We start from the raw sequence: 52,541 nt of genomic DNA, 5'->3' as shown, positions 1-52,541 counted from the left end.
GGGTGATGGTGCCCTCGGTGACGGACTCACCGAGCTCCGGCATCTCTACGTCGGTGGCGTCACCAGAAGCAGCAGAGGCCTCGGACCCAGCGTCTTCAGCAGGCTTGTCCGGAGTCTCCTCGGCCTTCTCGGAGGAATCCTCCGACTCCTCAGCAGCCGGTGCGGACTCGCCCTCGTCACCGATGATGGCGATGACCTCGCCCACGTCTACGGTGTCATCTTCCTCTGCCTTGATTTCGAGGATGGTGCCGGCGACCGGGGATGGGATTTCGGTGTCGACCTTGTCGGTGGAGACCTCGAGGAGTGGTTCGTCGACCTCAACGGTGTCGCCGACGGACTTCAGCCACTGGGTAATCGTGCCTTCGGTTACAGATTCGCCCAGTTCGGGCATCACAACAGAGTGTGCCATAAGTATTAAGACTCCTCGAAAGTTGGAATTATTGAAACGCTAGTGTTCGATTCTACAGCGTGTTTATAAAAGGCGCGCACGGGTGGGGTGAATTAGGGCATCCTCCGCACGAAGGGGCTCAAGGATGCCTCCGGTAGGCTAAAGAGCCATGTTCAACCCCTTCCGCCGCAACAGCTCTAAGTCCCAGCTGCGCCCGCCCCGCGCACCGGGGGAGACGATTCGCGCAGAAGACGCCCGCGAGCTTCAAACCTGGGCGCAGGGACGCGCGTATATCGAGGCCTTCGTTGAGCCGGAGACCGTGGTCAACGAGATGTCCGTGGTCGTGGTTGATGAGAACGGCGCCTTCATCCGCCGCCGTATCGGCGGGCCGAAAGGGATCGATGCGGTAGCCAAGCTGCTTCGATGCGATGTCTATGACGTCGAGGAGACCGGCTATCCGCAGCGCATGCGCGAGCGCATTGAACGCGAACGCATCCTGCGCAAGAGGGAAGAGCAACGTGAACGTCGCGAGCGCTTTGAGCAGCGCCAGCAGCAGAATAAGGACTAGTCCTTCACGATGGTTGCGCCCGCATCCGCGAGCTCGGCAAGCGCGGCGGCGCCACGGGACTCATCGACAGGCGCGCAGTAGTGTGACAGAACGCGGACGGCGAAGCCTTCCTTAACTGCGTCGAGCGCCGTGGCCCGCACGCAGTGATCGGTGGCGATGCCAACGATGTCCACGGCGGTGATGTTGTGCTCACGCAACCAGTCTGCCAATGACACACCATCGGCCGCGCCTTCGAACCCGGAATACGCAGCGGTGTATTCGCCTTTGCGGAAGTAGGCTTGGGCGGCGCCGATGGATTCGTGCATGGCGGCACCAAAGGAATCAGCAACGCAGTGCACTGGCCAGGAATCGACGAAGTCGGGCGATTCGGAAAAGTGGCTGCCCGGATCGATGTGCCAGTCCTGGGTAGCCACGACGGTGTCATAGCTGGGCTGAAGGGCGCCGATACGGTCAGCCACCTTGTTGCCTTTTTCGGTGGCAAGTGCGCCGCCAGGGCAGAAGTCATGTTGGACGTCAACGATGATGAGTGCAGGCTTCATACGCGGTAATTCTATAGGCTGGATGCCGATGAAATCACCGATTCCTTTTTATCTACAAAAAATCCTCGACCGTGTTCACGACCACGATTCTGGCGAGGTCGCGGACTATATCCCAGAGCTGGCCAGTGCAAACCCTGACCAACTCGGCGTAGCCCTGTGCTCTGTGACGGGGCACCTGTACAGTGCTGGCGATGCGGAGAACCGCTTTACCATCCAGTCCATCTCCAAGCCCTTCGTCTACGCGCTGGCGCTGCAGGAGCTGGGGCTCGATGAGGTTCGTGAGGTCGTCGGCCTAGAGCCCTCCGGCCAGGCCTTTAACGAGCTCTCCCTGGCAAAGGATCACCGCCCAGTGAACCCGATGATCAACGCCGGTGCCATTGTGGTCAACCAGCTCATCAACGGTGTGGACTCCAGCGTGGAGGACCGCGTGGAGAAGATTCGTTCTTTCATTTCAAAGCTGGCGGGGCGCGAGGTGGACGTCGATAAGCGCCTGTGTGACTCCGAGCTCGAGCACGCCGAACGAAACCTTTCGCTCGCGCACATGCTGCGTTCTTATGAGATCATTCAGGACGATGCCCACGACGCGGTACTGTCCTATACCTCGCAGTGCGCGCTGTCGGTCGACGTGCGCGACCTCGCCGTCATGACCGCGACTTTGGCCAATGGTGGGCGCCAGCCGGTGACAGGGGAGAAGATTCTGGACGCCGACGTGTGCCGCATGACCTTGGCAGTGATGAGTTCGTGCGGCATGTATGACGGCGCGGGGCGTTGGATGGCGGAAGTGGGAATCCCCGCTAAGTCGGGTGTGGCCGGCGGGCTCATTGGTACGCTGCCGGGGCAGATTGGTGTGGCGACGTTCTCGCCGCGCCTCGACGAGCAGGGAAATAGCGTGCGTGGCACCGCGATTTTCCGTGAGCTCTCCTCGGACATGGGCCTGCACCTGATGTCCACGGAGAACCGCTTCGGCGTGCACCCGGTGCGCAGCGTCGACGAGGATGAAGAGACCGCGATTATCCGACTGCAGGGCCACATCAATTTCACCGCTACGGAAGCCATCCTCCACGAGCTGGAGGAGCGCCAATTCTCTGGCAAGCGCCTAGCGCTGGACTTCTCGCAGGTTTCCGGCCTGCACACGGTGGGCCGACGCATGCTCAAGGAAGGCCTGCGCCGGCTGCGCGAGGGCGGCAACGAGGTGGCGCTTGTCGACGATAACGGGGTCGTCACCGACCGCGCCATGTCCGACGGCACCGTCCTCCCGCTGGCGGACAAGGAGGACTACGTCATCGCCGGCGAAGAGGTGTGAGCGGCCTGAAGCCGCTCACACGACGGGCCTAGTCGAAGCCGCTCTGATCTAGGCTTCGGCAATCTCGCGCAGGGTTGCCACCACGGTGCGCACCGGCACACCGGTGGCGCGCTTCGGGGTGTAGCCGCGCGGAGCGGAACCGTTCCAAGAGGGGCCGGCGATATCGATGTGCGCCCACTCGATGCCTTCGCCTACGAACTGCTTTAGGTAGGTGCCGGCGAACTCCATGCCGCCCTCGCGCTTGGCGTTGATGTTGCGGATGTCCGCGGCCTGGGACTTAATCTCCTCGTCGTGCTCCTCCAGCAGCGGCATGGCCCACGCGTTTTCGCCCACCTCGCGGCCGATTTCGGCGATGCGATCGCGGAAGACCTCGGAGCCCATAACGCCCGCTGTGCGAGAGCCCAGCGCCACGATCTGCGCGCCGGTAAGAGTAGCGGTCTCGATGAGGTAGTCGGGCTTGTCCTCGCTGGCGCGCGCAATGGCGTCGGAAAGCACGAGGCGGCCCTCGGCGTCGGTGTTGAGCACCTCTGAGGTCAGGCCACCGTAGTGGGTAATGACATCGCCCGGGCGGGTGGCGCCAGAGCCCGGCATGTTCTCAGCCAGCGGCAGGGTAGCGGTGATCTGGACCGGCAGCTTTAGCTTGGCAGCCGCGATAATGGTGGCAGCCATGGCAGCCGAGCCACCCATGTCCGAGATCATGTCCCACATACCGTTGCCCGGCTTCAAGGAAATACCGCCGGTATCGAAGGTGATGCCCTTGCCCACAAGAGCCACGTGCTTCTTGGCCTTCTTGGGCTTCCAGCTCAGGCGCACCAGGCGCGGCGGGCGGGCCGAGCCCTTACCCACAGCCAAGATGCCACCGAAGCCCTGCTTTGCCAGCTGCTTCTCATCGAGCACCTCGACGTCAAGCCCGGCCTCCTTGGCCTGGCTGGAAAGGATAGCGGCGTAGGACTCCGGGTAGAGCTCATTCGCCGGGGTATTCACCAAGTCACGGGTGAACAAGACAGACTCTGCCACGGTGCGAGCGGCCTCGAACTCCTCGGAGGCGGACTTATCAGCCACAACGACGAAGGTGGCCGGTTGTTCCTTTTCCGTGAGCTCGGTGGAGCGGATGCCGCGGTAGGCGTAGCCGCCAAGGATGAGGCCTTCGACGGCGGCGCTCACACCGAAGTCCGCGAGGGTGGTCACGATGGTGCCCACGCCAGTCGTGGCACGGGCGGCGCTGCCCGCGGCGCGGCGCAGTGCTTCATCGTCGAGTTCCTCGACGCCGCCCAATCCCAGCGCGATGACCTGTGCGGCGCCCGCCTTTTGCGGGGCGGGGACCTTCACGATTTCCCCAGCCTTGCCCGTCGCCCCCACTGCGGTGAGGGCCTCATACGTCGAGCGCAGCGCCGAGGAGCCGAGCAGGGAGGTACCCGGCACCTCGAGCCCATCCTCGCCAGCAAAGGTTGCGATCAACAGGGCGTCCGCCTGCTTGGGGGCCTTCTTGGCCAGCTCAACGGTGGGGAAAGAGCCGCGTGCGGGCAATTCGAACGTGGTAGAAGCCACGATGTCCTCCTTGAGAAAAGTGACAATGGGATACTCCTCACACCCTACCCGTGTCCATGATGTGGAACGCGGATGGGCGATGCGCTCAAGGGGTGACTACGTGGCTAGGGCATTTCTGCATATCTATAGGTGTTGGGGGAGTACGCTATGAAACATGTTGAATTACACCGTGACGCGAACTGAAAACCCCACCTCCCCGGAGCGCCTGCAGGAGATTTTGGCGAACCCGGGCTTTGGTAAGTACTTCACCGACCATATGGTGACGATTGACTGGACCGAGGACAAGGGATGGCACGACGCGCAGGTGCGCCCTTACGCGCCGTTCAGTATGGATCCAGCGTCCACCGTCTTCCATTACGGCCAGGCTATCTTCGAGGGCATCAAGGCCTACCGCCAGCCCGATGGCAGCATCGCCACTTTCCGCCCGGAGCAGAACGCGCAGCGTCTGCAGGCTTCCGCGGAGCGCATGGCCATGCCGCAGTTGCCGGAAGAGGAGTTCATTGAGTCGCTGCGCCAGCTTGTCGCCGTCGACCAGGCCTGGGTCCCCGAAGCCGGTGGCGAGGCTGCCCTGTACTTCCGCCCCTTCATGATCGCCACCGATGTGTCCCTGGGCGTGCACCCGGCGCACTCCTACCGCTATGTTGTCATCGCCTCCCCGGCCGGCGCGTACTTCTCCGGTGGTATCAAGCCGGTGTCCGTCTGGCTGTCCACCGACTATGTTCGCGCCGCCCCCGGCGGCACGGGTGCGGCCAAGTTCGCCGGCAACTACGCGGCCTCCCTGCTCGCTCAGGCGCAGGCAGCGGAAAAGGGCTGCGACCAGGTGGTGTGGTTGGATGCTATCGACCGCACCTACATCGAGGAGATGGGTGGCATGAACTTGGCCTTCGTCTACGGCGAAGAGGGCAACCAGACTCTGGTAACCCCGGCGTTGTCGGGATCGCTGCTTCCGGGCATTACCCGCAAGTCCCTGCTGCAGGTGGCCGAAGACATGGGCTTGAAGGTCGAAGAGCGTCGCATCACCTACAAGGAGTGGGAGCACGACGTTGCCTCCGGTGCGATGGTGGAGGCCTTTGCCTGCGGTACCGCTGCCGTCATTACCCCGGTGGGCCACGTCATGGGCAACGAGACCGACTTCCACATCAACAACGATGAGGCCGGTGCCACGACGATGGCCCTGCGCGAGCGACTCACCGGCATCCAGCGCGGGGCCGTGGAGGATACCCACGGCTGGCTTCACACGCTGGTTGAAGCGAAATAAGTGGGTTGCCTAGGCGAGCTCGGCGGCCAGCTGCACCAGCGGCAAGGCCGCGAGCGCGCCGAGGGGGAAACCTTCACTCAGGTTTAAATCAAGCAGTGGGGTTAGTCCCAGCTCTTTGAGAGCAAGGGCATAAGCCGGTTCGGGGGTGGTCGTCCCTGCGCGCAGCCAGCCCTTCACGCCGGGCGCGGTGCGCTCGACCAAGACGGCGGCGGTGGCGGCCAGTGGACCGTCGATAAGCACCGGCGTCCGCCGCGCCGTGGCTTGCGCGATGAAACCCACCAGCGCCGCGAGGCTCGGGGAACCGATGGTCTGCACGACCTCCCAGCCCTCCAGGTTGCGGGCGCGGAACATGGAGTCGCGCACGACGCTCACGCGGGCTTTCCACATTGCATCCGTGATGCCGCTGGCCAGAGTATTCGTCCCCACAATCGCCACCGGTTCGGTATGGGTAATCCGGCCCATGACACTGGCGGCGACGGTGTTTGCGCCGATACCACAATCAGACGTGATGAGCAGATCTGTGCCCGAATCGATCTCTCGGTCAGCCGTAGCCATACCGAGTTCGATGTGTGATTCGCACTCTGCCGGGGACATAGCGGCGGAGGAGTCGCCAGGCTCAGCGCTGGTGGACTCTGTGCTGCATTCGACGAAGTCGATGCCCGCTCCTGCACGCTCCGCGGCGCTGAAGAGATTATCGCGCCACCGATCTGCATCGTTGGGGGAGTGCTCTGTGGCCCCTGTACCGTCGACGGTGCGTTCAACGTTGGCATCAGTGCCCTCAAAGACGATGGCTCGGGGGCGCTGAAGGGGCTTCGCCTGCGGGGAATCCTGCGCTGCCGCCAACCACGCGGCAATTTCTGCTACGCGGTTTGGGTGAGCTGCGGTTGAAGGGCGCAGCTGGGGAACGGCGGTGAATTCAGGCATGTGTCCTCCGGATTAGACGGTGGCTCCGCGCTCCACCTGCGGGCGCGGGGTGCGCCACTTACGCGGCTGGGAGGCGCGGGAGTACGCGTAGAAGCCTAGGCCAAAACCGGCCTCGGTGGTGCCGGGGAACTTGAGGCGTACGGCGTTATTGCACTTGCGCGCGAGCCAGAAACCCTCGACAGCGAAGACAACGATGACCGCCATGGCGCCGATAGAAATGATCTGGGATAGGCGCGGATCCCGGCTGCCGACGAACATGAGCACCAGCAGCACGATCATAAAGGGCATGACCCATTCGTTGATGAAGCGGCGGGAATCTACCCAATCACGTACGTACCGGCGAACCTCGCCCTTATCGCGGGCGAGCAAGTAGCGCTCGTCACCGGCGGCCATGCGTTCCTGTGCCACCTTGTTGCGCTCGCGGGACTCTTGACGCTCCTTGCGCTTATATTCCTTCCATTCCGCCTTAGACATGGAAGCCTTGAGTTCCTTGCGGTGCTGGTAGCGCTGCGCGTCCGACATCCCCCGGGGATCACGCTTGACGCCGCGGGCGATTTCCTGCGCATCACGCTTGGGCGTGGGGCGGCCCTTCGGCGGCGTGTAGCCCTTGCGGTGCGGTTTCTCGGCGGCGGGTTGCTCTTCCGGCGCCGGGGTCTGCTCGGCGGGGGAAGAAGTCTTGTCATCTTTTTGCCACGGAAGTTTCACGCTGTTTAGCGTACAAGGTCTAGCAGACATAGCGGGAATAGGCCCGCGGGAGAGAGCGTTGTGGTGAGGGAACAGGACACCAGTGAACCACTAGTGAACTGTGAGGCATCCTTTCTTCCTCACCTGTGAGGGGGTAGGGTGGGCTCCAGAAAAATTCCGCATATATAAGAGGAGAAATCATGACCGCTCCCGCATCTGCAACCGGAGTTATCCTGACCGAGGCCGCTGCCGCCAAGGCAAAGTCCCTGCTTGAGCAGGAAGGCCGCGACGATCTGTCACTGCGCATTGCTGTCCAGCCAGGCGGCTGCGCGGGTCTGCGCTACCAGCTCTACTTCGATGACCGCACCCTGGATGGTGACAAGGTGGACACCATTGGCGGCGTCAACCTCGTCGTGGACAAGATGTCCATCCCTTATCTCACCGGTGCCAAGATTGATTTCTCGGACACCATTGAGGCCCAGGGCTTTACCATCGACAACCCCAACGCCGGCGGCTCCTGCGCTTGCGGTGACTCCTTCAATTAAATTCAAGTAAAGTCACGTTGACAAAACGATAGAGCCCTCGTCCGCAGTGTGCGGCGAGGGCTTCGTCAGTTTTGTTGTTTGGACTAGAGCTTCACGGGGTAGTCGCGCTGCTCGATCTTCGGGTCGATGCGGTCTTCCACGAAGATGCCGTGCCAGATCATGAAGGACAGAACCGTCCACAGGCGGCGCGAGTGATCGGATACTCCGTCGCGGTGTTCCTTGAGCATCTCCAGTACTTCCTTCTTGTTGAAGATGTCCTCGGTCTGGGACTCCGTGATCTGATCTTGGGCCCAACCGTAGAGTTCATCGCCGGCCAGCCAGTGGCGCAAGGGAACTGGGAAGCCAAGCTTCTTGCGGTGCAGCACGTGCGGCGGGACGATCTGCTCCATGGCCTTGCGCAGCGCGTACTTGGTGGTGCCGTGCGAAATCTTGAGGTCATAGGGGATGGTCTCCGCGACCTTAAACACTTCCTTGTCAAGGAAGGGCACGCGCAGCTCGAGCGAGTTGGCCATGTTCATCTTGTCGGCCTTGACCAGGATATCGCCGCGCATCCACGTAAAGAGGTCGAGGTGCTGCATGCGGGCTACGGGGTCGAAATCTTGAGACTGCGCATAAATCGGCGCGGTCACCTCGCGGTGGTCCCATTCCTGTTTAGCCCAGGGCAGGACGCGCTGGAGCTGCTCGAAGTTGAAGGAACGAGCATTTCCGTAGTAGCGCTCCTCCATGGTCATGGAACCGCGGTTGAGTAGGGACTTGCCCTTCATTCCTTCGGGGAGCACCTGCGAGAGCTTGCCCAAGCCGCGGCGCAGTGGGGAAGGAATCTTCTCAAACGGAGCCAGTGAGAGCGGTTCCTTGTAAATGGTGTAGCCACCAAAGAGCTCGTCTGCGCCTTCGCCGGAAAGTACCACCTTGACGTGTTTGCGGGCCTCCTGGGCAACGAAGTACAGCGGCACGAGGGAAGGATCGGCAACGGGATTGTCCAGGTACCACATGATCTTCGGGACGGCGTCGGCGTACTCCTCGGGGGAGACAATTTTGACGATGTGCTCCACACCGATTGCCTCGGCAGACTCGGCGGCGACATCCACCTCGGAATAGCCTTCCCGCTCGAAGCCAGTAGTGAAGGTGAGCAGGTTCGGATTGTGGCGCTTGGCCAAGGCCGCAATGGCAGTGGAGTCAATGCCGCCGGACAGGAAGGAACCTACGGTTACATCGGCACGCATGTGCTTCTCGACGCTATCCTCCAACGCCCGTGCAATCTTGTCGAAGAGCTTTTGCTCTTCGCCCTGCTTAACGGGCTGAATAGGGAAGCGAGGCTTGAAGTAGCGCTCAGACACGACCTTTTCGCCGGGACGAAGAGTAACGGTGCAACCCGACTCGACGCGGCGAATATTGGCGTGGAGGGATTCCGGTTCCGGCACGTACTGCAGGTCGGTGTAGTGCTCGATGGCGCGCTTATCAAGGCTGAGATCTAGACCTAGCGAATTGGCCATCGAGAGGATGCACTTCATCTCGGAGGCGAACACCGTGCCGGCAGCCGTGGTGGCGTAATAGAGGGGCTTGATGCCGAACTGGTCTCGGGCGGCGAACATCGTGCGCGTTTCGGTGTCCCAGATGACGAAACCAAACATGCCACGTAGGTGCTCTACTACGTCCTTGCCCCAGTGGTGGTAGCCGACGACGATGGGCTCACCATCGCCCTCGGTGTTAAAGGTGTAGCCGGCGGCGATGAGCTCTTCGCGCAGCTCGACGTAGTTATAAATCTCGCCGTTGAAGGTGAGAGCGTAGCGCTGTGGGTTGTCTTCGGGGCCCCAACGCAGCGGCTGGTGGGAGTGCTCGAGGTCGATGATGGACAGGCGGTTAAAGCCAAAAGCCGCATCATCGTCATGCCAAGTACCAGCAGCGTCGGGGCCGCGATGGCGCATGCACTGGAGGGACTGCTCGAGTGCCTCCACGTGTTGGGCGGCGTTGCGATCGGCGCTGAGTAGCGCGCAGAGTCCGCACATAAACTTGCTTCTCCTTATATATCAAGGTCTATCCTCGACACACTTTACGGCTGGAGTTGGGCGATCTGCGAACCCCGCGCCGCGCTCCCCGTTAGGGTGCGAACTTTCGGATGATGCACAGCAGTATGCCTTGTGAATTGAGTCATAGGCGGAAGGGGGAGGGTGGGGTAGCTGGTGTGACCTTGCGCAGGTGGGCCGGTAACATCCCGTACGTTCACTATTTATAGAGCGGAACTAACACCTGATCAGTCCAGCGAAAAGGTCTGAAATTCAGGCGTGATCCTCTATCCTGATTGGGTAGGAATGCTCTGTGAGTATTCGAGAAGTTTGTGTGCACAGAAAGGCAGAACACACGTGGGACAGCGTAAGCAACGCAACCTCGGCCGTAAGGCAGGCTTGGCGGGCGTTATCGCTCTGGGCGGTCTAGCTCTGGCAGGTTGTGACGTCGCAGCGCCGACGGCCGTTGAAAATCTCCTAGGTATGGGTTGGCCGAAGGGTGTTACCCCTGAGGCTCACTCGATGTACAACTTCTGGATCTGGGTCTGGGTTGCTGCATGGATCATCGGCTTTATTATGTGGGGTCTCTTCCTCACTGCCATCTTCCGTTGGAGCGCGAAGAAGGCCGAGAAGGCTGGCAAGGGCGAGTTCCCGAAGCAGCTGCAGTACAACGTGCCGCTGGAGATGGCATTGACCATCATTCCGATCCTTATCATTATGGGCCTGTTCTTCTTCACCGTTCAGGCACAGCAGAAGGTTACGGCCTTGGATAAGAACCCTGAGGTCACCGTTGACGTGACTGCCTTCCAGTGGAACTGGAAGTTTGGTTACGCCGAGAATAAGGTTGATGGCGAGAATTACAATGGCGCCGATACTGAGCGCCAGAAGCTCGCTGAGGAATCTGCTGTGGATCCAGAGGGTACTGCGAACCCCAACCCGATTCACGGTAAGTCCATGGGCGACATTTCCTACCTCAACTTCAACAAGATTGAGACCGTCGGTACCACCGAAGAGGTTCCGGTTCTGGTTCTCCCGGTAGACACTCCGATTGAGTTCCGTCTTGCCTCCGGCGACGTTTCCCACGCATTCTGGGTTCCGGAGTTCCTGTTTAAGCGCGATGCCTACGCACACCCGGAGAAGAACTCCCAGGAGCGTCGCTTCCAGGTTGAGAAGATTGAGGAAAAGGGTGCCTTCGTCGGCCGCTGTGCTGAGATGTGCGGTACCTACCACTCCATGATGAACTTCGAGATCCGCACCGTTGACCGCGCGGACTTCAACGAGTACCTCAAGTTCCGCGAGGAGAATCCGCAGGCAACCAACGCCGAGGCCCTTGAGCACATTGGTGAAGAGCCTTACGCAGTTACCACCACTCCGTTCAACTCGCTGCGCGATACCCGCGATGCCGACAACTTCGTTGACACCTCGTCTGCGGCATAAGAAAAGGAACTGATACACAATGCGTGCAACATCTAAGGTCTTTTACGCAATTGCGACCTACCTCTTCGTGTCGCTCATCGTCTACATCATTGGTGTTAACTACGTCAAGGATGATGGCTACCTGTACGGCACCGAGTGGGTCGGCATCGTCGGCATGGTCCTTGCCATGCTGCTCTGCATCATGCTGGGCGGCTACCTCCACTTCACCGATAACCGCGTTGACGTCACTCCGGAAGATTGGGAGGAAGCGGAGACTGAAGACGGAGCTGGTATTCTCGGCTTCTTCTCTCCGAGCTCCATTTGGCCGCTGTGCATGACCGGCTCCATCGCGGTGCTGGGTCTTGGCATCATCTTCCTTTACTTCTGGATGATTATTCTGGGTGCTGTCTTGCTCGTGACGTCCGTTACCGGCCTGTCCCTGCAGTACGGTCTTCCGAAGGAAAAGCACTAAGGCTTAGCTACTCCTGCCGCGCGATTTAGCGCCACGACTTCTCACGCCCCTGCCACACAACGTGGCGGGGGCCTTGTCGATCTTCAGGACGTCGTGAAGCGTTGTAAAAAGTTCCCGGAGGCCCCAAAAAATTTGTGTAGCCCGGCAGGCTGGGGGAGGGCTTGGGGTGCCAGGATGGCTGGGAGCAGGTCGGCCGTAGGAATTCCAGCACGTTAACGTGCGTTTTTACGGGGGTCATCCGAAAGTTGCAGTCCTGCACTTACGCGGGCGAATGGGGGTGTGATTTATCTCATTGGGGCACGTCATGGGGAAGTAGCTCTGGCGGACGGGCTTCGGGTAGTTGACGTGTTTTGAATGCTTGCCGTCTTCGTTAGCACGTTGCACTACCTGCAGGGATGGGGCGTCGTAAAGCGCGGTGAAAAGTTCCCAACTATTTTCTGAATGATTTGGGGACTCCGGACGCGCTGAAGATGGTGAAGGTCTATGCTCTGGCCTCAAAAAAATCGGGGGGAAATGAGATGACTTATGCGGCTAGACCAGCCATACTGTTATGCGTGACGAGCGTAGTTTCTAACCAAGGTATGGCAGCACCACGTGTTGCCGCGCTGAACCGACCCAACATGGTCAGCGTTGGCACCATCGTGTTCCTGTCTCAGGAATTGATGTTCTTTGCTGGACTGTTCGCGATGTGGTTCACCTCGCGTGCGAACGGCCAGGAGGGCGACTGGGCTGAGCACACCGCGCACATCAACGTGCCGATGGGCTTCATCATTACGACAGTCCTGGTTCTTTCCTCCGTGACCTCTCAGTTCGGCGTGTTTGCAGCAGAAAGGGGTGACGTATACAAGCTCCGACTCTGGTACTCGGTGACCATCGCGTTGGGTGTTGTCTTCCTAGGCATCATGGCGTTCGAGTGGACAGAGTTGATCATGGCTGGTGTCACTGTTCAGTCCAGCGTGTTCGGTTCGGTCTTCTACATTCTGACCGGCTTCCACGCGGCTCACGTGACTGCGGGTCTGATTTCCTTCGGAATCATCTTGGCGCGCATCGCCCGCTCCAAGTTCACGCCTGCACAGGCCACCGCGGCAATGGCAGTGTCCTACTACTGGCACTTCGTTGACGTTGTGTGGATCGGCGTGTTCGTAGTCATCTACCTAGTTCAGTAGGCCGTAGTCGCCGGGGAGCAACCGGCCTACAGCCATTCATTTCCATGTACGAGTTATCTAAAGGAAAATGATGGATAACATCCAGCAGCCCGCCGCAGTGGAAGACACCACTGCCGCGGCTAAGAAGACCCGCCGTCGCCGCAAGGCGAAGCGCACGCTGGCTGGCGTCTTTGCGCTGAGCATCGGCCTTACCGGCGCTGGCGTCTTGGCTTCTGCCTTGACCCCTGACGCGCAGGTGGCTACAGCCGCAAAGGATGACCAGGCACTCGTTCAAGAGGGCAAGGACATCTACGAAGTCGCTTGTATTACCTGCCACGGCGCTAACCTGCAGGGAATCCAGGACCGCGGCCCGTCCCTCGTTGGCATCGGCGCCGGCTCCGTGTACTTCCAGGTTCACTCCGGCCGCATGCCGATGATGTCTAATGACGCTCAGGCTGAGCGTAAGACTCCGCGCTACACCGAGCAGCAAACCCTGGCGCTTGCCGCTTATGTTGCTGCCAACGGTGGCGGTGCCGATATCGTCTACAACGAGGACGGCTCCGTTGCACAGGAATCCCTGCGCGGCGCTAACTACAACGGGCAGATTCAGGCAGAGGACGTAGCTAAGGGTTCTGAGCTCTTCCGCATGAACTGCGCGTCCTGCCACAACTTCACCGGCAAGGGCGGCGCGCTGTCCTCCGGTAAGTTTGCCCCGCCGCTGGCTCCGGCCAACGAGCAGGAGATCTACCAGGCAATGCTGACCGGCCCGCAGAACATGCCGAAGTTCTCTGACCGTCAGCTGACCGCAGACGAGAAGAAGGACATCATCGCCTACCTCAAGTCTGCAAAGGAAACCCCGTCGCCGGCCGGCTGGTCGCTCGGCGGTCTCGGCCCAGTGGCTGAGGGCCTGGCAATGTGGATCATCGGCATCAGCCTTCTGTGCGTTGCCGCTATGTGGATTGGATCTCGCTCATGAGCAACGTAAAGAAGAATTACTCTCGCAAAGAGCTCGATGCTATGAGCAACGACGAGCTCGCAGCACTCGGCACCGAGCTTGACGACGTCACCGTCGCATTCCGCAAGGAACGCTTCCCGGTCGAGGGCGACCCCGCTGAGAAGCGCGCCGCCGGCAATGTCACCTTCTGGCTGATCATTTCTGTACTGATGGGCATCGCCTTCCTTGGCGTTTACCTCTTCTGGCCGTGGCAGTACAAGATGCTGGGGGAGGACGGCCTGTGGTGGCACACGCTCTACACCCCGCTGCTGGGCCTGACTTCCGGCCTGTGCATTCTGGGCCTGGGCTTCGCCATCGTTCAGTACGTCAAGAAGATTCTCCCGGAGGAGATCTCAGTTCAGCGTCGCCACGACGGCCCTTCCGAAGAGGTTGACCGCCGCACGCTGACCGCGCTGCTTAATGATTCTTGGAACACGTCGACGCTGGGTCGCCGTTCCACCATCAAGGGTCTGCTCGGCGGCGCCGGCGTTCTGTTCGGCCTGACGGTTATTGCGCCGCTGGGTGGCGCCATCAATAACCCGTGGAAGAAGCGCCACGATCTGAACTATGCCGGCGACGGCACGTTGTGGACCTCCGGTTGGACCATGCATGAAAAGGGCGTCAAGCTCTACCTTGCTCGCGACACCGGTACTATTGCCGAGAAGCATGAAGGCGAATCCGGCACTCACTACACCACCCGCGGTGTTACCCGCCTGGTTCGTGTACGTCCGGAGGACCTTGCGGCCGGCGGCATGGAGACCGTTTTCCCGCTGGCTGCTGAGGATGTCAACGATGGTGCTGAGTACTCCGAGGACAAGGACGTCTACGAGAACCACATGCACTCCATCCATGGCAACCGTAACGCCGTGATGCTCATCCGCCTGCGCAACGATGACGCCAAGAAGGCCATCGAGCGCAAGGGCCAGGAGGACTTCCACTACGGCGATTACTACGCCTACTCCAAGATTTGTACCCACATTGGTTGCCCGACCTCGTTGTACGAGGCTCAGACCAACCGCATTCTCTGCCCGTGCCACCAGTCGCAGTTCGACGCTCTGCACTACGGCAAGCCGGTCTTCGGTCCTGCCGCCCGTGCACTTCCGCAGCTGCCGATTGACGTGGACGAAGAGGGCTACCTCATTGCTAAGGGCAACTTCATCGAGCCCGTCGGACCTGCATTCTGGGAGCGTAAGTCATAATGAGTAACAAACTTGCACAGATGGGTAACAACATGGATGAGCGGTACTCCGCTGCCGGCGTCCTGCGTACCCAGCTCAACAAAGTCTTTCCCACTCACTGGTCCTTCATGCTCGGTGAGATGGCACTGTACAGCTTCATCATCTTGGTGCTGACCGGCATCTACTTGGCGCTGTTCTTCGATCCTTCCATTACGAAGGTCATTTACGACGGCGCTTACACCCCGCTCAACGGTGTGGAGATGTCGCGCGCCTATGCAACTGCGCTTGACCTCTCCTTCGAGGTCCGCGGTGGTCTGTTCGTGCGCCAGATGCACCACTGGGCAGCACTCATGTTCATGATGTCCATGATTGCCCACATGCTTCGCATCTTCTTCACCGGTGCGTTCCGTCGCCCGCGTGAGGCTAACTGGATTATCGGTTGCGCCTTGATTCTCTTGGGCATGATCGAGGGCTTCCTCGGTTACTCCCTTCCGGACGACCTCCTCTCCGGTGTCGGTCTGCGAATCATGTCCGCCATTATTCTGGGCCTGCCGATCATCGGCACCTGGCTGCACTGGGCCATCTTCGGTGGCGACTTCCCGTCCGACCTGATGCTGGATCGTTTCTACATCCTGCACGTGCTGGTTATCCCGGGCATCATTCTGGGCCTGATTGCAGCTCACCTCATCATGGTCTGGTTCCAGAAGCACACCCAGTTCCCTGGACCGGGCCGCGCTGAGAACAATGTTGTTGGCGTCCGTATTATGCCGGTCTTCGCCACCAAGGCCATTGGCATGGGCATGATGGTTGCCGGCGTGCTGGCACTCATCTCCGGTCTGATGACGATTAACTCCATCTGGAACCTTGGCCCGTACAACCCGTCTCAGGTTTCCGCTGGTTCCCAGCCGGATATTTACATGCTGTGGACTGATGGTGTTGCTCGTGTCATGCCGGCATGGGAGCTTTACATCGGCAACTACACGATTCCGTCCGCCTTCTGGGTTGCACTGCTCTGTGGCTTGATGGTTGTGTTGCTGTTTGCTTACCCGTTCATCGAAAAGAAGCTGACTGGTGACGACGCCCACCACAATCTCTTGCAGCGCCCGCGCGATGTCCCGGTTCGCTCCGCTATCGGCGCGGCTGCCATCACGTTCTTCCTTCTGGTGACGCTGTCCGGTGGTAACGACCACGTGGCTCACTTCTTCCAGATCTCCCTGAACGCGATGACCTGGGTTGGCCGTATCGGCCTCATCGTCCTGCCGCCGATCGCTTACTTCATGACCTACCGCATCTGCGTTGGTCTGCAGCGCTCCGACCGTGAGGTCCTGGAGCACGGTATTGAGACTGGCGTTATTAAGCAGCTGCCGAATGGTGCCTTCATTGAGGTCCACCAGCCGCTTGGCCCGGTGGATGACCATGGCCACCCGATTCCGCTCGAGTACTCCGGTGCCGCGGTTCCGAAGCAGCTCAACCAGCTTGGTCTGGCTGACTCCGAGACGCAGGGCATCTTCTCTTCCGATGACCCGTCCATCGTCTCCCGCGTCAATGAGATTCGCCACGAGAACCACGCTGAGGAAGCGGAGATGTTCCGTCAGCTCAACGAGGCTAATCGCCGCGAAGACGAGGAGAACGGCCGCATCTAGCGCCTTCACTCGCTGAAACACGCTCACAAGAGCCCGTGTTCCTTCCCAATACGAGGAAAGGAGCACGGGCTCTCAGCGTTTCTGTATCCGCTTCGTAGCGCTGTGGCGGGCTTCAGGGCGCACTGGTGGGCCCTGACTCGGATAAGCGCTTCATGGCTCTGCCATGGTTGGGTAGAGCGGCTGCAGTTAACTTTCCGTTAACGGTGAGTCAACTTTGCTCCTTAATGTCACGCAAGGTGGCTGATCTCTGGTGGGGTGAGGAATAGTACTGGGGGTCGGTGGAGGAATCTGCTAAAAATCCACAGCATTTCTTGATTCTTTGGTGGTGTTTTAGGAGTGCACTGTGGGTAGGTTGGGGCATTTGATGCCCGGCATTACCGGTGTGTGATGAAGGTTACATCACTAATTTTATGGCGGATTCTGATTCCGGTCATGCGCTATTGGTCTAGCGGTCTCGCGTTGGCTGGCGACCCTGTTGTGGCAGGTTGTTGCCCGTATCTTCTGGCGGGTAGTGTGTATTGGAGTCGGGGCTGCGCGGGGGATGTCTTTTAGGTTTCCGTTTGATAACAGGACGGTAACGAAGCCGGTTTTGCGTTTCTGACTCGACATCGCTTGTGATGATTTCGTAACCTATTCGAGACATTGAGTTACCGACACGGTGTACACATCACCGGTGCTCAATACGAACTGAAGATTTAAGCGCCGCGTCTGGCCCCTCCTAAAACCGGGGGCCGAGCGGAGATGGCTCTACAGGAATGGGTCATCGTCGAACGCTAGGCCCGCCCCTTGGGTCAGAGCTTTTGCCCGCGTCATCAAGAAGGTGAATGAATGATTCGCCGTCTTGGCGGGCGAAGTAGGCGCATAGGAAGATTTGGAGTTTAAATTCGTGGCTAAGCACCGTCGTCAGGGCAACGTGAACACCCGTCGCATCGCATCTACCGCTGCTATCGCAGCAACCGCAGCTGTTACCGTACCGGCTGCCGCCAACGCTGCCGAGGTCGTTGTTCCGGACACCGACATCCGCTTCGAGGTTGCCGGCTTGGAGAATGTTCCTAACATTCAGCAGCTGCCCAACGTTGATCGCTACATCCCTGCCTTCAAAGCAAACCAGGGTGGCGGCTACGCCGCTGCTGTTGAGTCCCCGGCGGCACCGGCCCCGGCGCCGACCCAGTCCGTGGGTGAGAAGGTTCTTGAAGCCGCTCGTTCCGCGATCGGTTCCCCGTACGTCTACGGCGCTAACGGCCCGAGCGCCTTCGATTGCTCTGGCCTGACCTCCTGGGCCTACCAGCAGGCTGGCGTGTCCATCCCGCGTACGTCCCAGGCACAGGCATCCGCTGGCACCCCGGTGTCCCTTGATGCCCTGCAGCCGGGTGACATCATCGTGTACTACTCCGGTGCATCTCACGTTGGCATCTACACCGGCCATGGCACCATCATTGACGCTCTGAACTCCGGTACCCCGGTGGGTGAGCGTTCCCTGAACTACATGCCGATTCACTCCGCAGTTCGCTTCTAAGCGCACTCGGTAATCGTCCTAACCCCTTCCGCCGCTCTTGCCATGTTGATGGTGAGGGTGGGGAAGGGGTTCGGTTATTCTTGTAGCCGTTATGTTTTGCTCGACTGAGGGTATAATTCAGTTATCTATTAACCTTCTCTAAGTTTCGGGGGTATCCATGTCGCGTCGTGGCCTTGCGTGTGCGGTCGCTGCACTTGCCTTGAGCACGGTTCCAGTTGCCGTCCTTTCACCGTCGGCTTTGTCCCAGGAGGTTTCTCCGGAGCAGCAGCAGGAAGGCGCTCCGCAAGCGGAGGATCCTGAAGACCTGCCCGGCCTCATTGAGCGCATGGCGGACGTCGCCCAGCGCGTGTCTGCCAAGGGTGAGGAAGTCAAGGGGCTCGAGGATGAGCTCGCTGAGTCGGAGAAAGAGATCGGCGAGCTGGAATTGAAGGCCGAGGAGGCGCAGCGCACTTCCGAAGACGCCTCAGCCGCCGTGGCTGAACAACAGGAACGCATCGATGCTCTAGCGCAGAAGCGCTATCGTAGGAATGCCGCTGCAACGTCGGTCTCCGCCGCCCTCAATGCAAATGACGTGGCCAGTGCGGTAGAACGGATGGGCTATCTAGGTACCCTATCCAAGGCCGCGAAGCGTGAGGAAGACGCAATGGTCGCGGCTTCCGCAGCGGCCGACAACGCGCATCAAGAGGCGGTTGATGCCGCCGAGGAGGCACGCCATAAGCGTGACGAGCTGCAGGTAAAGCGTGACTCGGTGCTGAAAGAAAAGGCCGAGCTGGAAGAACAACAGAAGGAACTTGAGGCCACCGTTGATGGCTTAAGCCCAGAAGCGCGTGAGGCATGGGTCCAGCACTTCGGTGGATCCTCCGACCTTGACTTGGCTGCGCTGGCCGATGGGTCCGGGTCTGCCGCTGTGGAAGCCGCTCTCAGCCGTATTGGCGCCCCGTATGGCTGGGGCGCAACGGGTCCTGATGTTTTTGACTGTTCTGGCCTGATGGTGTGGAGCTATCAGCAGATGGGCAAGAGCATTCCGCGCACCTCGCAGGCGCAGCTCGCCGGTGGTACGCCGGTGCCGCTGGACCAACTCCAGCCCGGCGATATTGTGGGCTATTACCCCGGCGTTACCCACGTGGGAATGTACATCGGTGACGGCCAGATTGTTCATGCCTCCACCTATGGCGTCCCCGTGGCCGTGGTGCCGCTGAATTCCATGCCGGTGGAAGGTGCCGTACGCTATTAGGACATGGCGCGCACACTCCTCGTCACCAATGATTTCCCGCCCACCATCGGCGGGATTCAGTCCTATCTCCGAGACTTTCTGGCGACCCTCAACCCGCAGGACGTCATCGTCTTTGCCTCGACCCAAGACGGGGACGCCGCTGCGGAGTATGACTCGACGCTGCCCTATACCGTGGTCCGCTGGCCGCGCTCCATCATGCTGCCAACGCCTGCTACGGCCCGCCAGATGCAGCGCCTCATCCGAGAACACGATATCGAGGCCGTGTGGTTTGGTGCCGCGGCCCCACTCGCGCTCATGGCGCCGGCAGCGCGTGCAGCGGGCGCGCGCCGCATCGTAGCCACAACGCACGGGCATGAGGTGGGGTGGTCCATGCTTCCTGGGGCACGGCAAGCCTTGCGCAGGATCGGCAAGTCTTCGGATGTCCTCACGTATATCTCGGACTACACGCGCAACAGGTTGGAGCCCGCGTTCGGCTCGGGTGCGCGGTGGGTTCATTTGCCCTCGGCGGTCAACCTGGAGGATTTCACGCCAGCTACCGCAGCAGAGAAGCAGGCGGCCCGTGCGCATTTCGGGTTGGGCCCCGGCCCAGTAATTGTCTGCATCTCCCGTCTGGTCCCGCGTAAAGGTCAGGATCAACTCTTGCGCGCTATGCCAGCGGTGCGTGGGCGAATTCCAGATGCGCAATTACTCATTATCGGACGCGGCCGCTACGAGCCGACCTTGCGTGAACTTGCGCATCTGTACTGCCCAGACGCCGTGATTCAGGAGGCGCGGGATACGGCGGAATTGCGTTTGGCCCTCCATGCGGCCGATGTATTCGCCATGCCTGCACGCACACGAGGTGGCGGACTCGACGTCGAGGGACTCGGCATTGTTTACCTTGAGGCGCAGGCGGCGGGGCTGCCAGTGGTTGCTGGAGATTCCGGCGGAGCGCCGGAGACGGTGACTCCGGAGACAGGGCTCGTTGTGCGCGGGTCTTCGGTGCCGGAGCTTGAGGAGGCGCTGTGCACGTTGCTTGGCGATGCCCCCCGGGCCCACCGTATGGGGGCAGCCGGGCGCCGCCACGTGGAGGAGCGCTGGACGTGGGAAATCATGGGCGCACGATTGCGCGAGATTCTCGAATGTGATCGAGGGCAAGCCGGGGTATATCCTACTAGTCATGCTTGAACACACTCCCTCCGCTGAAGGCGGCCGCAGTGGCCTCACCATCGGGTTCGATATTGGTGGAACAAACCTGCGCGCCGCGGTGATTGATCCCGCCGGAGAGATTGTGGATTCGATGAGCGTGCCTACGGCCGTGGAAGCGCGAGAGCTCGAAGATGACATCGTGCGTTGCGTCGACAGCCTCGCAGCTTCTCATGACATTGATGCCGTTGGGCTTGCCCTCGCAGGGTTCTTGGATCCCGAATGCGAGATTGTGCGTTTTGCTCCGCATTTGCCGTGGCGGGACGCCCCAGTGCGTGAAATCTTGAGCAAGCGCTTGGACGTTCCTGTCCGGCTTGAGCACGACGCCAACTCGGCCGCGTGGGGGGAGTGGCGCTTTGGTGCAGGACGCGGGGCGAAGGAATGGGTTTTCTTCGCTGTCGGTACCGGCATTGGAACCACGCTATTTAATGACGGCACGATCTACCGCGGAGCTTTCGGCACTGCCCCTGAGTTTGGGCACCTCGTTGTTTCACCGGGCGGACGCCAATGCTCGTGCGGAAAGCGCGGCTGCCTCGAACGCTATGCGTCCGGAACCGCTCTGCCGGACACCTGCGCGGATCTGCGCGGTGACTTTGAAACCACCCTCCCGGAGAATCCCTCCGGCGAGGAGATCACCGTGGCCGCTCGCCGGGGAGATCCCCTAGGTCTGGCTGTCATGGATAACTTCGGACAGTGGTTGGGGCAGGGACTATCCATGGTGGCGGATGTCCTTGACCCCGAGCTGATCGTCATCGGCGGTGGGGTATCCAAGGACGCGGATCTGTACCTAGATCGGGCACGGGAAGCCATGGCTAGCCAGATTGTCGGGGCCGGTCACAGGCCTCTGGCCCGAGTCGCAACCGCGAAACTGGGTTCCGCGGCGGGTATGATTGGTGTCGCTGATCTCGCCCGCCAGGAGCACCGAGGTTAACACCGCACATTTTTCTTTCACTGGACAGCGCGGCCTGTTCGGCATAAACAGATAGGACTATAAGCGATGCGAAACAAGTGGTACTGGGCCTTTAAGCACATCTTTTTTGGCCCGGCCCTTCGAGTATGGAACCGCCCATGGTCCGAAGGAATGGATCGCATCCCGGAATCCGGTTCGGCTATCTTGGCATCCTCTCACCAAGCCGTCATGGATTCTTTCTACTTCCCTCTGTTGTGCCCGCGGCAGATTACATTTCTGGCTAAGAGCGAGTATTTCACCACCCCTGGTTTCGTTGGCGGCCTGCAAAAGTGGTTCTTTAGCTCCGTGGGGCAGGTGCCGATTGACCGCGTCAATAAAGACGCGAGCGACGCCATGCTGGCGAGCGCGCAACGCATTATCGGCCGTGGGGATCTCTTTGGAATCTACCCGGAGGGAACTCGTTCGCCCGATGGACGCATTTACAAAGGGCGCACCGGCATGGCGCGCATCGCGTTGACCACTGGTGAGCAGGTAATTCCCATCGCCATGATTAATACCCGGAAGGCAAACCCGATCGGTTCATGGATCCCGCGCCCGGTTCGCGTCGGCATGCGCGTGGGTGAGCCCATCGACCCCCAGGCGTGGGCCGCTGAACGCAACCTTGATCCTCAGGACCACGCTACTGCGCGCGCCTTCACGGACTACGTGATGAAGCAGCTGGCTGAGTTGGCGGGTAAACCCTATGTCGACGTGTACGCCTCCGATGTGAAGGCCTCTCTGCAAGCTGGACACGGCTACCCGGAAGGGGCCGAGCCCGGTTCGGAGGCACGGTAGTCAGTGTCTTCTTCTCTAACCAAACGCCTGGCGTGGCCCGATGTAGCGAAAGGCATCTCCATCCTGGGCGTCGTGCTTCTGCACATCACGCTCACCGTTCCTGAATCAGGGGAGACGTGGCTGGCGGCCTTTAACGTCTGGCTGGATCCGCTTCGCTTACCTCTGTTCTTCTTGGTGAGCGGCTTTTTTGCCCAGAAGGTTTTTCGCTTTAGCTTCGCGGAGCTTTTCACACGCCGCCTGTGGTACTTCCTCGTTCCCTATGTGGTCTGGATGCTCGTTGAGCAACAAACCAAACGCGTGGAGTACCACTGGGTCTTTGGAGATCCCATCTTCGATGTTGACCAAATGACAGCTAGCCTGCTCGTGGGCCATTCCATGGCATGGTTTTTGCATTCGCTGATTCTGTTCAACATCTTCTTGTGGTGCGTACGCAAGCTCCCCGGGTGGGCAGCGATGGCGCTGAGCTTTAGTCCGATTCTGTTCATCGCTTGGCAGGCGCAATACACCTCGATTGCGAAGGCCATCATGTTTCTCCCGGTCTTTGTTGGCGCTGCCTATTTCCGTGATGCCATTTCCGACTTCGCTGCAGCTATCGAGGCACCGTTTAAGGGCATATGGGATCACCGCAGTTTTTGGGCGTATTCCGGGATGACAGTGGCCTACGCCATCGGCTTTTTTACTCGCCGCGCGTGGGATAACTTCTCCGGAGAAGTTGACGTTACGTGGTTGTTGCCTGGTACGGAGGCGCTGGTGAGGGATGACGTTCATATCCTTGTTCGCATGGTAGAGCAGTTTTTCGAGGTTCCAGTGGGAATCGCGGTGGCGGTGGTGGTGTCCTATATTCCGGCCCTGACCACCGGTCTGCGTTTCATCGGTGCTCACACGCTGCCTATCTATCTTGGGCATCCCATCGGCCTCACCATTCTTTATGGCTACCCCATGGCGCTCCATCCTCGGGAGGTTAGCCTGGCGGGCCAGTGGCCGCTGGAAAACACGTGGTTCTGGCTTAGCATGTGCGTTCTTTATTGCGCTGTTGCGTCGCTAGCACTTTGGGCTTTGGGCAAGGTGCCCGTCGTGGGCTGGACGCTTAAACCGCCGCCGATCGGTGCGAGTCGGCGAAAAACGGAACCGTCGTCTGTAGGCTCAAGCCTGAGCCAGCAGCTCACCGCGACAAGAAACACGACGAGCAAGAAATAGTCGTTGCCCGGAATCTGCTGCCACCACGACCACGTCAGTTCCAGCTGCTCATTGTGCGGGATGAGCCAGTGGCCGCGGGCCAGCAACGTCAGCCCTGTGAGGGCAGCTAGGAACCAGTGTCGGCGGGCGGTCAGATAGACCGCTGCCAAGCAGAGCCACGTGAAATGGTGAGACCACGAGACCGGGGAGCACAGCAGCGCCGCCGAGGAAGCGAGTAGCACGAGCTCAACCTGCGATGACGTATGTTCCATGAGCCACCACAGAAGCGCGACGATGGCGATGCATCCGAGAACCCAAAGGGTCGTTGCTTGCTCGGGGACAATACGGCTTAGCAAGCCACGGAGTGATTGGTTGCCGGAGTAGGCCAGCCCACCGATGCGCGAGGAATCACGGAGGGTATCGGTCCAATACACCGCTGAGCTCGCCGGGGAGGCGAGGTGCCCCACTACACCACATGCGACAAAGGAGACCACCGCCGTGGCAAGAGCGCGCCAGTCGCGGCGAACGAAAAACACGGCGAGGAAGACCGCTGGGGTGAGCTTGATGGCTATTGCAATGCCCGTAAGCACACCACGCCACGAGCTTCGTGGGCTCAGCAGTAGGCAATCTACAATGACTACCGCGGTCAACAAAAGGTTCACTTGGCCGAAGCTGAGCGTCTCAGTAACCGGTTCCATCAGCATGCAGGCGCACAATGCCCACGAGGACCACCAACCAGGTCGCTCAGTAGCACAGCTCCGAGAAATCACGGCATACAGGCAAACCCACAGCGCCCCGAGCGATGCTGCGGTGAGAAGAATGGACAGCGGCCACAACGGGAGCCATGACACCATGGCGAAAAGCGCTGCAGCAAAAGGCGGGTAGGTAAAAGGCAGCGAAAAGCCGTTGTCGAGCACATAGCTCTGTGCGTAAAGATTTTCTCCGCGTAGAAGCGCGCGTCCTCCCTCGCGATAGACATCGAGGTCAATGTGGTAATAAGGCGCAATGCTGCCGCTGCTGAATAATGCCGGAAGCTGGATAATCCACGCTAGGGAGGCCAGCCCTGCTATGAACAAGGGGAGGAGAGGGGAGGAGAGAGCTTTCTTCACGCAGTTGAGTATAGACCCCCAGTGGGCAGGCCTATGTGGGCGGGAGACTAGGATACGGGGCGTGCGCTACTTCTACGACACCGAATTTATCGAGGACGGATCGACCATTGAATTGGTCTCCATCGGAATTGTCGGGGAAGACGGTAGCGAATACTACGCGGTATCCACAGACTTCGATCCGGCCAAGGCAAACGCATGGGTGCGTGAGAATGTTTTGGATAAGCTGCCGAGTCCAGCAGATCCGGTCTGGAAATCGCGCGAAACCATCCGCGAAGATCTCCTGAAATTCCTTGGCCGGCACTCCACTCCCATCGAGCTGTGGGCCTGGGTGGGCGCCTATGACCACGTGGTTGTTGCGCAACTCTGGGGCGATATGGCGAGTCTGCCCAAGGGCCTGCCGCGCTATACCCGGGAGCTTAAGCAGTATTGGGAATTCGCCGGCCGCCCCAAGCTGCCTCCAGTCCCGAACGGCAACCATGACGCGTTGGTCGACGCCCGCCATAATCTGGCCAAATTTCGGGTTTGTGAACAGCACTTGCCGTTGACTAGGGGCAACCGCGTTAATAAAGCGTGAATTAATACCGTGGCCGAAATGCCATTAACTAACGCGCGATAGACCCAAGATGGTTAAATACTGGGTGTGAGTTGGACAGTAGATATTCCCAAAGAAGTGCTCCCTGATTTGCCACCGCTGCCGGAGGGGATCAACGAGAAGTTTCAAGATGCGATTGCCCGCGAGGCAAAGCAGCAACCCAGCTGGGATCAGCTGCAAGCCGATAACGTGCGCAAGATCCTGGAATCCGTCCCACCTATCGTCGTGGCCCCAGAGATCGAGGACCTCAAGCGCAAGCTTGCCGACGTCGCCCTGGGCAACGCCTTCCTCCTCCAGGGAGGCGACTGCGCGGAAACCTTCGAGTCCAATACGGAGCCGCACATCCGCGGCAACATCAAGACGCTGCTTCAGATGGCCGTAGTTTTGACGTATGGCGCGTCCACCCCGGTGGTGAAGCTCGGCCGCATCGCCGGCCAGTACGCGAAGCCGCGCTCCTCTGATCTGGACGCAAACGGCTTGTACAACTACCGCGGTGACATCGTCAACGGCGTAGAAGCCAACGAGGAATCCCGCCGCCACGATCCCGCCCGCATGATCCGTGCCTACGCGAACTCCTCGGCGGCCATGAACCTGGTCCGCGCACTGACCCAATCCGGTACTGCTGACCTTTACCGACTCCACGAGTGGAATCGCGAGTTTGTGGCCAACTCTCCGGCAGGCGCTCGCTACCAGGCCCTGGCGAATGAAATTGAGAACGGCCTGGCCTTCATGAACGCCTGCGGAGTCTCAGACGAGACCCTGCGTTCGGCACAGATCTACTGCTCCCATGAAGCCCTGCTGCGTGACTATGAGCGTTCCATGCTGCGCTTGGGCTTGGACGCTAACGGCGAGACCAAGCTTTATGACCTGTCCGCTCACCAGCTGTGGATCGGCGAGCGCACCCGCGGCCTCGACGATTTCCACGTAGCTTTCGCCTCCATCATCGGCAACCCGGTAGGCATCAAGCTTGGCCCAGGAGTAACCCCGGAGCAGGCTGTGCAGTACGCAGAGCGTCTGGATCCGAACCGTGAGCCTGGCCGACTCACCATGATCGCCCGCATGGGCCACGATAAGGTGCGCTCCGTCCTGCCGCCGATCATCAAGGCAGTGGAGGACTCCGGCCACAAGGTTGTGTGGCAGTCCGATCCGATGCACGGGAATACCTTCACGGCATCGAACGGTTACAAGACCCGCCACTTCGACAAGATCGTCGACGAGGTCCAGGGCTTCTTCGAGGTGCACCGTGAACTGGGTACTCACCCTGGTGGTGTCCACCTAGAGTTCACCGGCGAGGACGTCACCGAGTGCCTCGGCGGCGCTGAGGACATCACGGACGTGGATCTGCCGGGCCGCTACGAGTCCGCCGTGGATCCGCGCCTGAACACCCAGCAATCGCTGGAGCTGTCCTTCCTTATCGCGGAGATGCTGCGCAACTAGAAGTTGCGCAGGCTAATATGGCCTCCAGAGAATCGGCCACGTGCCGTATTCTCCGGAGCCAAACCACCAGGCCGCCACGGCGACGGCCAAGGTGGCAAGCCCGACTAGTATGAGGAAACCTATAAGCGCGATGGCGCTGCGGTTGCTCAAAGGGCGCTCTTCTGGCTCCTCCTCGGCACCGGCCGGGGGAAGCGGCGCAGAAGGTTCTGCTACCGCAGGGGACGGTGCCGGGGGATTTACCGGTGCGGCCGGCGGGAGAAAAGCATCGTTTCGAGGCTCGACACGGGTTTCCCGCGTGGGCGGTTGAGGCGCCGGGATCGTGGAGGTGGCTTCGAAGACCCGGGTATTGCCTGCCCCCGAAAAATCCGTGGGCACCGCAGCTGTTCGTGCAGCAGCCGAGTTCCGCGGGACGGGGACGGTGAATTGCGGGAGCTGCAGTTCACGGGATACATCATCCAGCGCATCGAGGAATTCGCCGGCATCCGCAAACCTTTCGGCCGGCTGGCGCGCGGTGGCGGTGGCCACGAGGGCGTCGAAAAGCATAGGTACCCCCTCGATGCGTGAGGACGGCGCCACTACATCCGCGTGCACGCGCGCTGTGGCGTGGGCCAGTGGGGTCTCGCCGTGGAAGGGGACCGTGCCGGTAAGGAGCTCAAACAGGACAATTCCGGCCGAATAGACATCGGAAGCCGGGGTGATATCCGCACCCGTAACCTGCTCGGGGGAGAGGTAGCTGACGGTGCCGACGATTTGACCCGAGCTATCGTGCTCCGCTTTGGCGGAGCGCACCAAGCCGAAATCGCCGACCTTAACGCGGTGGTTGTCCGTGATGAGAACGTTGTCTGGCTTGATATCGCGGTGCACGAGGCCGGCGTGGTGGACCTCGGTGAGCCCGGCCAGCACGGAGTGCATGACGCCGGCTGCGGCATGTGGCGGCATGGGGCCGCGTTCAGCAAGGAGCTCGCGCAAGGTGCCGCCGGTGATGAGCTCCATGATGAGATAGATGGGCAACCCATCCGCGGAGAAATCATGCACGGCGACGAGGTTGGGATGGCTTAGCTGTGCCATGGCGCGGGCCTCGCGCTCGAAGCGGGTGACGAAGACAGGGTCATCGTGATAGCGCTCATCCATGACCTTGGCGGCCACTGCGCGGCCCAAGCGCATGTCGACACAGCGATACACAGTGGACATGCCGCCGCGAGCGATCGGCTGATCGATGCGGTAGCGTCCTTCGAGAATGTCGCCCACGTTCAGCCTTGTCATGGATTCCAGTATGGCCGATCTGCGCCCCAAAGTGTGATCCGGCTACAGTTGTGTCCGTGACTAATTCTGAGAACAACTTCGAGAATCCCCACCCGGAACTACCGCAGCTCCTCGCCGGGGAAAAGCTGCTGACGCTCGCTGAGGTTGCTGAAAAGCTCGATCTTCCCATCACTCGCGTCTTCGACCTGCTCAACGCGCGTAAATTCATTGTGTGGCGAAACGCCGAGGGGGAGCGCCTCGTCCCGGAGGCATTCTTCAATTCCAAGGGCGTCATTTCCAAGCACGTGTCCGGAGTGATTACGGTCCTCTCCGATAACGGCTGGGGCGACAATGAAATTCTGGCGCACCTGTTTACCGAAGATGAGTCCTTGCCAGGCCGCCCCATTGACGCGCTCCACGGGCACCTTGCGCGCGAGGTTATTCGGCGCGCGCAGGCTTCGGCGTTTTAGCAGTAGCAGCCTCATCCATGGCCGCGGTGGTGCGTGGAACACCATCGAAAATCCACTGCGTTGCTGACCACGCCACGACCACCATGGCGATGTCCCAGAACCAGTTATAGAGCTGGTGGTTTCCGTCGCCAGCGAAGGCCACTCCGATAAAGAGGGCCACGCCGGTGGTTAGTTTGATCAAGGGCAGCGGTGGACGGAAGGTTCCCATGAGCGTCAGCACGGAGGCGTAATACCAGGGAAGCGTCACAGAGTTGAAGACGAACGCCACCTGGTAGGCAGCAGCCGTAGCGGCAATCGCGCGGCGCACGCCCGTTCGCCCCCACCACCACACGACGACGAGGCCGAGGAGCATGAGGATCATCGCAATTGAACGCAACACGCTGAGCACCCCGTTATAGGTGGTATCGGGGGAGAAGACCTGGATGAGCGGTACCAGAATGTCGGCGAGCAAGGTAGGGCCGGCCAGGGGATTGATCACCTTGGAATTGCCACTGATTTGTGACAACCAGCCCCACGAGCTTCCCGACGCCCACGTAATCACCGCCACCGCCAGCGCGACCTCCGCCACGGCAACGACGCCGGACAGGAGAAAGACCTCGAAGCGCTTGAGTGGCGTGGTGCCTTTCGGCGCCCAGTGGTGCAGCATGAGCCACACGATAAACGGTGCGGCGAATACAGCTGTGGCTTTGAGCGACACCGCTACGCCGACAAGAAGGAGGCTGAGATGAAACTTGTTGTGAACCGCGGCGAGCAATCCCAGCGATACCAAGCCCACCATGACCGATTCATTGTGCATGCCGCCGATGAGGTGCAATAGAATCACTGGATTCGCTACACCCAACCACAGTGCTAGCGCCGGATCGCCCCCGATGCTGCGTGCAAGGCGTGGAATCGACCAAGCGATGGCGGCAAAGCCGAGGACCGATATCGCCTTATAGACGATGATGCCCGCGGCGACATTGTCCCCCACGAGGTTGGTTACCCCGTTGCCCATCCACAAGTGCAGCGGACCATAAGGCGTAGTGGTGTTTCGCCAGTCGTGTGAGACTTCCAGCAGGAAGGGGCCGGGGTTAACAGCCGCGCCTTCGACATAAGGATCGAAACCATCGCGCACCATGGCTCCCTGCATGAGATAGGAGTACACGTCCCGCGAAGCCAGTGGGGCCGCGCACAACAGCGGGGCAACCCAGCACATCAGCATTCGGCGGATGTCAGACAGCGCGCCGTCGGGTTGCGGGTTCTTGAGCTGTGGGGCGATGAGATAACGCCCAGCCAGGACCCACGCGGCGACCAATCCAAAGAGGCCAACCCAATAGAGGACTATGCCGATGTTGCGGCCGTGGCCATACGCGAGAAATCCGATATTGAGTGCCTCAAGAAAGCCGCCGCGGTTCTGGGTTGCGCCACCAGAGAAGGAGGCGAGAGCAAGGATCGCCGCGGAGACGATGCCCAAAGGAAGGGGGTTGGGAATGCGCAGGGATACGCGCGCGGATGCGGAGCGGGCCATGCTACATCCGGCGTGCGGTGGATTTGTGGGCAAGCTCTTCCAGCGTTGCCGTGACTTCGGGGGCGACCTGGGCATTATGAAGGTGGTCAAGGCCCGAGCGCGTGAGATCGCTGATGCGCTGCTCGACGACATCCGGTGCCCCGGAATCGGCAATGATCTGGGCCATGCGGGCAATATCTGCGGGATCCTCCGTCTGGCCGATGAGTCGGCGAAGCTCCGCGGCAGCAGCGGGATCAGTGGTATCCGCACGTTGCAGAGCCAATGACAAGAGGACCGTGCGCTTGCCCTCGCGCAGATCATCACCGGCGGGCTTGCCAGTAATTGCTGGGTCACCAAAGACCCCCAACAAATCATCGCGGAGCTGGAATGCGACCCCGATGTCTTGTCCATAGCCGCGGAAAGCGGCAACAAGCTTTTCGGGTGCTCCTGCTACGGCTGCGCCCAAATGCAACGGGCGCTCGATGGTGTACGCGGCGGTCTTGAAACGGTTTACTGAGTCCGCCAACGTTGCATCCTCGGAGCCTTCCGCTTCGAGGCAAATATCCAGCATTTGCCCGCCGATAACCTCGCGGCGCATCGCCCGCCACGGCGCCCGAGCGCGCGCGAGCGCCTCGGGGCTCAGCCCGGAATCCTGGAGCATGTCCTCGGCCCAGACCAAGGCCATGTCGCCCACAAGGATGGCGAGAGACTGCCCGAAGAAGTCAGCGTCACCGCTGAGCCCGAGCTCCCGATGGCGAGCGGCTACGCCACGGTGGACGGTGGGATTGCCGCGCCGGGTATCGGAAGCATCCACGATGTCATCGTGGATGAGAGCACAAGCCTGGATGAATTCTAGGGAAGAAGCTGCGCGGAGCATCGCCTGCGGGGACTCCGTGCCCTCGAGCCCATGTGCGCCGATAAAACCTGCCCACGCGTAGAGAGGGCGGATACGTTTTCCGCCGTCCAGCACGAAGGATTCCAAATAGGAGATCGCGTTAGTCACCGGGGAACCGATGGACGCGATGGCGTCGCGCTGACTATCTAGGAAAAGCTCGAGCTCCTCGCGTACGGCTACGGGGATATCGTCCAGGGAAGGTATTTGCGGAGTAGTCACGCCTGCCACTCTACCTGGGCAGGCTCACGGATTAGACGCCAGGTTAAGCGGTACCGGCTGGTGCTAGCGGCACAGCTGATTGCAGGATGGCGAAGGGGCGTGAATCGGCGGGGTAATGGAGCTGGCGAAGGAAGTCACTAAAGCCCATTTTGCGGTAGAGGCCGAAGGCGGAGTTGGCTTCATTGGGAACCTCAGGTGTGGAGAGCAGGATGTAGCGGGCGGGGAGGTTCCAGGCCAGTGCTTCAAGCAGCGCACGGCCCAGACCGTGGCCCTGTGCCTCGGGCACTACGTGGATTTCCGCCAACTCAAAATAGTTGTGGAGAACCTCTTCTTGCTCTGGGGTTGCGCCGCCGTTGTTGGAGAGCGCTCGGCGGAGTTGCTTGTCCCACCAGGTATCAGGAGAGCCGAGAAAGCCGTAGGCAAATCCGGCGATGCCGTCTTCGGAGGTGGCCGCCACGCAGGAAAACCCCGGGCGTATGAGATCCCCGCGCCACCGCATGATGGAGCTGTTGCGTACTGAGGGGTCGTAGTTCATCGCTGCAATGTAGATATCCACCAAGTGCGGGAGGGCAATGGCGAACTCTTGGGGGCTTAGTCGGCACAGCGTGTAACTCACATGTCTAATAACAACAGATTCTTGCGGTATGTGAAAGCAGGCGGCGAACCCATTCCGAGCAAAATTGATGTGCCTGTTCGAAAAACGTGGAGAAGTTCAGTAAACCTATTGTCGAATTCGAACATGTGGACTAAAATTGGGGGTGGATGTAGGAAGGCGGCTTTAAGGTGAATCGCGTCAACAAACAACGACAGAAAATCAGCAACACAGTCTCTATTGACAAGCTCAGGAAGAAGCCCAAGGGGGAGAGGTCATGGCACAGGTAATCTCAGCAACAGCAGCGGCGCGGAGCCGTAACCGGGAGGCGTTGCAGCGCGTACGCCGCGATCGTTTCGTGGGGCAAGCGTTGGATTTGTTGGTGGACGCGCGTCAGAGCGCAGCGGAGGGGCGTTTCGCGGATGCTTTAGAAATGGCCTATCGCGCCTCGCTGCGCGCTGCCGGGGCTCGGGTGGCAGCGTCCACGGTGTCACGTCGCCGGCGCTTGCCCACCTCCGCTTGGGAGCAAGTGGCGCTCATCGGCCCGGCTGATGCGCAGTGGGCAGCGGAGTTTAAGGACTACTCGCGTGTGCGTTCGCGAGTGGCATCCGGACTGGATCCAGTCCCTGATCCTGATACCGTCTATCGCTATGTGGCGCTTGCCGCCCGCTATGTGGATGCGACTGAGTCTGAGCTGGGCTTCGGTGGTCTCGCGGCTTAATGCGGAGCGCAGGGCCCTGGCGATGTGGTGTAGTGCGGCTAAAACGTGCGGACTGTCTTTGCGGGAACTATCTCGCTATTCTTGACGTTATAGAGGTAGTAATCCTATTTCCCAGTTCCACTACCTAAACCCAACCCACTACGGAGGACGCTGTGGCCCTTTCTGAGCACGAACAGCAAGCGCTGCGTGAAATTGAGCAGTCGTTGCTGGCCAATGATCCTGATTTTGGTGCGTCGGTGTCCGGTGAAGCTTCTTTCGGCGCAAACTCGGGCGCTATCACCCTCCGCGGATTTGCCTTGATTGTTGTCGGTCTCTGCATGATGGTGGGCGGTATTGCGTTGGCCCAGCAATCCCTGTGGTTTGTGAGCCTCTCGGTCCTCGGCTTCCTAGTCATGTTTGGATCCGGCGTCTGGATGCTGCTCGGAAACTCGGAGGATTCTCTGGTTGCAGTCGGTGCGCAGTCGTCCACTCGGGATCGCGGCAAGCAATCCAAGAAGGGTGGTAGCGACGTTGGGAACCGCCTCGAAGACAATTTCCGTCGTCGCTTTGAAGGCCGCTAAGCGCATATGCGCCTAAAGGCCGGTCCGAAGAGCCCTCCGCTTTAAAATCAGCGGAGGGCTCTTTTAATGCGGTGACCTAGGGCAGGATGGCTTCGGCCATTGCGTAAAGGGTTTGCGTTGCGCTGCTGAGCTTTTCCGGTGAGCCGTCCGCCAGTTCAGAGGCTCGGACGATGGCCGCATTGAGCAACGAGATATCTACTGGGGAAACGCCGGGGCAGAACTCGTCAACGATGGAGGCGAATCCGCCATGTGACTTTTGTACTTCCTCGTCAGCAAAGGCTTGGGGGAAGTGCTGTGCGGCGGTCATCAAATGGCCGTGTGCACTATGAATGAAGAGATCGAGCGTGGCGTCGACATAGGCGTGGATGCGCTTCTTAGGCTCCGGGGAGGCTACCTTCATGGCGGCCTCGAGTTGCTCATTCCACGATTGGGTCGCCTGAATAAGCAGCTGTACCAGTAGATCGTGCTGGGATGATACGTATCGATAGATGCTGGGGCGGGCAAGCCCGACTTCTGCGGCAACTTCGGCCAAGGTGGGGACTGCACCATGGCTAGTGATGATCAGCTTTTCGGCAGCCTCGAGCACCGCGCGGTGCTGGACGGCGCGGTGCTCGGCTACTGTCGTTTCAGTGATCTTTGGCATGCGTGTGAGTCTACGTTAAGCTGCGCATTCTTTGCTTATCGCTGGGTGGATGCGGTGGCCGGTGTTAAGCGGCCGTCGACCATCTCATAGACCTTGTCGCAGTGATCGAGAACCTCGTAGTCGTGAGTGACCATGATGCCCGCGACGTTAAAGTCGTGGCATTCTTTTGTCAAGAGCGCAACGATCTCCTGGGAGCGTGCGCGATCCAGGGCTGCGGTGGGTTCGTCGACAAGCAGCACCTGGGGGTCGCCAACAAGTGCACGCGCGATGCCAACGCGCTGCCGTTCACCGCCAGACAGGCTTCCTGGGCGGTGCTTGGCGCGGTGCTTCATGCCAACCTTGTCGAGGAGTTCGGTGCTGGAGTAGCGCCCAGTCTTTCCAATGACTTTGCTGGCCAGCTCGAGCTGTTCCTCCGCAGTCAACGCGGAAGGAAGATTTCCGGTGGACTGGAAGACGAAGCCGATGTGGTTGCGGCGGACCTGCGCCAGTTGGGCGTCGCCAAGCTGCACGATGTCCTCGCCCGCGACGAGGACCTGGCCGGAATCGGGCGTCGTCAATGCGCCCGCAACAGCGAGCAGCGTGGACTTGCCGGAACCTGATGGGCCGACCACGGCAACGAATTCGCCGGGATCGATGCTGAGGTTGACGGAATCGAGTGCCTTAACCTGCGAGTCGCCATCGGTGTAGCTGACGGTGACGTCTTTTAGTTCTAAAGCTGGGCTCATCGGTTTTCTCCTAGGGCTGCGAGGGGGTTGGTTCGGGTGACACGGACAACGGCGATGAAAGCGCCGAGCAGACCAGCGACGAAGAGGATGAGTCCGCCACTGATGACGGAACTGAATTCGGTGGCATAAGGCATGGCAGTCTGCTCCAGGAGGCTGCCCAGGCCGACGGCGACAAGCGCACCCGCCAGGATGGACAAGACAAGGATGACGACTGCCTGGCCGAGGCTATCGCGCAACAAGAAACCCTTGGTCGCGCCCATCGCGCGGAGGGTGGCGATATTGCCGGCCCGCTGAATGGTCCACACGAGGAAGAAGGCGCCGGTCACGAGTGCGGCGATGACGTACAGGAACCACGTGATCATGGATAAGGTCATCATCTCGGCGGTGTAGCCGGGGGAGGAGTCGAAGCTTTCCTTGAGGGTTCGAACATCCAGGCCGGACTGTTCCGAGAGGGCCTCGGTGTCCGGCTTGTCTGACGTGCGGGCGACGATGACGGAGGCTTCGTCATAAGCGTCTGGGTTCACGGCTTCACCGTGGCGCCCGCCAGCGTGGATCTCTTGCCAGATGTCGAGCGGAAGGTAGGCCACGTCCACGTGTCCGAAGGTGCGTTGGTTATCGGTAAACCCAACGACATTCAGCGGGATATCCAAGCGATCGAGCGCGATGGTGTCGCCGACCTCGATGCCCTCATCGTGCAGGGTGGAGGAGACGATGATGTCGTGCTTGGTGTTGCTGGGCTGGCCGTCGACCCGGTTGGTGTCAAGTGCGGGCAAACCTGCCGGTGCCACGAAGGAGTCCGGTTCTACTCCCAGCAGGGTCAGGTCCACTGCCGTGCCGTCTTGGTTATGGGCATTGGCGATGGTCAGGCCAAGAGGAGCGGCCTCCTCCACGCCGTCGTGTTGAGAGAAGGACTCGCTATCAGAGGCATCGACAACCGAGCGGGTGAAAGCTGAGTCTTTCTGGGTGCCGTCGGCGAAAGCGACGACGTCGGCATCCATTGCTTTTAGTCCGGAGACGCCGTCGTTGACCAAACCTGCTGTGAGGCCGGAGATGATGACGACGAGCATGGACATGAGGGCAAGGACAACGCCCATGAGGATGAATCGGGTACGCGCGAAGAGCATCTCGCGCCAAGCTAGATACATAGGTGATCTTCCTAGTGGGTGAAGAAAACTAATGGAGCGCCATCCCGTGGTTCTCAAGATGGCAACACACTGTTTCTATCATAGGAACGCGGCGTTTCTAAAAAGAAGCGGTGGTGGCGGCGCTTTTTGACGCTTTCCCTTAATTCCCCACTTTCACCCACCGTGTGTGGCCTAGAGGTCGGAGTCCTGGGTGTCGCTGACGGTTTTGTCAGGGGTGGGGAGGGTAAAGTTGCAGGATTCTGGGGCTGGTGGGGAGATCTAGCTTCTAAGGGGCGGAAGTTGCGTGGGTGATCGCGTGGGAAAAGCCTCTGCTTCGGTGGTGTGTCAAGGGGGTGCCGGGAAAACTTCCCACCGTAAAAACATCCTTTTATCTGGAGGTTTATTGTGACACGCGGGCGAGTGGGGTGCTAAAGGTGTTGGCGGTGGGGGAAAGTGGGGTAGAGTGGGGCGCAGCGGAGGAGAATTGTTCTCTTGTCGCGAGAGGAATCCGGAGTTTTCGAGTGACAGGAAGGTGGACCCGGGGATGTTTCTCGGCACCTACACTCCCAAGCTCGATGACAAAGGGCGGCTTACGCTTCCAGCGAAGTTTCGCGAAGAACTGGCCGGTGGCCTCATGGTCACCAAGGGGCAGGACCACTCGCTTGCGGTGTACCCGCGCGAGGAGTTCGCGGCACGAGCCAGGAAGGCTGCGGCTGTGTCTCGTACCAACCCGGACGCGCGTGCGTTCATCCGTAACTTGGCAGCGAGTGCGGACGAACAGCGCCCCGATGGGCACGGGCGTATCACGCTGTCTGCAGGCCACCGTGAGTACGCAAACCTGACGAAGGAATGCGTGGTTGTGGGCTCGGTCGACTTCCTCGAAATCTGGGACGCAGCCGCATGGGCTGAATACCAGGCGCAAACTGAAGACGCTTACTCGGCAGCAGACGCCGATGACGTACTTGCCGGACTGCTTTAGGGCTAGCCCGGTGCACTGGGAGTGCGTGTACGGACTCTGCCCGAGGAGGATGAGCTGGTGTACTTCCCCGACATCAGAACCCTTCCTCGGACAGGGCCCTATACGCACTCGATTTTTTATCGACCACATCAGACAGCAGCCTCAGGCGCCTGAACGGAAAGGGGGACAGCAGCTGTGGACCGCAATGGCACCATTACCTACGACGTGAATGACAACCACGGCCATGTCCCCGTCATGCGTGCGCGCATGGCTCAGCTGCTCGCCCCAGCGGTTGAAGCGGCAGGGGAGAACGCAGTGATTGTCGACGGCACCCTAGGCGCCGGTGGCCACAGCGAGTACTTCCTCAACTGCTTTCCCGCCGCACGCATCATTGGTGTGGATCGTGACTCCGCTTCCTTGAGCAATGCTTCTCGCCGTCTCAGTCCCTTCGCTGACCGCTTCGTCGCCGTCAACGCGCGCTTCGACGAGGTGGGCAGCGCCATTGCGCAGGGCGAGCATGAAATTTTTTCTATCGCGCGGGAGCACGGCATTGCCGGGGCGCTGTTTGATCTTGGTGTGTCATCCATGCAGCTCGATCAGATCGACCGCGGATTTGCGTACAAGACCGACGCGCCGCTGGATATGCGCATGGACCCACGCCAGGAAATGACGGCCGCCGACATTCTGAATACGTATAGTCACGGCGAGCTTGCCCGCATCCTCAAGACTTATGGTGATGAGCGCTTCGCCGGCAAGATTGCGTCCGCTGTGCTCAAAGAAAGGGAAAAGGAACCTTTCAGCAATTCCGCGCGATTAGTTGAGCTGTTGTACGCCGCTATCCCGGCGGCAACTCGCCGCACCGGCGGCCACCCTGCGAAGCGAACCTTCCAGGCTTTGCGCGTCGAGGTCAACCGCGAGCTTGAAGCGATTGAGCAGGTTATCCCCGTAATCACGGACGCCCTGTCCGTTGGTGGGCGCGCGGTGTTCATGAGCTACCAGTCGCTCGAAGATCGCATCGTCAAGCATGCCTTCACCAAACTCAGCACCTCGACCACACCGGCGGGCCTGCCCATGGATCTCCCGGGCACCGCGGCGCACTACTCCATTGTGACGCGTGGGGCCGAGAAGGCGAGCAAGGAAGAGATTGCGGAGAACCCGCGGGCGGCATCCGTCCGGGTGCGCGCTCTCGAGCGTCTTGAAGGGACCCCGTCTTTTCATGAACCGGGAGGTAGGCCATGACGTTGAGAGACCGCACTGCACAGGCAACCGACCGCCGCGACCACGAGAGGACCCACACCATGGGCACTAGCCGCGATTTCACTACTGGAGCCGACGTCTCGGGGCAGGGGACCGCACTGCTTGAGCGGGGTCGCCGTACCACGCCGCTGCCCAGCCGCACTCCGCATCGCGGCACAGTGCCCTCACGACGGGGCGCAACCAGTCTGCGGGGAAACCGCCTTGGGTCGAAGCAGGTAGTGAGCAATCGTGGGCGCCGTGTTGTGCAGCCCACTCGGGTCACTGGTCTTTTCGCCCGCCTGTCCTTCATTGCCATCGGCCTACTTATCGCTGGTGTGGCTGTGGCCATGTGGCTTTCGGGCTTGTCGACGTCCCAGACTTTCAAGATTCAGGAGCTTACCGCCCAGGAATCCACGCTGGATAACCAGCTAGAAACTCTCAACCGAGACTTGGAGAATGTTCGCTCCGCCTCCGATGTTGCCCGCCGTGCCCACGAAGCCAAGATGGGTATCCCGGTCCAGCCAGGCGTTGTGGAAGTCGGTCCGGACGGCAACGTGGAACAAAAGCGTGAGGCAACTCCGGATATGGAATCGGTCATCGATGTCAACGGCGAGCCGGTCCGCCCGGGGCAGGCTTCCAGTGACCCGAACGCGACCGCCAACATGTCCGACAACCTGAACGCCCGCCCGAATCTCAACGGAAGGCAGGGCGAGCGTGAGAGCTCTGCCCCGAATGATTCGCGTTCGGGAGACAACTCCGAGGGAGGTCAGTCGGGTGAAGGAAACGTAGAGCTGCCGGATATCCCGGCCCAGGCTCCTTACGCCGCTCGGGGATAGATTCCCTTCCCGCTCCGCGCGTGCCTGCGTGGACGGGCGGCGATCATAGGGCACAATTCGGGATGAGTTCATCTCCACCCCGCACCAGTGGGGGCACGATGTTTAGCTGTTCAAATACCCATCCTCGCTGCAGATAGAAAGGTGACGTGTGACCCCACCACACTCAGGTGGCCGGCGCCCGAGGCGCGTTTCCGCCGCCCGTGCCGCCCAACCGCGCGGTACCTCTCACCAACCACGGCAGCGTTACGACGCCGACCGCGTCGTTCCCGCGACCCGTTCCCGAAACCCGCGTACCGGCAAGCCGTTTATGAGCCAGCAAAAGACGATGCACCATCGCGTTCATGTCATTGCAGCGGTACTGCTCGTCGTCATGCTGGCGTGGATGGGGCGCCTCGCATGGGTGCAGATCGTGTGGGGCCCAGACTTGGCAGCGAAGGCCGCAGAACAGCGAACTCGTGTTTATGTGGATACCGCTGGGCGTGGCGAGATTCTTGCTCGCGATGGCCAGCGTTTGGCCTACACCATGCGCGCTCGGTCTTTGACTGTGTCACCGACCCGCCTGCGTGATGAGCTTCGTGAACAGGAAGAGCAGAAGGCCTCCGACGAGGCCGAGTTTGCGTCCCTAGCGCCCGACGCAAAGAAGACCTACCTCGACGACAAGGTGACTGAGAGGCTCACCGACATGTCGAAGGGAATCCCGGACAAGCTGAAGGAAGCGGGCATCGACGCCGGGGACGTGGATTCGGAGCAGATCATGGATAAGCTCCGCGCCGATACCCAGTACGAGGTTCTCGTGCGAAACGTCGACCCGGATGTCGCGGTAGCCATCGCTGAGGAATACCACGGCCTGGCTGCCGATGAACAGCAAATCCGCCAGTACCCCAACGGATCGATCGCTGAGAACGTCATTGGCAAGGTATCCATGGATGGCCAAGGCCAATTCGGTTTCGAAGCTTCCGGAGACACCACCCTCACGGGAATCGATGGCAGCTCGACGGAGGACGTTTCCGCCAGCGGCCAGGTCATCCCAGGTACTCTCCGCGATCAGGTGCCCACCACCGACGGCAAGAACGTGACGCTGACGCTGGACCTCGACTTGCAGACTTACGTGCAGCAGAAGCTGGAGAAGGCGAAGGCCAACTCGAAGGCGAAGAGCGCCGAGGCAGTCGTCTTGGACGCAGCTACCGGCCAGGTTTTGGCGATGGCAAATACTGGAACGGTTGATCCGAACAAGGACATCGAAAAGCAGCTGGACAAGAATAAGACCTTCGATAACCTTGCTGTCTCGCACCCCTTCGAGCCGGGCTCGGTGGCAAAGATCATCACCGCCGCAGCAGCCATTGAAGAGGGGCTTACTGACCCTAATGAGGTTCTGCAGGTGCCCGGTTCCATCGACATGGCCGGCGTGACTGTGAACGATGCCTGGCCGCACGGCGTCGAGCCCTACACCACGACCGGCGTCTTCGGTAAGTCATCGAACGTGGGAACGCTGATGTTGGCGGATCGACTCGGCCAAGATAAGTATGCCGACTACCTGAAGAAGTTCGGCCTCGGCCAGACGACCGGCATCGAGCTGCCCAACGAGTCTCCGGGACTTGTTCCCGATCGCTCGCAGTGGTCGGGCGGAACGTTCGCTAACCTGCCCATCGGCCAAGGCCAATCATGGACCGCCCTGCAATTGGCATCTATTTACCAGGCCCTGGCCAATGATGGTGAGCGCATCGAGCCGCGCATCATTGACTCGATTACAGCGCCGGACGGGACGAAGGAAGAACTGGACGAGCCCGAGACCACCCGCGTGGTCAGCGCCGAAACCGCGCGCACAGTCGTGGATATGTTCCGAGCCGTTTTCCAGGATGACCCGCAGGGCATTAACAACGGTACCGCCGGTAACGCAAACATTGAGGGCTATCAGCTCTCCGGCAAGACCGGTACCGCGCAGAAAGTTGATGAGGAAACTGGGGCTTATTCCAACTCCAAGTACTGGATCACGTTCGCGGGCGTTGCGCCTGCCGACGACCCCCGCTTCGTCGTCGCCGTCATGCTTGATGAACCAGAATCCGGCGTTAACGACGACGGTTCCGGCGGTCAATCTGCGGCCCCCGTATTCAGCGATATTGCATCCTGGTTGCTAGACCGCGACAATATCCCGCCCTCCCCGCCAGCACCGAAACTGACCTTGCGTGCCGAGTAAAAGCAACAGCGCCGATAAATACACCTAGAGCACAGAACAACAGAGAAGAGGAAGCATCGTGACAAGCAGCACCAGCCTTGAGCGCCTAGCAAGGATTTCTGGGGGCACGGTGATCGGGGATACCTCGATCACTGTGGGGGCCTGTGGATTGAATTCTGCGACGCTGCCGCCCGGCGGCCTGTTCGCGGCGCTTCCTGGAACACGCGTCCATGGCGCGAAGTTTGCCGCAGATACCGCGGCGGCTGCCATTCTTACGGATGCCGAAGGCCAGCGCATTCTCGTCGAAGCAGGGGAGTCGCGGCCGATTCTCGTGGTGGAGGATATCCGCGCCATCCTCGGTACCGTCTCTGCCGAGATTTATGGCCATCCCACGCAGAAGCTCACCATCCTCGGCGTGACAGGCACCTCCGGTAAAACTACGACGAGTTACCTCCTTGAGGCGGGGCTGTTGCACGCAGGCTATTCGGTCGGTCTCATCGGCACGACGGGCACTCGCATCAACCGCGAGCCGGTCCCGACCTCCCTGACCACTCCGGAGGCGCCGACCTTGCAAGAGCTTTTTGCGCGAATGGTTTCCGAGGGTGTCACGCACGTCGTGATGGAGGTGTCCTCCCACGCGCTTTCCTTGGGGCGAGTTCAAGGCACACACTTCAACGTGGGCGGATTTACCAACCTGAGCCAGGACCACCTGGACTTCCACCCGACAATGGAGGACTATTTCGAGGCCAAGGCCATGCTTTTCGACGGCCCCCAAGCCGCCGACCGTTCAGTGATTTGCATCGATGACGAATGGGGGCGTCGCATGGCGCAGCGGGCAGCTGCACGCCCGGTGATTCAGGTGTCGACGGGTTCGGAGGCTCGCGAGGCTGATATCACTGGCCGCCAGCTCAGCACCGAGGTCACCGGTGCACAGCAGGTGGAACTCAAGGTCGCCTCTGGTGAGCAGGCCGGTACTTATGAATTCCGCCTGCCCATGCCGGGCACCTTCAACATTGCCAATGCGGCACTCGCGACGGGAATGGCCGCCGCTGTGGGAGTCGAGCCACGAGTTTTCCTCGAAGGAGTCGAAAAGGTGGCGGTCCCAGGCCGCATGGAGCGCATCGACCGCGGCCAAGACTTTGTCGCCGTGGTTGACTACGCACACAAGCCGGCTGCAATCGCGGCCGTGCTGGACACCCTGCGTACGCAGTTGGACGGCAGCGCGGGCCGCATCGGCATCGTCGTTGGCGCAGGTGGCGACCGTGACTCTTCCAAGCGCCCGCTTATGGGCGCGGCGGCCGCGAATGGCGCCGACCTTGTTGTCGTCACCGACGACAATCCCCGAACCGAAGACCCGGCCGCCATCCGCGCTGCCGTGCTGGCGGGAGCCCGCGAGGCGAACCCGTCGGCCGATATTCGAGAAGTTGGCTCCCGCGCCGAGGCCATCGATGAGGTCGTGACGTGGGCGCAGCCGGGTGATGCTGTCATCGTCGTCGGCAAGGGCCACGAGGTAGGACAGTTGATTGGCGATACCGTTCATCACTTCGATGACCGCGAGGAGATGGCTCGCGCCCTTGATGCCATGGCCACTGCGACTACCCTGAGTAACGAAGAATCCAAGGAGCAAGCATGATTGCGTTAAGCCTCGCTGAGATCGCTCAGATCACGGGCGGCCGCCTGGATAATGTCAACGATCCAGATACCCGAGTGACTGGGTTCGTCGAATTCGATTCTCGTAAGGTCACCCCGGGCGGTCTCTTTGTGGCGCTGCCCGGCGCTCGGGTAGATGGGCACGACTTTGCCAACACCGCGATTGACAAAGGGGCCGCGGCTGTTTTGGCGGCGCGGCCGGTGGGCGTTCCGGCGATCGTCGTCGAGCCGCACGGGCGCGTCGAAGGCGACGGTGCCAATGCGGACATTTATGCCAATGATGCCGATGGCTCCGCCGCGGCCGTCGTTGAAGCACTCTCCGCGCTCGCCCGAGCAGTAACCCAGCGGCTTGCAGCCGAACAGGAGCTCACCATTGTGGGCGTTACTGGTTCGGCAGGAAAGACGTCCACCAAAGACCTGATAGCCACTATCTTCCGTGAGGTGGGGGAGACCGTTGCCCCGCCAGGCTCCTTCAACAATGAAATTGGTCTGCCTTATACGGCCCTGCGCTGCGATGAGCACACGCGCTACCTCGTGGCGGAGATGTCGGCCCGCGGCATTGGACACATCCGGCACCTGACCAACATCACCGCGCCGCGCGTCGGCGTTGTTCTCAACGTCGGCACAGCACACCTTGGTGAGTTTGGTTCGCGCGAAAACATCGCGAAGGCCAAAGGAGAACTCGTAGAAGCACTGCCGAAGGCTGTCGACGGCGGCGTGGCCGTCCTCAACGCTGATGATCCTTTCGTCGCCGCGATGGCTCCCCGCACGGCGGCCAAGGTGGTGTACTACTCCACGGAAAACCGCCGCGGAGGCGCACCGGCAGCGCAGTATTACGCCACCGATATTGAACTCGATGACGTCGCCCGCCCCTCCTTTACCTTGCATAGCCCGGATGCCGAGCCCGTTGCCGTGAAGCTGCAGGTTTTTGGCTCCCACCAGGTATCCAACGCGCTCGCTGCCGCGGCCGCAGCGATCGAGCTCGGGGTATCGGCCGCCACCGTGGCTGCTGCCCTGTCTGGGCATCGTCTCGCCTCCGAGCACCGGATGGACGTGCGCACACGCCGCGATGGCGTCACAGTCATCGATGACTCCTATAACGCTAACCCGGATTCGATGCGCGCGGCGATCGCCGCCTTGGCCTATACCGCCGCTGCGCGCCCCGATGCTCGTGCCATCGCGGTGCTTGGGGAGATGGGAGAACTGGGCGGCGATGCGGAAAAGTCGCACCGCCAGCTCGGTGAGATTTTGGCCAAATACCACGTGGAGCACTTAGTAGCAGTAGGGGAGAATCCCAACTGCCGGGCAATGGCCAAGGCAGCCATGCAGCAGGGTATAAATACAGTGGTGTGCGCCGATGCCGCGGCGGCTGCAAAGGCTGTCGACGGCATTCTGCGCGTGGCCCCGGCAGGGGTCGATGATTGGGCTAGCCGTAGCGTTAAGGACGTGGTCTTGATTAAGGCCTCCAATGCCCAACGTCTTTGGTTGGTCGCGGAACAGCTGAACAACAGCTAGCCGCTAGAAAGGACTTCAAGCTCGTGACTCAGATCATCATCGCTGGTGCGGTTAGCTTCCTCGTGGCGATCTTTACCACCCCGGTTCTTATCCGGTACTTTTCCGACACTGGCCGCGGACAGGAGATCCGTGAAGACGGTCCCAAGTCCCACCTGCGCAAGCGCGGTACGCCGACGATGGGTGGACTCGCCATCCTGGCCGGCATCCTTGTGGCCTATCTCGTTGCCAGCATCTACGGGCTCCTGACGGGGCATGAGGGCTTCACCGCGTCGGGTCTCCTCGTTCTCGGATTGACGCTGGGACTTGGCGCAGTGGGGTTTGCGGATGACTTCATCAAGCTCTTCCGGCACCGCAATCTCGGCCTCAACAAGACCGCAAAGCTCGTCAGCCAGCTCGTGCTGGCGCTGCTCTTCGGCTTCTTTGTTCTGCGCTTCCCCAATGATGCTGGCCTGACCCCCGGCTCCACGAAGCTGTCTTTCATCCGTGACCTGAAGACTTTTGACCTCGCCGTCGGCGGCACCGTGATCGGAACCATCGTGTTCTTGATCTTCATGTACATCCTCATCGCGGCGTGGTCGAACGCCGTCAACCTCACCGATGGCCTCGACGGGCTTGCGGCCGGTGTCACGGCCATCGTCATGGGCTCCTACTCGCTGATGACTTTCTGGCAATTCCGGTACTCCTGTGCCACCAACTTCGCCGCTGGTTGCTACCAAGTGCGCGATCCCCTCGATCTGGCCGTACTCGCGGCTGCGGGCTTGGGCGGTTGCCTCGGATTCCTGTGGTGGAACGCCGCCCCGGCAAAGATCTTCATGGGAGACACTGGCTCCCTGGCGCTGGGTGGTCTGGTCGCCGGCATCTCCGTCACCAGCCGCACCGAGCTGCTCATGATCATCATCGGTGCTCTCTTCGTCATCGAGACGGTGTCCGTTGTCATCCAAATCGTGGTCTTCCACTCCACCGGCAAGCGTTTCTTCCGTATGGCTCCGATCCACCACCACTTCGAGAATGGTGGATGGGCAGAAACGGCCGTCGTCGTCCGTTTCTGGCTTTTGGCCGCCATGGCGGCCATGGCCGGCGTCGCCATCTTCTACGGCGATTGGCTGACTGCTGCGGGCATTGGAGTCGGAGCATGACGCGTCCAGAATTCCTTTCCGGCCGTGTCCTTATCGCCGGCGCAGGCGTATCTGGTCGCGGTTGCGCGGCGGTCTTGGCCAGCTTAGGCGTGGACCTCACGGTGGCTGACGGCAATGCGGAATCCCGCAACCGCATCGCCTCCGAGCTGGGCGTCGCTGCCGTAGACACGGCCGCGGTCGACCTTTCGGAGTACTCGCTCGTCGTGACCTCACCAGGATGGCGCCCCGACTCGCCGTTGCTCGTCGCGGCCGCTTCCCAAGGCCTTGAGGTCATCGGCGATGTTGAGTTGGCCTACCGCCTCGACCGCGCAGAGGTCTTCGGCGCCCCTCGCCGCTGGCTCGCGATAACCGGTACGAACGGCAAGACCACGACGACCGGCATGCTCGCCGCCATCATGGCTGCCGATGAGCAGTGCTCCGGCCAGCGCGCACAAGCGGTAGGCAATATCGGCGTCTCGTCCTTTGATGCCCTGGCCGCCGAGCCCCGCGTGGACATCCTCGTGGCGGAGCTCTCCTCTTTCCAACTGCACTGGTCCTCCCAGCTGCGCCCGGAGGTGGGAGCGCTGCTCAACCTCGCCGATGACCACCTGGATTGGCACGGTTCCTTCGATGCCTACGCCGCCGACAAAGCCAAGATCCTGCGCGGGCAGCACGCCGTCTACGGCAAAGATGACGAGCACGTTATAGCTCTCGCCTCCTCGATTCCGGCAGCGACTGCCTTTAGCCACGCCGAGCCCGCTGCGGGTGAGGTGGGAGTTAGCGCCGGTAGTCTCGTGGTGAACGAGGTCGCTGGGATGAAGGCCGCCGTTGTCGAGGACGTCACCACCATCCAGCCCGCCGGCCTGGCCGGGGTGCTGGACGCTGCCGCTGCGTCTGCGGTTGCCGCTCTCGCCGGCGCGCGCCCCGAGTCCATCGCCGAAGGCCTCGCCTCCTATGTGGTGGCGGGGCACCGCGGAGAGGTCGTTCACCGCCACTCTGGCGTGACCTACATCGATAATTCCAAGGCCACGAACCCACACGCCGCGGAAGTCGCTCTGCGCGGCCTGGATTCGGTGGTGTGGGTCGCCGGCGGTCAGCTCAAAGGCGCCGACGTTTCGGACCTACTGCGCACCCACGCGGCGCGGTTGAAGGCGGCGGTTCTGGTGGGCGTCGACAAGCATGTGCTCGCCCAAGCCTTAGCAAAGGAAGCGCCGCACGTCCCCGTCGTCATCGTGGATAGCCACGACCCAGAAGCAGCAATGGAGCAGGCAGTGGCCGCCGCAGTGCAACACGCCGAGGCCGGCGATACCGTACTTTTGGCGCCCGCTGCGGCATCGTTGGACATGTACACCGGAATGAGCCAGCGCGGCGACATCTTTGCCGCCGCTGCCCGCCGTCTCGCCCGCTAGCTAGGAGCACCCAGAAGCCGTGACTGCCACCAGCACCCAGAAGCCACCACGCACGCTGGGACACCACCTGCGTGATCTCCGTGAGCGCCTGCGCGCTTATCCCGGGCTCGATTACTTGGTGCTGCGTATTGCCATCTTTTCACTCATTGGCATTGGCGTGCTCATGGCCTTTTCCTCGTCGATGGCGACGTCCCTTTCAGAAAGCGATAGCCCGTGGTCAGCCGCCCTGCGTCAGTGCGTGCTCGTCGTCGCCGGCCTCATTGTGTTCTGGATTGGCCTGCGCATGTCACCACGCACGCTGCGGGTGCTCGTGCCCTGGTTCTTGGGGCTGTCCATCTTGCTTCTCATCCTCGTCCTCGTTCCCGGGATCGGTACTGGCCGCGCGGAGGTCGGTTCGCAGTCATGGATCATGCTGCCGGGAGGCGTGGCCTTCCAGCCTTCAGAGTTCGCGCGTGTGGCTGTGGGCATGTACGGTGCCTCGGCGCTGGCGGATAAGACGCATCGCTCGATGCGCCTGACGGATCCATTCATGATGTACTCCATCATCGCCGGCATCATGTTCGTACTTATCGTTGCTCAGGGTGACTTGGGCATGGGCGTATCCTTTGCCCTCATCGTCGTCTTCACCCTGGTTTTCGCAGGCGTGGATTGGCGCGTTCCTACCGTCGTCGGCATCTTCGGCGCTATCGGCATGATCACCGTTTTCCTAGCCGGTGGCTTCCGCTCGCACCGCTTCCACACCTACTTCGATGCCTTGCGCGGAAACATTGAGGACACGCAAGGTACAGGTTTCCAGGCTTACCAGGGCTTCCTTTCGCTTGCCGACGGCGGCTTCTGGGGCGTGGGCCTCGGCCAATCGCGCGCCAAGTGGTTCTACCTCCCAGAAGCGAAAAATGACTTCGTCTTCGCCATCATCGGTGAGGAACTGGGGCTGTGGGGCGGTGCCATGGTCATCGGGCTTTTTGCCGTGCTGGGCTATTTTGGACTGCGTACCGCAACCCGCGCGCAGGATCAATTCCAGTCCCTGCTGGCCGCCACATTGGCGGTCGGTGTTGTCGTGCAGGCATTCATCAACATTGGCTACGTCATCGGCGTGCTGCCGGTGACGGGTATTCAGTTGCCGATGATTTCCGCGGGCGGTACAGCTGCGGTGATTACGATCGGTTCGATGGGGCTGCTGTGCAACGTGGCGCGCCATGAGCCGCTCCAAGTGTCCGCGATGCAGAACTTTGGCCGCCCGCTCTTCGACCGCATTTTCTTCATCCCCGAGCCGACGCCGCCCAACGAGCGCCGCGGCGGAGCCCACCGAGCCCCGCGCGAACGCGCGCAGGGCAAGCACCCTCAGCGCGTGCGCCGCGAGCACTCCCAACGACAGGTGGAGCGCAGCCGCGAGGAAAGGTTTGGCCGCGCTGTGACGGGGCGCTCGCCGCGTGCGCAGGTACCGCGTGAGGAGCAGCGGCGGGAGTACCGCCGAGAGCGTCGGCGCGGCGAGCGTCGGTAGGGCGGGGTCGCGCTGGTAGCGTGTAGAGCATGAATGACACGCCGATTTCCGTCGTTATCGCAGGTGGCGGCACTGCCGGTCACATTGAACCCGCGCTCGCGGTGGGGGAGGAGCTCCGCTTGCGCCACGGCGCGCGGGTGACCGCATTGGGAACCCCGCGTGGTTTAGAGCGCGACATCGTGCCGGAGCGCGGAGTCGATTTGCGCATGATTACCCCCGTCCCGGTCCCGCGCAAGATCAACGCTGACGCTGTGAAGCTGCCCTGGCGAATCCTCACGTCCGTGCGCGAAACCCGCGCGGTACTCAAAGACGTTGGGGCCAACGTTGTGTTTGGAACCGGCGGCTATGTCGCCGCCCCGGCCTATTTGGCGGCCAAGTCCTTAGGCATTCCGTTCTTCGTTCTCGAAACCAATGCCCTGGCCGGCATGGCGAACAAGTTAGGCGTGCGTTTGGGCGGCACGGGCATTAACGCGCAAGAAGGTTCTGGGATGCCCGGGGATGTCTTGGGCATCCCCGTGCGGCCGGGCATGGGGGAGGACCCCGACGGCGCAAAGGCGGCAGCTGCTCGCCAGAACTGGAACCTGGACGCACATCGCCCGACCATCGTGGTGACCGGCGGTTCGCAGGGCGCGGTGAGCATCAACACTGCCGTGGCCGGCGCACTCGAAGACCTGTGCCGGGATTTTCAAGTGCTGCATGCTTATGGCAAGAAGAACGAGGCGCCGGCTGGGCGCGAACACTACACGGCGGTGCCTTATATCGATGACATGGCTGGCGCGCTCGCGGTTGCTGACCTCATGGTGTGCCGCTCCGGTGCAATGACCGTGGCCGAGGTTTCCGCCGCCGGTCTACCCGCGCTCTACGTGCCGCTGCCGCACGGCAATGGCGAGCAAGCGCTGAACTCGCGGGCATTGGTGGAGGCGGGGGCCGCGGTCCAGATTCCGGACGCCGAGTTGACCTCGGAGCGCCTTATCAGAGAAGTTCGCGCTATTCTTGACCACCCCGAGGCCCTGGCAGCCATGCGTGCCGCTGCCGATGCCAGCGAGGCCGGCGACGTTGCGGCTGTCATCGCTGACCGCATCGCGCAACGCGTCGCCGCCGGCGTCCGCGATTAGGCGCACAGTACAGGTTTATTAAAGAAGGATTTTTTCACTATGACTGACACCCCCTCCACCACGGACCTGTCCCGCGTTCACTTTGTCGGTATCGGAGGCTCCGGCATGTCCGGTCTCGCGCGCATCCTGGTCAGCCGGGGTGCGGTCGTCACCGGCTCGGACGTTAAGAAATCGACGGCTGTTGACGTCCTCCGCACAATGGGCGCGCACATTGCCATTGGGCATGCGGCCGAGAACCTTGAAATGGCCGGCGATAAGCCGACGGTTGTCGTGACTTCCTTCGCCGCCATCCCGCAGGATAATCCTGAGCTCGCTGCCGCGCGCGCCGCCGGTATTCCGGTTATTCGCCGTTCCGATCTATTGGCCGAGTTGATGGAAGGCCACCGCCAGGTGCTGCTTGCCGGAACCCATGGAAAGACCTCGACCACGTCCATGGCGGTATCCGCGCTCCAACAGGCGGGGCTGGATCCTTCCTTCGCTATCGGTGGACAGCTGAACCGTGCTGGTACGAACGCACACGGCGGTACGGGCGATGCCTTCGTGGCGGAGGCCGATGAGTCCGATGCTTCGCTCTTGCGCTACAGCCCATCCGTGGCCGTGATTACGAACATCGAGCCCGATCACCTCGATTATTTCGGCACCGCGGAGAGCTACTACCAGGTCTTCGATGACTTCGCCGACCGCATTGTCGACGGCGGCTACCTTGTCGTCTGCCTCGAGGATGCGCAGGCGGCCGCCACCGGTGAGCGTGCCGCTGAGCGCGGTATTCAGGTGCTGGGCTATGGCGCGCGCGGCGAGGCAGACGCTGCTTCTTCGGTGCCCCTCGCGGCTGAGGTTGTGGAGGAGACAGTCTCTGCCGTCGGCGCGCACGTCCGCGTTCGCCTGACCCTGCCGGGCCAGGCTCCGCAGGAGCTAAGCTATGACCTGCACGTTCCCGGCCACCACATGGTGCTCAATTCGGCCGCTGCCCTGTTGGCCGGTGCGCTCGCTGGCGGGGATCCGGCGGAGCTCGCCGCGGGCTTGACCGACTTTACGGGCGTGCGCCGTCGCTTTGAGTACCGCGGAAGCGAGCGCGGCATCCGCGTCTTCGACGATTATGCGCACCACCCCACGGAGGTTTCCGCAGTTCTCGGTGCGGCCCGCGCAAAGGCGGATGCGGAGGGCGAGGGCGCGTGCGTCATCGCCTGCTTCCAGCCGCATCTGTACTCCCGGACGATGAAGTTCGACGCCGAATTTGCTCAGGCGCTGGCGCTTGCCGACGCCGCCGTCGTCCTCGACATCTACGGCGCTCGCGAGCAACCGGTTGAGGGCATTACCTCCCGCATCATCACCGACAAGATGCCGGAAGACATGCCGGTTATCTTCGAGCCCGATTTCTCCGAAGCCGCCAGCGACGTCATCTCCTTGGCGCAGTCCGGCGATATCGTCCTGACCATCGGCGCGGGCACGATTACCTATGTGGCTGGCGAGATTCTGTCCGAGCTGGGCAATAAGGATGAGGCGGAGGAGCCGAAGGAACCGAATGTCTAAAAAGGCTGGGGCGCTCGTGGTGGGCGCGGTCCTTCTCGTAGCGGTGATCGCTGCCGCAGCGGTGTGGCTTTTCCCGATCCTCACGGTGAAGTCCTTCGAGGTAGTGGGAAATGACCATGTCACGGCTGAGGATGTGGAACAGGCCAGTGGCGTGCCTAAGGGCGCGAACCTTGCGCGCCTGGACGCTCGCGAGGCCGCGCAGGGCGTGGCGGAGATCCCCTGGGTGGAAAGCGCAACGGTGTCGCGGGCTTTTCCCTCGACGGTGCACATTGAAATCGTCGAGCACGAGGCAGTGGCCTTCGTGCGCGACGGTGACAGCACCGTTCTAGTGGATAACCACGGTAAGGAATTCGTAGAAGGCGAGGCGCCGCCCGAAGCCGTGGAGGTTACCGGGCACACTGACTCCGGTTCCCCGGAGATGCAAGCGGCCGTCGATGCCGTAGCGGCCCTTCCCGCTCCAATCCGGGAAAAGGTATCGGCCCTCGAGGTCAAGGATAGGTACTCGCTGACGTTCCGAACCAAGGACAACAAGACCATCTTTTGGGGTGCCTCGGAGGACAATAAGAACAAGGCAATCGCTTTCGAGGATGTGCTCAAACTCGAGGGTGAATCCTGGAACATTTCCAACCCGTCGCTGGTGACTCGCCGCTAGGTCCGTCGCGAGTGGGACGGGTGTGGCGCTTGTTAAGAAAACCGCATGTCAGCAACCCTAAAGTAGAGGTTGAGGGTACCGACACGCGGCAAAATGTGCGCCGAAATTACCCCGTTGTCGTTAAAGATGGATGTAACCGCCTCTCGCGAAAAGAGGCGCCTCCTCGTTTACATTAAAAGCTTATTCGAAAGGCAAGAGACCCTCGTATGATCTCATCTAGCAACAACCTCGCGGACATCAAGGTCGTCGGCGTCGGCGGCGGCGGTGTCAACGCTGTCAACCGCATGATCGAAGAAGGGCTCAAGGGAGTCCAGTTCGTCGCTATCAACACCGATTCCCAGGCGCTGATTTTCTCCGATGCGGATACCAAGCTCGACATCGGCCGCGAGGCCACCCGCGGCCTCGGCGCCGGCGCTAACCCGGAGGTGGGCAAGACCTCCGCGGAGGATCACAAGACCGAAATCGAAGACGCCCTCCAGGGCTCCGATATGGTCTTCGTGACGGCCGGCGAGGGCGGCGGAACCGGCACCGGCGCGGCCCCCGTCGTGGCGTCCATCGCGAAGAAGATGGGTGCTTTGACCGTTGGCGTCGTTACCCGCCCATTCAAGTTTGAGGGCGCGCGCCGTACCCGTCAGGCCATGGCTGGCATTGAAGAGCTGCGCGAGGTCTGCGATACCCTGATCGTTATCCCGAATGACCGCCTCATGCAGCTGGGTGGCGAGGAGCTGTCCATCGTCGAGGCCTTCCGCGCCGCCGATGAAGTTCTGCACAATGGTGTTCAGGGTATTACCAACCTGATCACCATTCCGGGCATGATCAACGTCGACTTTGCGGACGTTCGCTCCGTTATGTCCGATGCCGGCTCCGCCCTCATGGGTATCGGCTTCGCTCGTGGGGACAACCGCGCGCTCAACGCCGCCGAGCAGGCCATCAACTCCCCGCTGTTGGAGTCGACCATGGAAGGCGCCAAGGGCGTTCTACTGTCCATCGCTGGTGGCTCCGACCTGGGCCTCCACGAGGTCAACGCAGCCGCCTCCATGGTGGAGGAGCGCGCCGACGAAGACGCCAACATCATCTTCGGCACCATCATCGATGACAACCTCGGTGATGAGGTTCGCGTCACTATCATCGCCACCGGCTTCGACGCACAGGCCAACATGACTACGCAGCCGGCGCAGCCCGGTCAGGCTGCACCGCAGAGTCAGCAGGCCACCCCGGCTGCCCGCCCGGGTTCCCTCTTTGAGAACCGCGCCGAGGCACAGGCGGAAAGCCCCGCCGCATCCCGCGCCGAGCCGCAGCGTGTCGACGCCCAGCGTATCGAGCGCGAGGAGTACACCCCGCGCCACTCCTACGAGCGCGAGCAGCCGGCCGAGCCGGCCCCGTCCAGCGGGCTGTTTACCACCTCGGACCGATTCCGCGGTGAGGAGTACCGCCGCGGCGCCGATGACGAGTACCGCCTCTCGCGCCCCGCTGAGCGCCGTGGCCGCGACTTCGATGATGACGGCGACGACGATCTCGACGTGCCGTCCTTCATGCGTTAACCGGCCCTTCCGGTTTTAGAGTGCGTTGATTT

The 52,541-nt window shown here is 61.1% G+C and carries 47 protein-coding genes and 1 pseudogene; 34 read left to right on the top strand and 14 right to left on the bottom strand.

Annotated elements, in window-relative coordinates:
• The coding region (locus HMPREF2698_RS02875) for a biotin/lipoyl-containing protein (protein WP_305764427.1) at window positions 1–409 on the bottom strand (409 nt) is incomplete at its 3' end.
• 148 nt (window positions 410–557) lie between these two features.
• Here HMPREF2698_RS02875 and HMPREF2698_RS02870 point away from each other — a divergent pair.
• Window positions 558–956, top strand: coding sequence for an oxidoreductase (locus tag HMPREF2698_RS02870; RefSeq protein ID WP_070519782.1), 399 nt, complete (start codon window positions 558–560; stop codon window positions 954–956).
• On the opposite strand, the gene HMPREF2698_RS02865 is transcribed toward HMPREF2698_RS02870, so the two are convergent.
• Window positions 953–1,495: an isochorismatase family protein gene (locus HMPREF2698_RS02865; RefSeq protein WP_070561963.1), complete on the bottom strand. Its 543-nt coding sequence runs from the start codon at window positions 1,493–1,495 to the stop codon at window positions 953–955. The genes HMPREF2698_RS02870 and HMPREF2698_RS02865 overlap by 4 nt on opposite strands.
• A 28-nt stretch (window positions 1,496–1,523) precedes the next feature.
• Between HMPREF2698_RS02865 and HMPREF2698_RS02860 the strand changes: the two genes are divergently transcribed.
• Window positions 1,524–2,798, top strand: a complete 1,275-nt coding sequence (locus tag HMPREF2698_RS02860; protein WP_070561961.1) for a glutaminase — start codon at window positions 1,524–1,526, stop codon at window positions 2,796–2,798.
• 48 nt (window positions 2,799–2,846) lie between these two features.
• Here the strand turns inward: HMPREF2698_RS02860 and HMPREF2698_RS02855 are convergent, their stop codons facing one another.
• A complete protein-coding gene (locus HMPREF2698_RS02855; RefSeq protein ID WP_070561959.1) occupies window positions 2,847–4,346 on the bottom strand; it encodes a leucyl aminopeptidase in 1,500 nt (499 codons plus the stop codon).
• 154 nt (window positions 4,347–4,500) lie between these two features.
• Between HMPREF2698_RS02855 and HMPREF2698_RS02850 the strand changes: the two genes are divergently transcribed.
• Window positions 4,501–5,604 (top strand): branched-chain amino acid aminotransferase, encoded by a 1,104-nt coding sequence (locus HMPREF2698_RS02850; RefSeq protein ID WP_070561958.1) that lies wholly within the window; start codon window positions 4,501–4,503, stop codon window positions 5,602–5,604.
• A 9-nt stretch (window positions 5,605–5,613) separates the two neighbouring features.
• Here the strand turns inward: HMPREF2698_RS02850 and HMPREF2698_RS02845 are convergent, their stop codons facing one another.
• Entirely contained in the window at window positions 5,614–6,528 is a 915-nt protein-coding gene (locus HMPREF2698_RS02845) for a nicotinate-nucleotide--dimethylbenzimidazole phosphoribosyltransferase (protein ID WP_070561955.1), read from the bottom strand.
• Between the two features lie 12 nt (window positions 6,529–6,540).
• On the bottom strand, window positions 6,541–7,233 hold the full coding sequence (locus HMPREF2698_RS02840) for a DUF3043 domain-containing protein (RefSeq protein ID WP_070519796.1): 693 nt from the start codon (window positions 7,231–7,233) through the stop codon (window positions 6,541–6,543).
• A 179-nt stretch (window positions 7,234–7,412) separates the two neighbouring features.
• On the opposite strand from HMPREF2698_RS02840, the gene HMPREF2698_RS02835 reads away from it, so the two are divergent.
• Window positions 7,413–7,757: a HesB/IscA family protein gene (locus HMPREF2698_RS02835; protein WP_070512402.1), complete on the top strand. Its 345-nt coding sequence runs from the start codon at window positions 7,413–7,415 to the stop codon at window positions 7,755–7,757.
• Between the two features lie 83 nt (window positions 7,758–7,840).
• On the opposite strand, the gene asnB is transcribed toward HMPREF2698_RS02835, so the two are convergent.
• Window positions 7,841–9,763 (bottom strand): asparagine synthase (glutamine-hydrolyzing), encoded by a 1,923-nt coding sequence (gene asnB / locus HMPREF2698_RS02830; protein ID WP_070519798.1) that lies wholly within the window; start codon window positions 9,761–9,763, stop codon window positions 7,841–7,843.
• Window positions 9,764–10,117: 354 nt separating this feature from the next.
• Here asnB and HMPREF2698_RS02825 point away from each other — a divergent pair, with 354 nt between their 5' ends.
• The 12 genes and pseudogenes from HMPREF2698_RS02825 to HMPREF2698_RS02770 form a co-directional block, all read left to right on the top strand.
• On the top strand, window positions 10,118–11,197 hold the full coding sequence (locus HMPREF2698_RS02825) for an aa3-type cytochrome oxidase subunit II (protein WP_070519800.1): 1,080 nt from the start codon (window positions 10,118–10,120) through the stop codon (window positions 11,195–11,197).
• Between the two features lie 19 nt (window positions 11,198–11,216).
• Window positions 11,217–11,648 (top strand): aa3-type cytochrome oxidase subunit IV, encoded by a 432-nt coding sequence (locus HMPREF2698_RS02820; protein WP_070561953.1) that lies wholly within the window; start codon window positions 11,217–11,219, stop codon window positions 11,646–11,648.
• Between the two features lie 554 nt (window positions 11,649–12,202).
• The gene (locus tag HMPREF2698_RS02815; RefSeq protein WP_369815732.1) at window positions 12,203–12,814 is read left to right on the top strand and encodes an aa3-type cytochrome oxidase subunit III; all 612 of its coding nucleotides are present in this window, start codon (window positions 12,203–12,205) and stop codon (window positions 12,812–12,814) included.
• A 67-nt stretch (window positions 12,815–12,881) separates the two neighbouring features.
• Entirely contained in the window at window positions 12,882–13,769 is an 888-nt protein-coding gene (locus tag HMPREF2698_RS02810; protein WP_070519807.1) for a cytochrome bc1 complex diheme cytochrome c subunit, read from the top strand.
• Window positions 13,766–14,986, top strand: a complete 1,221-nt coding sequence (locus HMPREF2698_RS02805; RefSeq protein ID WP_070561951.1) for a cytochrome bc1 complex Rieske iron-sulfur subunit — start codon at window positions 13,766–13,768, stop codon at window positions 14,984–14,986. The genes HMPREF2698_RS02810 and HMPREF2698_RS02805 overlap by 4 nt, the downstream gene beginning before the upstream one ends.
• Window positions 14,986–16,608 carry a cytochrome bc1 complex cytochrome b subunit gene (locus HMPREF2698_RS02800; RefSeq protein ID WP_070561948.1) on the top strand — a complete coding sequence of 541 codons (1,623 nt, stop codon included), beginning with the start codon at window positions 14,986–14,988 and terminating at the stop codon, window positions 16,606–16,608. Before HMPREF2698_RS02805 ends, HMPREF2698_RS02800 begins: the two co-directional genes overlap by 1 nt.
• An 886-nt stretch (window positions 16,609–17,494) precedes the next feature.
• Complete coding sequence (locus tag HMPREF2698_RS02795) at window positions 17,495–18,124, top strand: C40 family peptidase (RefSeq protein WP_070533388.1); 630 nt, start codon at window positions 17,495–17,497, stop codon at window positions 18,122–18,124.
• A gap of 157 nt (window positions 18,125–18,281) precedes the next feature.
• On the top strand, window positions 18,282–19,358 hold the full coding sequence (locus tag HMPREF2698_RS02790; protein WP_070561946.1) for a C40 family peptidase: 1,077 nt from the start codon (window positions 18,282–18,284) through the stop codon (window positions 19,356–19,358).
• A 3-nt stretch (window positions 19,359–19,361) separates the two neighbouring features.
• Window positions 19,362–20,525, top strand: coding sequence for a glycosyltransferase family 4 protein (locus HMPREF2698_RS02785; protein WP_070561944.1), 1,164 nt, complete (start codon window positions 19,362–19,364; stop codon window positions 20,523–20,525).
• Window positions 20,518–21,474 (top strand): ROK family protein, encoded by a 957-nt coding sequence (locus tag HMPREF2698_RS02780; protein ID WP_070561942.1) that lies wholly within the window; start codon window positions 20,518–20,520, stop codon window positions 21,472–21,474. The genes HMPREF2698_RS02785 and HMPREF2698_RS02780 overlap by 8 nt, the downstream gene beginning before the upstream one ends.
• Before the next feature lie 66 nt (window positions 21,475–21,540).
• On the top strand, window positions 21,541–22,287 hold the full coding sequence (locus HMPREF2698_RS02775; protein ID WP_070561939.1) for a lysophospholipid acyltransferase family protein: 747 nt from the start codon (window positions 21,541–21,543) through the stop codon (window positions 22,285–22,287).
• A 3-nt stretch (window positions 22,288–22,290) separates the two neighbouring features.
• Window positions 22,291–23,274 (top strand): annotated as a pseudogene (locus HMPREF2698_RS02770) (acyltransferase family protein); the annotation flags it as partial.
• A gap of 35 nt (window positions 23,275–23,309) precedes the next feature.
• Here HMPREF2698_RS02770 and HMPREF2698_RS13725 read toward each other — a convergent pair.
• Window positions 23,310–24,572: a glycosyltransferase 87 family protein gene (locus HMPREF2698_RS13725; protein ID WP_371325870.1), complete on the bottom strand. Its 1,263-nt coding sequence runs from the start codon at window positions 24,570–24,572 to the stop codon at window positions 23,310–23,312.
• 61 nt (window positions 24,573–24,633) lie between these two features.
• On the opposite strand from HMPREF2698_RS13725, the gene HMPREF2698_RS02760 reads away from it, so the two are divergent.
• Both HMPREF2698_RS02760 and HMPREF2698_RS02755 read left to right on the top strand, forming a co-directional pair.
• Window positions 24,634–25,146 carry a polyadenylate-specific 3'-exoribonuclease AS gene (locus HMPREF2698_RS02760; protein ID WP_070519824.1) on the top strand — a complete coding sequence of 171 codons (513 nt, stop codon included), beginning with the start codon at window positions 24,634–24,636 and terminating at the stop codon, window positions 25,144–25,146.
• A 66-nt stretch (window positions 25,147–25,212) separates the two neighbouring features.
• A complete protein-coding gene (locus tag HMPREF2698_RS02755; protein ID WP_070561933.1) occupies window positions 25,213–26,601 on the top strand; it encodes a class II 3-deoxy-7-phosphoheptulonate synthase in 1,389 nt (462 codons plus the stop codon).
• Window positions 26,602–26,613: 12 nt separating this feature from the next.
• Here HMPREF2698_RS02755 and HMPREF2698_RS02750 read toward each other — a convergent pair whose 3' ends face one another.
• A complete protein-coding gene (locus HMPREF2698_RS02750) occupies window positions 26,614–27,864 on the bottom strand; it encodes a protein kinase domain-containing protein (RefSeq protein ID WP_070533345.1) in 1,251 nt (416 codons plus the stop codon).
• A 50-nt stretch (window positions 27,865–27,914) separates the two neighbouring features.
• Here HMPREF2698_RS02750 and HMPREF2698_RS02745 point away from each other — a divergent pair, with 50 nt between their 5' ends.
• Window positions 27,915–28,313 carry an Rv2175c family DNA-binding protein gene (locus tag HMPREF2698_RS02745; RefSeq protein ID WP_070519830.1) on the top strand — a complete coding sequence of 133 codons (399 nt, stop codon included), beginning with the start codon at window positions 27,915–27,917 and terminating at the stop codon, window positions 28,311–28,313.
• On the opposite strand, the gene HMPREF2698_RS02740 is transcribed toward HMPREF2698_RS02745, so the two are convergent.
• From HMPREF2698_RS02740 to HMPREF2698_RS02730, 3 genes are read right to left on the bottom strand one after another with little or no spacing between them, the layout of a single operon-like run.
• Window positions 28,282–29,820 (bottom strand): alpha-(1->6)-mannopyranosyltransferase A, encoded by a 1,539-nt coding sequence (locus HMPREF2698_RS02740; protein ID WP_070561931.1) that lies wholly within the window; start codon window positions 29,818–29,820, stop codon window positions 28,282–28,284. The two genes, HMPREF2698_RS02745 and HMPREF2698_RS02740, sit on opposite strands and share 32 nt — an antisense overlap.
• Window position 29,821: 1 nt before the next feature.
• Window positions 29,822–30,913, bottom strand: a complete 1,092-nt coding sequence (locus HMPREF2698_RS02735) for a polyprenyl synthetase family protein (RefSeq protein WP_070533343.1) — start codon at window positions 30,911–30,913, stop codon at window positions 29,822–29,824.
• A 43-nt stretch (window positions 30,914–30,956) separates the two neighbouring features.
• On the bottom strand, window positions 30,957–31,529 hold the full coding sequence (locus tag HMPREF2698_RS02730) for a GNAT family N-acetyltransferase (RefSeq protein WP_070561929.1): 573 nt from the start codon (window positions 31,527–31,529) through the stop codon (window positions 30,957–30,959).
• Window positions 31,530–31,782: 253 nt separating this feature from the next.
• Between HMPREF2698_RS02730 and HMPREF2698_RS02725 the strand changes: the two genes are divergently transcribed.
• Window positions 31,783–32,226 carry an SAV_6107 family HEPN domain-containing protein gene (locus tag HMPREF2698_RS02725; RefSeq protein WP_070561927.1) on the top strand — a complete coding sequence of 148 codons (444 nt, stop codon included), beginning with the start codon at window positions 31,783–31,785 and terminating at the stop codon, window positions 32,224–32,226.
• A gap of 152 nt (window positions 32,227–32,378) precedes the next feature.
• A complete protein-coding gene (locus HMPREF2698_RS02720; RefSeq protein WP_070561924.1) occupies window positions 32,379–32,786 on the top strand; it encodes a DUF3040 domain-containing protein in 408 nt (135 codons plus the stop codon).
• Between the two features lie 76 nt (window positions 32,787–32,862).
• Here the strand turns inward: HMPREF2698_RS02720 and HMPREF2698_RS02715 are convergent, their stop codons facing one another.
• From HMPREF2698_RS02715 to HMPREF2698_RS02705, 3 genes are read right to left on the bottom strand one after another with little or no spacing between them, the layout of a single operon-like run.
• On the bottom strand, window positions 32,863–33,429 hold the full coding sequence (locus tag HMPREF2698_RS02715; protein ID WP_070561922.1) for a TetR/AcrR family transcriptional regulator: 567 nt from the start codon (window positions 33,427–33,429) through the stop codon (window positions 32,863–32,865).
• A gap of 35 nt (window positions 33,430–33,464) precedes the next feature.
• Complete coding sequence (locus HMPREF2698_RS02710; RefSeq protein WP_070561920.1) at window positions 33,465–34,154, bottom strand: ABC transporter ATP-binding protein; 690 nt, start codon at window positions 34,152–34,154, stop codon at window positions 33,465–33,467.
• The gene (locus HMPREF2698_RS02705; RefSeq protein ID WP_070561918.1) at window positions 34,151–35,299 is read right to left on the bottom strand and encodes an ABC transporter permease; all 1,149 of its coding nucleotides are present in this window, start codon (window positions 35,297–35,299) and stop codon (window positions 34,151–34,153) included. Before HMPREF2698_RS02705 ends, HMPREF2698_RS02710 begins: the two co-directional genes overlap by 4 nt.
• Before the next feature lie 523 nt (window positions 35,300–35,822).
• On the opposite strand from HMPREF2698_RS02705, the gene mraZ reads away from it, so the two are divergent.
• The 13 genes from mraZ to ftsZ all read left to right on the top strand — a co-directional run bounded on the left by mraZ (window position 35,823) and on the right by ftsZ (window position 52,509).
• Window positions 35,823–36,257 carry a division/cell wall cluster transcriptional repressor MraZ gene (mraZ, locus tag HMPREF2698_RS02700; protein ID WP_010190539.1) on the top strand — a complete coding sequence of 145 codons (435 nt, stop codon included), beginning with the start codon at window positions 35,823–35,825 and terminating at the stop codon, window positions 36,255–36,257.
• A gap of 174 nt (window positions 36,258–36,431) precedes the next feature.
• Window positions 36,432–37,475, top strand: coding sequence for a 16S rRNA (cytosine(1402)-N(4))-methyltransferase RsmH (gene rsmH, locus HMPREF2698_RS02695; protein ID WP_070561916.1), 1,044 nt, complete (start codon window positions 36,432–36,434; stop codon window positions 37,473–37,475).
• Entirely contained in the window at window positions 37,472–38,308 is an 837-nt protein-coding gene (locus HMPREF2698_RS02690) for a cell division protein FtsL (RefSeq protein WP_070561914.1), read from the top strand. The genes rsmH and HMPREF2698_RS02690 overlap by 4 nt, the downstream gene beginning before the upstream one ends.
• 325 nt (window positions 38,309–38,633) lie before the next feature.
• Window positions 38,634–40,502: a peptidoglycan D,D-transpeptidase FtsI family protein gene (locus HMPREF2698_RS02685; RefSeq protein WP_070561912.1), complete on the top strand. Its 1,869-nt coding sequence runs from the start codon at window positions 38,634–38,636 to the stop codon at window positions 40,500–40,502.
• A gap of 58 nt (window positions 40,503–40,560) precedes the next feature.
• A complete protein-coding gene (locus tag HMPREF2698_RS02680) occupies window positions 40,561–42,114 on the top strand; it encodes a UDP-N-acetylmuramoyl-L-alanyl-D-glutamate--2,6-diaminopimelate ligase (protein ID WP_070561910.1) in 1,554 nt (517 codons plus the stop codon).
• A complete protein-coding gene (gene murF, locus HMPREF2698_RS02675) occupies window positions 42,111–43,646 on the top strand; it encodes a UDP-N-acetylmuramoyl-tripeptide--D-alanyl-D-alanine ligase (RefSeq protein WP_070561908.1) in 1,536 nt (511 codons plus the stop codon). Before HMPREF2698_RS02680 ends, murF begins: the two co-directional genes overlap by 4 nt.
• Before the next feature lie 23 nt (window positions 43,647–43,669).
• Window positions 43,670–44,782: a phospho-N-acetylmuramoyl-pentapeptide-transferase gene (gene mraY / locus HMPREF2698_RS02670; protein WP_070561906.1), complete on the top strand. Its 1,113-nt coding sequence runs from the start codon at window positions 43,670–43,672 to the stop codon at window positions 44,780–44,782.
• The gene (gene murD / locus HMPREF2698_RS02665; RefSeq protein ID WP_070561905.1) at window positions 44,779–46,170 is read left to right on the top strand and encodes a UDP-N-acetylmuramoyl-L-alanine--D-glutamate ligase; all 1,392 of its coding nucleotides are present in this window, start codon (window positions 44,779–44,781) and stop codon (window positions 46,168–46,170) included. The genes mraY and murD overlap by 4 nt, the downstream gene beginning before the upstream one ends.
• A gap of 19 nt (window positions 46,171–46,189) precedes the next feature.
• Complete coding sequence (locus HMPREF2698_RS02660; protein WP_070519861.1) at window positions 46,190–47,671, top strand: FtsW/RodA/SpoVE family cell cycle protein; 1,482 nt, start codon at window positions 46,190–46,192, stop codon at window positions 47,669–47,671.
• A 29-nt stretch (window positions 47,672–47,700) separates the two neighbouring features.
• Window positions 47,701–48,786 (top strand): undecaprenyldiphospho-muramoylpentapeptide beta-N-acetylglucosaminyltransferase, encoded by a 1,086-nt coding sequence (gene murG / locus HMPREF2698_RS02655; RefSeq protein WP_070561903.1) that lies wholly within the window; start codon window positions 47,701–47,703, stop codon window positions 48,784–48,786.
• 39 nt (window positions 48,787–48,825) lie between these two features.
• Window positions 48,826–50,316, top strand: coding sequence for a UDP-N-acetylmuramate--L-alanine ligase (gene murC, locus HMPREF2698_RS02650; protein ID WP_070533313.1), 1,491 nt, complete (start codon window positions 48,826–48,828; stop codon window positions 50,314–50,316).
• Window positions 50,309–50,968, top strand: a complete 660-nt coding sequence (locus HMPREF2698_RS02645; protein ID WP_083303769.1) for a cell division protein FtsQ/DivIB — start codon at window positions 50,309–50,311, stop codon at window positions 50,966–50,968. The genes murC and HMPREF2698_RS02645 overlap by 8 nt, the downstream gene beginning before the upstream one ends.
• Window positions 50,969–51,174: 206 nt before the next feature.
• A complete protein-coding gene (ftsZ, locus tag HMPREF2698_RS02640; RefSeq protein WP_070561898.1) occupies window positions 51,175–52,509 on the top strand; it encodes a cell division protein FtsZ in 1,335 nt (444 codons plus the stop codon).
• Window positions 52,510–52,541: the final 32 nt, after the last annotated feature.

The sequence above is a fragment of the Corynebacterium sp. HMSC072A02 genome (genome assembly GCF_001810085.1).
Taxonomy (GTDB): domain Bacteria; phylum Actinomycetota; class Actinomycetes; order Mycobacteriales; family Mycobacteriaceae; genus Corynebacterium; species Corynebacterium hesseae.
The sequence above is the reverse complement of the archived record's forward strand: the minus strand, read 5'-3'. Positions and strand labels throughout refer to the sequence as shown.

Coding starts and splice junctions, on each gene's coding strand:
- HMPREF2698_RS02870 (WP_070519782.1), top strand. CDS start 558: ATGTTCAACCCCTTCCGCCGCAACAGCTCTAAGTCCCAGCTGCGCCCG.
- HMPREF2698_RS02865 (WP_070561963.1), bottom strand. CDS start 1,495: ATGAAGCCTGCACTCATCATCGTTGACGTCCAACATGACTTCTGCCCT.
- HMPREF2698_RS02860 (WP_070561961.1), top strand. CDS start 1,524: ATGAAATCACCGATTCCTTTTTATCTACAAAAAATCCTCGACCGTGTT.
- HMPREF2698_RS02850 (WP_070561958.1), top strand. CDS start 4,501: ATGTTGAATTACACCGTGACGCGAACTGAAAACCCCACCTCCCCGGAG.
- HMPREF2698_RS02845 (WP_070561955.1), bottom strand. CDS start 6,528: ATGCCTGAATTCACCGCCGTTCCCCAGCTGCGCCCTTCAACCGCAGCT.
- HMPREF2698_RS02835 (WP_070512402.1), top strand. CDS start 7,413: ATGACCGCTCCCGCATCTGCAACCGGAGTTATCCTGACCGAGGCCGCT.
- asnB (WP_070519798.1), bottom strand. CDS start 9,763: ATGTGCGGACTCTGCGCGCTACTCAGCGCCGATCGCAACGCCGCCCAA.
- HMPREF2698_RS02820 (WP_070561953.1), top strand. CDS start 11,217: ATGCGTGCAACATCTAAGGTCTTTTACGCAATTGCGACCTACCTCTTC.
- HMPREF2698_RS02810 (WP_070519807.1), top strand. CDS start 12,882: ATGATGGATAACATCCAGCAGCCCGCCGCAGTGGAAGACACCACTGCC.
- HMPREF2698_RS02805 (WP_070561951.1), top strand. CDS start 13,766: ATGAGCAACGTAAAGAAGAATTACTCTCGCAAAGAGCTCGATGCTATG.
- HMPREF2698_RS02800 (WP_070561948.1), top strand. CDS start 14,986: ATGAGTAACAAACTTGCACAGATGGGTAACAACATGGATGAGCGGTAC.
- HMPREF2698_RS02790 (WP_070561946.1), top strand. CDS start 18,282: ATGTCGCGTCGTGGCCTTGCGTGTGCGGTCGCTGCACTTGCCTTGAGC.
- HMPREF2698_RS02785 (WP_070561944.1), top strand. CDS start 19,362: ATGGCGCGCACACTCCTCGTCACCAATGATTTCCCGCCCACCATCGGC.
- HMPREF2698_RS02780 (WP_070561942.1), top strand. CDS start 20,518: ATGCTTGAACACACTCCCTCCGCTGAAGGCGGCCGCAGTGGCCTCACC.
- HMPREF2698_RS02775 (WP_070561939.1), top strand. CDS start 21,541: ATGCGAAACAAGTGGTACTGGGCCTTTAAGCACATCTTTTTTGGCCCG.
- HMPREF2698_RS02750 (WP_070533345.1), bottom strand. CDS start 27,864: ATGACAAGGCTGAACGTGGGCGACATTCTCGAAGGACGCTACCGCATC.
- HMPREF2698_RS02740 (WP_070561931.1), bottom strand. CDS start 29,820: ATGGCCCGCTCCGCATCCGCGCGCGTATCCCTGCGCATTCCCAACCCC.
- HMPREF2698_RS02725 (WP_070561927.1), top strand. CDS start 31,783: ATGGCACAGGTAATCTCAGCAACAGCAGCGGCGCGGAGCCGTAACCGG.
- HMPREF2698_RS02715 (WP_070561922.1), bottom strand. CDS start 33,429: ATGCCAAAGATCACTGAAACGACAGTAGCCGAGCACCGCGCCGTCCAG.
- HMPREF2698_RS02710 (WP_070561920.1), bottom strand. CDS start 34,154: ATGAGCCCAGCTTTAGAACTAAAAGACGTCACCGTCAGCTACACCGAT.
- HMPREF2698_RS02705 (WP_070561918.1), bottom strand. CDS start 35,299: ATGTATCTAGCTTGGCGCGAGATGCTCTTCGCGCGTACCCGATTCATC.
- mraZ (WP_010190539.1), top strand. CDS start 35,823: ATGTTTCTCGGCACCTACACTCCCAAGCTCGATGACAAAGGGCGGCTT.
- HMPREF2698_RS02690 (WP_070561914.1), top strand. CDS start 37,472: ATGACGTTGAGAGACCGCACTGCACAGGCAACCGACCGCCGCGACCAC.
- HMPREF2698_RS02685 (WP_070561912.1), top strand. CDS start 38,634: ATGCACCATCGCGTTCATGTCATTGCAGCGGTACTGCTCGTCGTCATG.
- murF (WP_070561908.1), top strand. CDS start 42,111: ATGATTGCGTTAAGCCTCGCTGAGATCGCTCAGATCACGGGCGGCCGC.
- murD (WP_070561905.1), top strand. CDS start 44,779: ATGACGCGTCCAGAATTCCTTTCCGGCCGTGTCCTTATCGCCGGCGCA.
- murG (WP_070561903.1), top strand. CDS start 47,701: ATGAATGACACGCCGATTTCCGTCGTTATCGCAGGTGGCGGCACTGCC.
- murC (WP_070533313.1), top strand. CDS start 48,826: ATGACTGACACCCCCTCCACCACGGACCTGTCCCGCGTTCACTTTGTC.
- HMPREF2698_RS02645 (WP_083303769.1), top strand. CDS start 50,309: ATGTCTAAAAAGGCTGGGGCGCTCGTGGTGGGCGCGGTCCTTCTCGTA.
- ftsZ (WP_070561898.1), top strand. CDS start 51,175: ATGATCTCATCTAGCAACAACCTCGCGGACATCAAGGTCGTCGGCGTC.